The 56,990-nt window shown below is 66.6% G+C and carries 54 protein-coding genes and 1 tRNA gene (2 of these 55 running past the window's edge); 17 read left to right on the forward strand and 38 right to left on the reverse strand.

Annotated elements, in window-relative coordinates; genetic code table 11:
- Together BM372_RS14945 and BM372_RS14950 are read right to left on the reverse strand one after the other, a co-directional pair.
- A protein-coding gene (locus BM372_RS14945) for a Bax inhibitor-1/YccA family protein (protein WP_090956245.1) crosses the window boundary here: on the reverse strand, nucleotides 1–775 show its 5' portion. The gene continues 158 nt to the left of window position 1, outside the view; 775 of the gene's 933 nt are visible here — the first part of the coding sequence; the start codon lies at nucleotides 773–775; the stop codon falls past the left edge of the window.
- A gap of 151 nt (nucleotides 776–926) precedes the next feature.
- Nucleotides 927–1,796 (reverse strand): hypothetical protein, encoded by an 870-nt coding sequence (locus BM372_RS14950; protein WP_090956246.1) that lies wholly within the window; start codon nucleotides 1,794–1,796, stop codon nucleotides 927–929.
- 531 nt (nucleotides 1,797–2,327) lie between these two features.
- On the opposite strand from BM372_RS14950, the gene BM372_RS14955 reads away from it, so the two are divergent.
- From BM372_RS14955 to BM372_RS14970, 4 genes are read left to right on the forward strand one after another with little or no spacing between them, the layout of a single operon-like run.
- On the forward strand, nucleotides 2,328–3,611 hold the full coding sequence (locus BM372_RS14955) for a branched-chain amino acid ABC transporter permease (RefSeq protein WP_177236028.1): 1,284 nt from the start codon (nucleotides 2,328–2,330) through the stop codon (nucleotides 3,609–3,611).
- A 9-nt stretch (nucleotides 3,612–3,620) separates the two neighbouring features.
- Nucleotides 3,621–4,589 (forward strand): branched-chain amino acid ABC transporter permease, encoded by a 969-nt coding sequence (locus BM372_RS14960; protein ID WP_090956248.1) that lies wholly within the window; start codon nucleotides 3,621–3,623, stop codon nucleotides 4,587–4,589.
- Complete coding sequence (locus tag BM372_RS14965; protein ID WP_090956249.1) at nucleotides 4,586–5,701, forward strand: ABC transporter ATP-binding protein; 1,116 nt, start codon at nucleotides 4,586–4,588, stop codon at nucleotides 5,699–5,701. Before BM372_RS14960 ends, BM372_RS14965 begins: the two co-directional genes overlap by 4 nt.
- Nucleotides 5,698–6,471 (forward strand): ABC transporter ATP-binding protein, encoded by a 774-nt coding sequence (locus BM372_RS14970; RefSeq protein WP_090956250.1) that lies wholly within the window; start codon nucleotides 5,698–5,700, stop codon nucleotides 6,469–6,471. Before BM372_RS14965 ends, BM372_RS14970 begins: the two co-directional genes overlap by 4 nt.
- 367 nt (nucleotides 6,472–6,838) lie before the next feature.
- Here BM372_RS14970 and BM372_RS14975 read toward each other — a convergent pair whose 3' ends face one another.
- The 3 genes from BM372_RS14975 to BM372_RS14985 form a co-directional block, all read right to left on the reverse strand.
- Entirely contained in the window at nucleotides 6,839–8,188 is a 1,350-nt protein-coding gene (locus BM372_RS14975; RefSeq protein ID WP_090956251.1) for an ABC transporter substrate-binding protein, read from the reverse strand.
- A gap of 254 nt (nucleotides 8,189–8,442) precedes the next feature.
- A tRNA-Leu gene (locus tag BM372_RS14980) sits at nucleotides 8,443–8,516 on the reverse strand.
- Between the two features lie 33 nt (nucleotides 8,517–8,549).
- Nucleotides 8,550–9,494, reverse strand: coding sequence for an N-acetyltransferase (locus BM372_RS14985; protein ID WP_090956252.1), 945 nt, complete (start codon nucleotides 9,492–9,494; stop codon nucleotides 8,550–8,552).
- A gap of 236 nt (nucleotides 9,495–9,730) precedes the next feature.
- Between BM372_RS14985 and BM372_RS20735 the strand changes: the two genes are divergently transcribed.
- From BM372_RS20735 to BM372_RS15000, 4 genes are all read left to right on the forward strand, one after another.
- Nucleotides 9,731–9,877, forward strand: coding sequence for a hypothetical protein (locus BM372_RS20735; protein ID WP_177236029.1), 147 nt, complete (start codon nucleotides 9,731–9,733; stop codon nucleotides 9,875–9,877).
- 138 nt (nucleotides 9,878–10,015) lie between these two features.
- On the forward strand, nucleotides 10,016–10,210 hold the full coding sequence (locus BM372_RS14990) for a hypothetical protein (protein ID WP_090956253.1): 195 nt from the start codon (nucleotides 10,016–10,018) through the stop codon (nucleotides 10,208–10,210).
- Between the two features lie 74 nt (nucleotides 10,211–10,284).
- Nucleotides 10,285–10,506, forward strand: coding sequence for a hypothetical protein (locus tag BM372_RS14995; RefSeq protein ID WP_143111492.1), 222 nt, complete (start codon nucleotides 10,285–10,287; stop codon nucleotides 10,504–10,506).
- Between the two features lie 114 nt (nucleotides 10,507–10,620).
- The gene (locus BM372_RS15000) at nucleotides 10,621–11,940 is read left to right on the forward strand and encodes a ferredoxin reductase family protein (RefSeq protein WP_218160886.1); all 1,320 of its coding nucleotides are present in this window, start codon (nucleotides 10,621–10,623) and stop codon (nucleotides 11,938–11,940) included.
- A 149-nt stretch (nucleotides 11,941–12,089) separates the two neighbouring features.
- On the opposite strand, the gene BM372_RS15005 is transcribed toward BM372_RS15000, so the two are convergent.
- The 21 genes from BM372_RS15005 to BM372_RS15105 form a co-directional block, all read right to left on the reverse strand.
- Nucleotides 12,090–13,553 carry an NAD(P)/FAD-dependent oxidoreductase gene (locus BM372_RS15005; RefSeq protein ID WP_090956255.1) on the reverse strand — a complete coding sequence of 488 codons (1,464 nt, stop codon included), beginning with the start codon at nucleotides 13,551–13,553 and terminating at the stop codon, nucleotides 12,090–12,092.
- A gap of 38 nt (nucleotides 13,554–13,591) precedes the next feature.
- Nucleotides 13,592–15,022 carry a S8 family serine peptidase gene (locus tag BM372_RS15010; protein ID WP_090956256.1) on the reverse strand — a complete coding sequence of 477 codons (1,431 nt, stop codon included), beginning with the start codon at nucleotides 15,020–15,022 and terminating at the stop codon, nucleotides 13,592–13,594.
- Nucleotides 15,023–15,106: 84 nt separating this feature from the next.
- Nucleotides 15,107–16,090 carry a Ppx/GppA phosphatase family protein gene (locus tag BM372_RS15015; RefSeq protein WP_090956257.1) on the reverse strand — a complete coding sequence of 328 codons (984 nt, stop codon included), beginning with the start codon at nucleotides 16,088–16,090 and terminating at the stop codon, nucleotides 15,107–15,109.
- Nucleotides 16,087–16,902 carry a DUF501 domain-containing protein gene (locus BM372_RS15020; RefSeq protein ID WP_371261750.1) on the reverse strand — a complete coding sequence of 272 codons (816 nt, stop codon included), beginning with the start codon at nucleotides 16,900–16,902 and terminating at the stop codon, nucleotides 16,087–16,089. Before BM372_RS15020 ends, BM372_RS15015 begins: the two co-directional genes overlap by 4 nt.
- A 67-nt stretch (nucleotides 16,903–16,969) precedes the next feature.
- Nucleotides 16,970–17,752, reverse strand: a complete 783-nt coding sequence (locus tag BM372_RS15025) for an FtsB family cell division protein (protein WP_090956258.1) — start codon at nucleotides 17,750–17,752, stop codon at nucleotides 16,970–16,972.
- A gap of 86 nt (nucleotides 17,753–17,838) precedes the next feature.
- Nucleotides 17,839–19,119 carry a phosphopyruvate hydratase gene (gene eno, locus BM372_RS15030; protein ID WP_090956259.1) on the reverse strand — a complete coding sequence of 427 codons (1,281 nt, stop codon included), beginning with the start codon at nucleotides 19,117–19,119 and terminating at the stop codon, nucleotides 17,839–17,841.
- 172 nt (nucleotides 19,120–19,291) lie between these two features.
- Nucleotides 19,292–19,885 (reverse strand): MazG nucleotide pyrophosphohydrolase domain-containing protein, encoded by a 594-nt coding sequence (locus tag BM372_RS15035; RefSeq protein ID WP_090956329.1) that lies wholly within the window; start codon nucleotides 19,883–19,885, stop codon nucleotides 19,292–19,294.
- A gap of 85 nt (nucleotides 19,886–19,970) precedes the next feature.
- Nucleotides 19,971–21,137, reverse strand: a complete 1,167-nt coding sequence (locus BM372_RS15040) for an adenosine deaminase (protein ID WP_090956260.1) — start codon at nucleotides 21,135–21,137, stop codon at nucleotides 19,971–19,973.
- Nucleotides 21,138–21,170: 33 nt separating this feature from the next.
- Nucleotides 21,171–21,998 carry a DedA family protein gene (locus BM372_RS15045; RefSeq protein ID WP_256214297.1) on the reverse strand — a complete coding sequence of 276 codons (828 nt, stop codon included), beginning with the start codon at nucleotides 21,996–21,998 and terminating at the stop codon, nucleotides 21,171–21,173.
- Nucleotides 21,999–22,235: 237 nt separating this feature from the next.
- On the reverse strand, nucleotides 22,236–22,871 hold the full coding sequence (locus BM372_RS15050) for a DedA family protein (protein ID WP_090956261.1): 636 nt from the start codon (nucleotides 22,869–22,871) through the stop codon (nucleotides 22,236–22,238).
- Between the two features lie 156 nt (nucleotides 22,872–23,027).
- A complete protein-coding gene (locus BM372_RS15055; RefSeq protein ID WP_090956262.1) occupies nucleotides 23,028–24,359 on the reverse strand; it encodes a thymidine phosphorylase in 1,332 nt (443 codons plus the stop codon).
- Nucleotides 24,356–24,760, reverse strand: a complete 405-nt coding sequence (locus BM372_RS15060) for a cytidine deaminase (RefSeq protein WP_090956263.1) — start codon at nucleotides 24,758–24,760, stop codon at nucleotides 24,356–24,358. The genes BM372_RS15055 and BM372_RS15060 overlap by 4 nt, the downstream gene beginning before the upstream one ends.
- Nucleotides 24,761–24,762: 2 nt before the next feature.
- On the reverse strand, nucleotides 24,763–26,094 hold the full coding sequence (locus BM372_RS15065) for an ABC transporter permease (protein WP_090956264.1): 1,332 nt from the start codon (nucleotides 26,092–26,094) through the stop codon (nucleotides 24,763–24,765).
- Nucleotides 26,091–27,509, reverse strand: coding sequence for an ABC transporter permease (locus tag BM372_RS15070; protein ID WP_090956265.1), 1,419 nt, complete (start codon nucleotides 27,507–27,509; stop codon nucleotides 26,091–26,093). The genes BM372_RS15065 and BM372_RS15070 overlap by 4 nt, the downstream gene beginning before the upstream one ends.
- On the reverse strand, nucleotides 27,502–29,157 hold the full coding sequence (locus BM372_RS15075; protein ID WP_090956266.1) for an ABC transporter ATP-binding protein: 1,656 nt from the start codon (nucleotides 29,155–29,157) through the stop codon (nucleotides 27,502–27,504). Before BM372_RS15075 ends, BM372_RS15070 begins: the two co-directional genes overlap by 8 nt.
- Before the next feature lie 165 nt (nucleotides 29,158–29,322).
- Complete coding sequence (locus BM372_RS15080) at nucleotides 29,323–30,390, reverse strand: BMP family lipoprotein (protein WP_090956330.1); 1,068 nt, start codon at nucleotides 30,388–30,390, stop codon at nucleotides 29,323–29,325.
- Nucleotides 30,391–30,654: 264 nt separating this feature from the next.
- Complete coding sequence (locus BM372_RS15085; protein WP_177236030.1) at nucleotides 30,655–31,686, reverse strand: NADP-dependent oxidoreductase; 1,032 nt, start codon at nucleotides 31,684–31,686, stop codon at nucleotides 30,655–30,657.
- Entirely contained in the window at nucleotides 31,683–32,114 is a 432-nt protein-coding gene (locus BM372_RS15090; RefSeq protein ID WP_090956267.1) for an organic hydroperoxide resistance protein, read from the reverse strand. The genes BM372_RS15085 and BM372_RS15090 overlap by 4 nt, the downstream gene beginning before the upstream one ends.
- A gap of 12 nt (nucleotides 32,115–32,126) precedes the next feature.
- A complete protein-coding gene (locus tag BM372_RS15095) occupies nucleotides 32,127–32,591 on the reverse strand; it encodes a MarR family winged helix-turn-helix transcriptional regulator (RefSeq protein WP_090956268.1) in 465 nt (154 codons plus the stop codon).
- Nucleotides 32,592–32,865: 274 nt separating this feature from the next.
- A complete protein-coding gene (locus tag BM372_RS15100; protein WP_090956269.1) occupies nucleotides 32,866–34,065 on the reverse strand; it encodes an amidohydrolase in 1,200 nt (399 codons plus the stop codon).
- 109 nt (nucleotides 34,066–34,174) lie between these two features.
- A complete protein-coding gene (locus tag BM372_RS15105) occupies nucleotides 34,175–35,308 on the reverse strand; it encodes a mannose-1-phosphate guanylyltransferase (protein ID WP_090956270.1) in 1,134 nt (377 codons plus the stop codon).
- Nucleotides 35,309–35,575: 267 nt separating this feature from the next.
- Between BM372_RS15105 and sdhC the strand changes: the two genes are divergently transcribed.
- The 5 genes from sdhC (at nucleotide 35,576) to BM372_RS15130 (ending at nucleotide 40,067) form a co-directional block, all read left to right on the forward strand.
- Entirely contained in the window at nucleotides 35,576–35,956 is a 381-nt protein-coding gene (gene sdhC, locus BM372_RS15110) for a succinate dehydrogenase, cytochrome b556 subunit (RefSeq protein ID WP_090956271.1), read from the forward strand.
- A 2-nt stretch (nucleotides 35,957–35,958) separates the two neighbouring features.
- Nucleotides 35,959–36,441 (forward strand): succinate dehydrogenase hydrophobic membrane anchor subunit, encoded by a 483-nt coding sequence (locus BM372_RS15115; RefSeq protein ID WP_090956272.1) that lies wholly within the window; start codon nucleotides 35,959–35,961, stop codon nucleotides 36,439–36,441.
- 181 nt (nucleotides 36,442–36,622) lie between these two features.
- Nucleotides 36,623–38,422: a succinate dehydrogenase flavoprotein subunit gene (gene sdhA / locus BM372_RS15120; protein WP_090956273.1), complete on the forward strand. Its 1,800-nt coding sequence runs from the start codon at nucleotides 36,623–36,625 to the stop codon at nucleotides 38,420–38,422.
- Nucleotide 38,423: 1 nt separating this feature from the next.
- The gene (locus BM372_RS15125; RefSeq protein WP_090956274.1) at nucleotides 38,424–39,206 is read left to right on the forward strand and encodes a succinate dehydrogenase iron-sulfur subunit; all 783 of its coding nucleotides are present in this window, start codon (nucleotides 38,424–38,426) and stop codon (nucleotides 39,204–39,206) included.
- Between the two features lie 96 nt (nucleotides 39,207–39,302).
- Nucleotides 39,303–40,067 carry an alpha/beta hydrolase family protein gene (locus BM372_RS15130; RefSeq protein WP_090956275.1) on the forward strand — a complete coding sequence of 255 codons (765 nt, stop codon included), beginning with the start codon at nucleotides 39,303–39,305 and terminating at the stop codon, nucleotides 40,065–40,067.
- On the opposite strand, the gene BM372_RS15135 is transcribed toward BM372_RS15130, so the two are convergent.
- From BM372_RS15135 to glyA, 10 genes are all read right to left on the reverse strand, one after another.
- On the reverse strand, nucleotides 40,030–41,193 hold the full coding sequence (locus BM372_RS15135) for a YihY/virulence factor BrkB family protein (protein WP_256214311.1): 1,164 nt from the start codon (nucleotides 41,191–41,193) through the stop codon (nucleotides 40,030–40,032). The genes BM372_RS15130 and BM372_RS15135 overlap by 38 nt on opposite strands.
- Nucleotides 41,138–41,752: a 2'-5' RNA ligase family protein gene (locus tag BM372_RS15140; protein ID WP_090956277.1), complete on the reverse strand. Its 615-nt coding sequence runs from the start codon at nucleotides 41,750–41,752 to the stop codon at nucleotides 41,138–41,140. The genes BM372_RS15135 and BM372_RS15140 overlap by 56 nt, the downstream gene beginning before the upstream one ends.
- A 4-nt stretch (nucleotides 41,753–41,756) precedes the next feature.
- On the reverse strand, nucleotides 41,757–42,851 hold the full coding sequence (gene trpS, locus BM372_RS15145; RefSeq protein WP_090956278.1) for a tryptophan--tRNA ligase: 1,095 nt from the start codon (nucleotides 42,849–42,851) through the stop codon (nucleotides 41,757–41,759).
- A 17-nt stretch (nucleotides 42,852–42,868) separates the two neighbouring features.
- On the reverse strand, nucleotides 42,869–43,702 hold the full coding sequence (locus tag BM372_RS15150) for an exodeoxyribonuclease III (protein ID WP_090956332.1): 834 nt from the start codon (nucleotides 43,700–43,702) through the stop codon (nucleotides 42,869–42,871).
- Between the two features lie 10 nt (nucleotides 43,703–43,712).
- Entirely contained in the window at nucleotides 43,713–44,282 is a 570-nt protein-coding gene (locus BM372_RS15155; protein ID WP_090956279.1) for a DUF2530 domain-containing protein, read from the reverse strand.
- A 599-nt stretch (nucleotides 44,283–44,881) separates the two neighbouring features.
- Nucleotides 44,882–45,730 carry an ABC transporter permease gene (locus BM372_RS15160; RefSeq protein WP_090956280.1) on the reverse strand — a complete coding sequence of 283 codons (849 nt, stop codon included), beginning with the start codon at nucleotides 45,728–45,730 and terminating at the stop codon, nucleotides 44,882–44,884.
- Nucleotides 45,727–46,593: an ABC transporter permease gene (locus BM372_RS15165; protein ID WP_090956333.1), complete on the reverse strand. Its 867-nt coding sequence runs from the start codon at nucleotides 46,591–46,593 to the stop codon at nucleotides 45,727–45,729. The genes BM372_RS15160 and BM372_RS15165 overlap by 4 nt, the downstream gene beginning before the upstream one ends.
- Nucleotides 46,594–46,603: 10 nt before the next feature.
- Entirely contained in the window at nucleotides 46,604–47,605 is a 1,002-nt protein-coding gene (locus tag BM372_RS15170) for an ABC transporter ATP-binding protein (protein ID WP_371261751.1), read from the reverse strand.
- A 138-nt stretch (nucleotides 47,606–47,743) separates the two neighbouring features.
- Complete coding sequence (locus BM372_RS15175; protein ID WP_090956281.1) at nucleotides 47,744–48,667, reverse strand: bifunctional methylenetetrahydrofolate dehydrogenase/methenyltetrahydrofolate cyclohydrolase; 924 nt, start codon at nucleotides 48,665–48,667, stop codon at nucleotides 47,744–47,746.
- A 3-nt stretch (nucleotides 48,668–48,670) separates the two neighbouring features.
- On the reverse strand, nucleotides 48,671–49,969 hold the full coding sequence (gene glyA, locus BM372_RS15180; protein WP_090956282.1) for a serine hydroxymethyltransferase: 1,299 nt from the start codon (nucleotides 49,967–49,969) through the stop codon (nucleotides 48,671–48,673).
- Between the two features lie 312 nt (nucleotides 49,970–50,281).
- Between glyA and purU the strand changes: the two genes are divergently transcribed.
- The 3 genes from purU to BM372_RS15195 all read left to right on the forward strand — a co-directional run bounded on the left by purU (nucleotide 50,282) and on the right by BM372_RS15195 (nucleotide 52,271).
- Nucleotides 50,282–51,142 (forward strand): formyltetrahydrofolate deformylase, encoded by an 861-nt coding sequence (purU, locus tag BM372_RS15185; protein ID WP_090956335.1) that lies wholly within the window; start codon nucleotides 50,282–50,284, stop codon nucleotides 51,140–51,142.
- Between the two features lie 41 nt (nucleotides 51,143–51,183).
- A complete protein-coding gene (locus tag BM372_RS15190; RefSeq protein WP_090956283.1) occupies nucleotides 51,184–51,609 on the forward strand; it encodes a class I SAM-dependent methyltransferase in 426 nt (141 codons plus the stop codon).
- Between the two features lie 140 nt (nucleotides 51,610–51,749).
- On the forward strand, nucleotides 51,750–52,271 hold the full coding sequence (locus tag BM372_RS15195; protein ID WP_090956284.1) for a gamma carbonic anhydrase family protein: 522 nt from the start codon (nucleotides 51,750–51,752) through the stop codon (nucleotides 52,269–52,271).
- A gap of 47 nt (nucleotides 52,272–52,318) precedes the next feature.
- Here BM372_RS15195 and BM372_RS15200 read toward each other — a convergent pair whose 3' ends face one another.
- Together BM372_RS15200 and BM372_RS15205 are read right to left on the reverse strand one after the other, a co-directional pair.
- Nucleotides 52,319–54,019, reverse strand: coding sequence for a flavin monoamine oxidase family protein (locus tag BM372_RS15200; protein ID WP_177236031.1), 1,701 nt, complete (start codon nucleotides 54,017–54,019; stop codon nucleotides 52,319–52,321).
- Nucleotides 54,016–55,554 (reverse strand): APC family permease, encoded by a 1,539-nt coding sequence (locus tag BM372_RS15205; protein WP_177236032.1) that lies wholly within the window; start codon nucleotides 55,552–55,554, stop codon nucleotides 54,016–54,018. Before BM372_RS15205 ends, BM372_RS15200 begins: the two co-directional genes overlap by 4 nt.
- Before the next feature lie 167 nt (nucleotides 55,555–55,721).
- On the opposite strand from BM372_RS15205, the gene BM372_RS15210 reads away from it, so the two are divergent.
- Nucleotides 55,722–56,990 carry the 5' portion of a PucR family transcriptional regulator gene (locus BM372_RS15210; protein ID WP_090956285.1) on the forward strand. Its footprint extends 453 nt past the window's final position, so only the first 1,269 of its 1,722 coding nucleotides appear in the window; it begins with the start codon at nucleotides 55,722–55,724; the stop codon falls past the right edge of the window.

The raw sequence follows: 56,990 nt of genomic DNA on the forward strand, positions 1-56,990 counted from the left end.
ACGCGGCCAGCCCGATGGCGAGCACGCCGATAAAGACCCCGAGCGGGATACCGAAAATCTCCATGCTCGTGCTCAGGCCAAACGGCGTGGTCACGGCCCCGGTCATCATCATGAACATGTTGACCAGCGCGAACACCGCATAGCCGATCAGGGCGATCATGAAGAACCGCATGAGTTTTGGCGTCGCACGAACCTTGCCGCTCTTGAACAGCACCAGTGTCACGGCGAAGACGGAAAGCGTCCCGACCACCGCCTGGATGCCGACTCCCGGGAACAGGTTGTCGAGGATCCGGGTCAGGCCGCCGAGGAAGAATCCTTCAAGCAGCGCATAGGCCAGGATCAGCGCCGGGGACGGCTGCTTCTTGAACGTGTTGACCATCGCGAGGACGAAGCCGCCCAGCGCCCCGAGGATCATCAGCATGGAACCCGTGCCCTGCGGGACGGCGAGGGCCATTGCGGCACCGACCACCAGGACGCCGAGGCACCCGGCGGTCTTGACGATGACGTCGTCGTAGGTCATCCGGCCAATGTCGGCAGGGCCGGCCGCCGGACGGTTGTACAGGTCCTGGAGCTGCTCCTGGCTCATGCCCTGCTGGGCAGCACTCCACGCGCCCGAGGCATCCCTGAACTGGCCGGGGTTTTGGCCATAGGGGCTCTGGCCATAAGGGTTCTGGCCATAGGAGTGTTGGCCGTACGGCGCCTGCACGGCAGGTGGCGCCTGGGTGGCTTCGCGGAAATTCTTTCCGCTGAAGATCGGGTTTCCGCCAGCTGACATTGCGGGTGTCCTCCAATTAGGGTGGGTGATGATCCGGTGCGATGCGGACGATATATAGTCACGCTACCAACTTCCACGCCCGACGGGCAGGCATAGTTCCCCCCTGAAGCCGCCGCAACCGAACCGTGACCTTACAAGCCCGGAGTCCGGTTCACTCGGGGCCGCGGCCGCTCCTGGCAGTGGTTTCCGTGGCCAAGACCACCCCTGGCCGGTCACCCCGGAAGTCGTTGAGCGGCCTGGACGGATCCCCCGTCGGTTGCGGAAGGGGTCCGGGGACCGGGGCCGGGGTGCCCGTCCGGCTGTTGACAACGACGTCGTCGACGTAGATGTCGGCCATCTGTTGATCGTGTTCGGAGCCAAGCTGCACTGTATCGACAGTCGTGGTCGGGATATTGAGGGTGCCCGCGTAGACGGAACGGCCGTCCCACCAGATCTGGACCTTCGTCCCGGGACCGTTGGGGACCACGTGCATCACCAGCCGGTGCCAGGAGTCCGTGGAAACGTACTGCCTCAGTGTCGTGTAGATGAACGCCGCCGGAGTCGACGTCCGGAGCACCAGTTCGCCGGAGATGTTTTGCCTGAAAACATCCAGAACGCGGACGCGACCGGAAAAGAACCTGAAGTAAGGAACGTTATTCCCCGCCATCCCTTCGGCTGCGATGTTGAACCAGCCGTCTGCATACGCCTCGGTGGCGCCCAGCGTCAGATCCACTGTCACCTTGGCGAGGGAGCCGGGCGCCGTGGTGGTGTGCAGGACGGCAGCACAGTTTCCGGAGTGGGACAACCCGGCGGACACGGAGGCTTCCCCCGTTCCGGACTTGGAGACGTCGAACCCGTCCAGGGTGCCGGATTCGAAGCTCGAGGCTGCCGCAGTCGTCCCCGGATACGGATCGGAGGGCGGCGCTCCGGACGGTTCGCAGGCCTGTGCGCCGGCAGTCTCCGGCCCAAGGCTGAGCGCCGGGATCCCCAGGATCGCTAGCACCAGCGAACCCGCGAGGCACAGCTTGACCACCCGGTTCATCGGTCGGCCCTCCAAGTTTCGGCCGCTGCTTGCGGCGCCGGACCCGGTCCCGGATCCGTTTCCGGGCTTCAGCTCCGGACTTGGGTTCTGGGACGTTGGTTCTGGACGGGCATCGGCGCTCTTGGCACCATAACGCCGGAGTACTTGGAAAAACCTTGGACGGAGCGGGTGCCGCAGGGCTCCTTGCAGCCGGATCGGAGCACGACCAGGTCCACTGTTTAGGCATACTCGGAATCAACAAAAGTTTTCTTTAACCACGCTAAAGATAGGGAGAGGTGCGACTACACGGTTGTTACCTGATCGCGACGTTCCGCCTGCTCGCAGGCGCATTCAGCGGCCCGCCCGCGCTGTAGCATAGGCCACACAGGGTGACGGACCTCACACGTTATTTGCTGGCGAGAGCCCGGTCACCCTGACCGTTCGCAGCGGTTGCAATGGCGCAACCCCCATCACCCCCATGTGGAGGTTTTCAATTTGAGAAGCACAACGAGCGGCCTGTCGCACAGACGGCGCGGCAGACTACTGAGGGCTGTGGGGGCTGTAGCCGCCGCCGTGGCCGCGCTACTGCTCGTCATAGCCCCGGCATCCGGCGCTGCGACCCCCTCGCCGACACCATCCCCGTCGGCCACACAATTCACCAACAGCATCAGCGGCTTCCTGCGCGGCGACGACCGGGCACCGATCCCCGGAGTAACCATCACCGCCACGAACGGCGACTTCACGGGAACCGCCAAATCGGGAGCCAACGGCGCCTGGACCATCGGCGTCCCCACGCAAGGCACCTACGAGGTCAAACTCGACGAGTCCACGCTGCCGCAGGGCATCAAACTGGCCGAGGGCCAAGACAACCCCCGCAAAGTTACGTTCAGCCAGACCTCGAACCTCTCGGTGATCTTCGCTTTTGGCAAGGGCATTGTCGTAGCGGAGCAAAACTTCGGGCAGAACCTGCTCAACCGACTCGTGGCCGGCCTGAGCTTCGGCCTGCTGCTCGCGCTTGCGTCCGTGGGCCTCTCGCTGATCTTCGGCACCACCGGCCTGACGAACTTCGCCCACGGTGAAATGGTCACGTTGGGCGCCGTACTGGTCTTTGCGTTCAACGGGATGCACCTGCCGTTCTGGCTTGCGATCCTCCTGGCCGTCGTCGGCGGCGGCCTCTTCGGGTACGTCCAGGATGCGGGCCTGTGGAAGCCGCTGCGGCGCCGGGGAACCGGGCTTGTCCCGATGATGATCGTCAGCATCGGCCTGGCCTTGGCCGTGCGCTACATCATCCAGTTCTACTTCGGCGGGGCGACCCAGCAACTGCCCTTTGCCCAGAGTGCGGAAATCCTCATCGGCCCGGTCTCCATCTCGCCCAACAACCTCTTGTCGCTGCTCGTCAGCGCCATCGTGATCGCGGCCCTGGGCGTCGTTCTGCTCAAGACGCGCCTGGGCAAAGCCACCCGCGCGGTGGCTGACAACCCGGCACTGGCCGCCGCTTCCGGCATCGACGTCGATTTCGTCATCCGGATCGTCTGGGTGGTCGGCGGCATGCTTGCCGCCCTCGGCGGCATCCTCTGGGCCTACTACCGGCCCGGCGTCACCTTCGACATGGGCTCTCAGATCCTGCTGCTCATCTTCGCCAGTGTCACCCTGGGTGGCCTCGGCACGGTCTGGGGCGCCCTGGTCGGTTCCATCATCGTCGGCATCTTCGTTGAGCTGACCACCGTGTTCGGCCTCGCTGCCGACCTCAAGTACGTGGGAGCGTTGTTCATCATGATCGTTGTCCTTTTGTTCCGGCCTCAGGGCATTCTGGGCCGCCGCGAGCGCGTGGGTTAGGAGACAACCATGGACTTCGGATTCATTCTTTCCAGCGCCGCCGGTGAACTGTTCAGCCCGACGACGGCCGCCTACGCCTTGGCCACCCTCGGCCTCGCCGTCCACTTCGGCTACACCGGCCTGCTCAACTTCGGCCAAGCAGGATTCATGGCGGTGGGAGCCTACGGCTTCGCCATCTCCACCCTGACATTCCACGTGCCGTTCTTCGTCGGACTGCTGATCGCCGTCGTCTGTTCGGCCATCTTCGCCCTCCTGCTGGGCATCCCGACCCTGCGGCTGCGGGCGGACTATCTGGCCATCGTGACCATTGCGGCGGCCGAGATCGTCCGCTACATCGTCACGACCAACCAGCTGACCTCCGTCACCGGTTCAGCAAACGGCCTGGCGGCCTTCGAGGGCGACTTCTACGCCATGAACCCGTTCCCGCCGGGGACCTACATCGGCATGAACAACCGTGACTTCTTCATCCGGGTGGTCGCCTGGATCGTCGTGGCCGTGTTCTGCCTCCTGGTCTGGCTGCTGATGCGCAGCCCCTGGGGCCGGGTACTGAAGGGCATCCGCGAGGACGAGAACGCCGTCCGGTCGCTCGGCAAGAACGTGTACGCCTATAAGATGCAGTCCCTCATCATCGGTGGTGTACTCGGCGCCCTGGCGGGCATGATCTTCACGCTCCCCCGCGGTGCGGTCCAGCCGGCCAACTACGGCACGGAGCTGACGTTCTTCCTGTACACCTGCCTGCTGCTGGGCGGCCTGGGCACCGTGCTCGGCCCGGTAGTCGGCGCCATGATCTTCTGGGTCGTGCTGTCCCTGACCCAGGGGATCCTCTACGGCCTGATCGAGTCAGGCACCATCACGTGGCTGAACACGGTCCAGGCCGGGCAGCTGCGTTACATCCTGGTCGGCGTGGCGCTGATGCTGCTGATGATCTTCAGGCCACAGGGTGTCCTCGGCAACAAGAAGGAGCTGGCATTCGCATGAGCATTCCCAGCGAAGGGTCGCGTGGCGAACCCCGCACGTCGGAAGAAATCGACTACATGACGGACGCACGTCCGATTGCCGCGGCTGAAACCGGCCCCGGCTGCAAGAAGCGCGATCCGATCGTTGTGGCGGAAAACGTCACCCGCAGCTTCGGCGGCATCAACGCCGTCGACGTCGAATACCTCGAGATCCCGCGGCACAAGATCACCGCCCTGATCGGCCCGAACGGTGCTGGCAAGACCACCCTGTTCAACCTGCTCACGGGCTTCGATACACCGAACTCGGGCAAATGGCAGTTCGAAGGCAACAGCCTGGCCGGGGTGTCCTCCTACAAGGTGGCCCGGATGGGCATGGTGCGCACCTTCCAGCTGACCAAGGTCATGGGCAAGCTCACCGTGATGGAGAACATGCGGCTGGGTGCCTCCAACCAGTCCGGCGAGCGGCTCTTCAAGGCCTTTTTCAAGGGCATCTGGGGCGGCCAGGAAAAGCGGATCACCGACGAGGCCAACGTCCTGCTCGAAAAGTTCAAGCTGGACACCAAGAGGGACGACTACGCGGCGTCACTGTCAGGCGGGCAGCGCAAACTGCTGGAAATGGCACGCTCGCTCATGGTCCGGCCCAAGCTCGTGATGCTCGATGAGCCCATGGCCGGCGTGAACCCGGCACTGACGCAGTCCCTGCTGGACCACATCAAGAACCTCAAGTCCGAAGGCATGACCGTGTTGTTCGTCGAGCACGACATGCATATGGTCCGGCACATCGCCGACTGGGTGGTGGTGATGGCCGAGGGCAAGATCGTGGCCGAAGGCCCGCCCGGTGAGGTCATGAAGAACCCCGCCGTGATCGACGCCTACCTCGGCGCCCACCACGACGTCGACCTCGGCGATGCCGAAGGCATCAAGGAACTGGCCGCCGAGCTGGTCGCCGACGAGGAATCGATCGTTGGCACTGAGGATGCCGGCATCATCTCCGCCGATGTCCTCACCACCGAGGCCCAGGAACCGGAGGCGAACGGGCCCGTGCGCGGTCGCCGCAGTGCCGAACAGCCGGGCAGCACCGAGCAAACGGGCAGTACAGCGCTGCCGAACAGCACACCGAAGGACACAGAATGAGCGCCACCAGCGCGGCACCTGCCGCCCAGCCCGCCTACGAGGGTGACTCCGTGGTCAAGGTCACCGACCTTGTGGCCGGTTACATCCCCGGCGTCAATATCCTCAACGGCTGCAGCATCGAAGCCCGGAGGGGTGAGCTGATCGGCATCATCGGGCCCAATGGCGCCGGCAAGTCTACGCTGCTGAAGGCCATGTTCGGCCTGGTCAAGGTCCACTCCGGCTCGGTGGTGGTCCGCGGGCAGGACATCACCGGGCTCAAGGCCAACAAGCTGGTCAGCCGTGGCGTGGGCTTCGTGCCGCAGACGAACAACGTGTTCGCGGCCCTGACCATCGAGGAAAATCTGCAGATGGGCATGTTCCAGCGCCCGAAGGACTACTCCGAGCGGTTCGACTTCGTCACCAGCCTGTTCCCCGAGCTCGGCAAGCGGCGGGCCCAGCGGGCGGGCTCGCTCTCTGGCGGCGAACGCCAGATGGTGGCCATGGGACGGGCCCTCATGATGGATCCGGCCGTGCTCCTGCTCGACGAACCGTCTGCCGGCCTCTCCCCTGTCAAACAGGATGAGACGTTCCTGCGGGTCCACGAGATCAACCGGGCCGGCGTCTCCGTCATCATGGTGGAGCAAAATGCGCGCCGCTGCCTGCAGATCTGCGACCGCGGCTACGTCCTGGACCAGGGCAAGGACGCGTACACGGGCACCGGCCGGGAGCTCATGAAGGATCCCAAGGTTATCCAGCTCTACCTGGGGACGCTCGCGGACACCGACGAGTAGTCCTTCGGCAATACTCAGGCTCAAGGGCCGCCACCAGCCGGTAGCGGCCCTTTTGCGTGCCCGGAGCGGTCCGCGGCAGCGATAGTTACCTCCGGGCGACTCCGCGGCCCCTCCCCTAGCAAGCTCGGGCAGGGAACCCTGCCGCCGTGAGCCCGGCCCAACAACGACGGCGTCACGGAGAGCAGAGTCTTGGCGGGGTGACCGAGGCGCGGAGCCGGATTTCCGCCGTCGTCCGCTCCTCTGCCGACCTAAAGCCTGCTCTGCGTGACGGGGTCGGGGTCGCCGTGCCCCGTGTCGCCCCTCCGCCGCACGCAAAAGACCCCCGTCCGGGTGGACGGGGGTCTTTTGCGTGTCGGTAGGAAGCGGCTTACAGCTTGCCGAATTCTTCCTTGGCCGGCTTGTAGGTGTTGTCATCCTGGTACTCGTAGATGCCGATGTAGGCTTCCGTGGGGTCGCCGGCGTCGGAGAACGCAACGGGACCGGACTGGCCGTCGTAGTCGATGTCCTTGCCGTTGCGGAGCAGGGTGACGCAGGACGGGAAGGTGTTGCACTTCTCGCCGCCCTCAGAGACTGCCTTCAGCTGTCCGGCGATGTCGGTGCCCTTGGTGCTCTTAGCAGCCTCGGCCGCCAGCGCGATCAGGTTGGCGGCATCGTAGGACTCGCCCGCGTAGCTGTAGTCCTTCAGCGCCGGGTCAATCGCCAGCAGCTTCTTCTTGAAGTCTTCCTTGGCGAAGGTACCCGGAATGGTGCCCTGGGCGCCCTTGAGGGTTCCCGCCTGGAAGTCCTTGCTGTAGTCGGACATGTTGCCGTCCACCATGAAGATCTGGGTCGGCTTGACGCCCTTGCCCGTCATCAGCGGCACAATGCTCTTGGCCTGGTCAAAGGTGATCAGGGCAATGGCGTCCGGCTTGGCCGCGAGGACCTTGTCCACCTGGCTGCTGAACTGGGAATCGCCTTCGTTGAAGAGTTCCTGGGCCACAACCTTGCCGCCGGCTGCCTCGAAAGCGGCCTGGACGTTCTTGGCGAGGCCGGTGCCGTACGCGTCGTTCAGGACGATCATGCCGACGGTCTGGGCGCCACAGGTAGCCATGTAGTTGCCGAGGACCTTGCCCTGGAGCACGTCCGAGGGAGCGGTGCGCCAGTAGAGGCCCTTGTCATCCCAAGTGGTGAAGTCCGGCGAGGTGTTGGCCGGGGAGAACTGGACGACGCCGGCACCAGTGATCTGGTTGATGACCGTCTTGGAAACGCCTGAGGAAGCGGCACCGATGATTGCACCGACGCCCTGGCCGAGCAGTGCCGTGGTGGACTGGGTGGCGATGTCGGTCTTGGTGTCGCCGGAGTCGCGGTGGATGACCTCGACGGGCTTGCCCAGGACGCCACCTGCGTCGTTGATCTCCTTGATGCCGAGGTTAACGCCGGCAATTTCGGGCGGGCCGAGGAAGGCCAGGGAACCCGTCGTCGGCAGGAGCGAGCCGATCTTCAGGGGTGTAGCGGTGGTGGTGGCCGAAGGGGGCACGGAGCCGGTGTTACCGGCAGCGCTGGTACCGCCGCCGGTGGCGCTGGGTGCAGGGCAAGCGATGCCCGCGGCTGCGGCCGAGCTGGAGCCCGTCGAACTCGGGGTGGACGAACCACCACAAGCCGTAGCCAGAAAGGCGACACCGATGCTAAGCGCTGTGAGCTTAGCGATGCGGGGCGCAGCCTGGTGGAGTGAAGTCATGTACTAGCTCCTCGATCTAAAGGTGCGAACGGCCTTTGACGCGAAAGATCAGGTGTTCCTGATTCCACTTCAAGCTAATGCAATTTCGGGCCGAAAATAAGTGACTACGGTCACATCCTTATAACACTCGTTGCATAGAGGGAATCTGCGGGCACCCCGGGGCCTTGGCTTGGCCGCGATACCGGGAAACCGGTGCCGGGCCGGGAAACGCAAGCATGCCCGGGGCGGGCCATCGCAGGGCCGCATCAACAAAGTGCCCCAGGTGGGACTCGAACCCACAACACGCGGATTTTAAGTCCGATGCCTCTGCCAATTGGGCTACTGGGGCGCCCGGTCCATGCTATCCCGTCTGCGGGCCGGATCAGTCAGCAAAGGGCCGCGCGTAGCGGAAAGTTCCACTGACTCCCCCGGGCCAGACGGCGAGCGGGAGCAGTTGGAAGTAGCCGTTCCATTCTGCCTTCGGTGGGGCCACCCCGAGCGAGGTTGACGGCACGAAGCCGAAGCGCGAGTAAAAGTCAGGGCTGCCCAGCAGCGCGATCCCCCGCTCCCCCGCCAGGTTGGCCCGGGCCAGGGTCTCCTTCATGAGCGCGGTGCCAATACCGTGGCGCTGCAGCCGCGGCACTACGCCGATCGGCCCGAGCCCCAGGAGCTCCAGCTCCCCCACCCATCCCCGCGTGCTGATCACATGACCCACGATTTCGCCGTCGAGCTCCGCGACGATGCTGAACTCCGGCAGATACTCCGCACAGTCGAAGAGCCCACAGAGCAGGCCGACTTCCTCCGGTTCGCCGTCCACGCGCAGTCCGGTGATCGGGGAAACGGCGAAGGCCGCAGCGGTCAGAGCCAGGATGGCGGGGCGGTCTTCCGGCCGTTCGGTACGCATCCGGAGCGTCGGCGCAGGTCCCGCCCGGCCGCTGTCCTCCGCCAGTTCGTGCAGGACTTCCAGCGCCCGGTCTGCATCCGCCAGGGGCACCATCAGGTGGTCGTGGTGGAAACCGGCCAGGACGTTGCAGCTGATCTTCGCCTCCGTGAGGGCGGCGCCGACGGCGGCCGTCAGGCCCACCGCTTCCAGGGAGGAATGCACCTCAAGGGTTATCCACGCTCCGACAAAGTCGTACGGCAACGCCAGGGCCTCCGCCTCGTCCCGTGCCATCACCACGGTCAGTCCCTCTGCTTCCCGCACAGCGGCCATGATGCCGCCTTCCAGCGGCCTGCCGTGCGGCCACAGGACGTAGACGAACTCGCCGTCGCGGCGGACAGGACGCATGGTTGCCAGCAGGGTATGAAGGTCCTTTTCAGCAGTCATGAAGCCAGTCTAGGCATGGTGGGTCAACGCGCGGGTTCAGGGCTGGGAAGGCCGCCACGAGCCCGGAGGGCAAAACGGAGGCAAAAACGGTCGTACTGGAAAAAGCCTTGAGCCGGCGTGACCCAGCAAAAAAGAACACAGGATGCGCACAGCACGGAGAAAGTGGTCCGACAGAGTCCCACCTGAGGATAGGAACAGCTTCGAAAGCCGGAGTGGAACCAGCAAGGAGAAAAACTTTGAACAGCGTTCGGAAGATGTCGGCAGGCCCCACTCTGATCGGCGTCCTCGTCGGCGGCGGAGGCCTCACCGCCATGGCCCTGCCGACCAACGCCGCCACGGCCACCGCAACCGCCACCGAAACCGGAGGCCAGGGCGGCCACTGAATCCTGCCGCACTCCTTCGGCCTGGGACTTCCAGACCACCTGTGACACTTCACAGTCCGGACGAGGATCTCCCTGAGTCCCCAGCACTTCCACCGCAGCCGAACGGTGACCCGAACACCCACCCCAAGGAAGGCCCTGATGATCGCCTACCGCCCCGTCGCCCCGCTGACCACCGGCCGCCCCGGCCTTGTCTCCGCGTTCGCCGCTATGGCATTGACCGCTGTGCTTGGAACGACCTGGCAGCGCGCGAACGAAACCTCGGCAGCGCCGGATCAAACCCCTGAAACGGCGGAGACCGCGTGTCCGCCCCCTGCCGGCGGGAACCGGCTGTGAGCACCGCGGCACCCGCGCCTCCGAGACGCGGAACAGCCTGGCCGCCAGCAAGGGATGGATCCCGGGTATGGGCCTTGCTCCAACGGGCGGTGTCCGTCACGGTCATCGGTGCCGCCGTCATCACCGGCATACAGCTCGGCGTGAACGCACCGGCCGTCTCACCCGTGCAGCCCACCACCGGCTCTGTTGTCGCAACCCCGGACAGCTCCACGGCATTTGTCGCACCCAACCAACAGGCGCTCACTGCGCCCGGAAGAGACAGGATGGCGCACGGCCACGGCAGGGGCGGCCGCTGAGCAAAGCCCATCACAAACAGTAATTAGGCGATCACAGCAACCTGGCCGCCTCGAAGAAAGAAGTCGATGACATCATTAGCCGACCGTCAACGGGACGGATCCGTACGATCCGGTGTGCCAGCCGAGACGGCGGCCCAGACCGTCCCGCCGGCGATGGTGCTCTGGTTGATCACGGCCGGTGCCGTCGCGGTCACTGCGTGGGCCGGGATCGGTGCTCCCCAGCCCGTGCGGTTCAACCTGCCCCTCCTGGCCCACACCTCCGGCCTGCTCGCCGGATACGGCGTAACAGTCATGGTGGCCCTGATGTCCCGCGCCCCAGCCCTGGAACGAGGAGTGGGTGCGGACCGGCTGGCACGATGGCACGGTAAAGGCGGCAGGGCCATCTTCTGCCTGATCCTCATCCACGGGATCGCCGCGACGGCGGCCTGGGCAACAGTTCAAGGCACCTCGGTGTGGGCCGCAACCATCGACGTGCTCCGAATGCCGGGACTTATCGCAGCCACAGCCGGAACGATAATCTTTCTCACCGTCGGAGCCATTTCGGCGCAGAGCATGCGCCGAAAACTACGGTACGAGACCTGGCACTTCCTTCACCTGCTGACCTACCTCGCGATCGCTTTGTCCTTCTCCCACGAACTCGCAGGCCCCGACCTGGCCGGCCTCCCACTGGTTCAGGTGGCATGGAGCCTGCTCTACACGTTCAGCTTCGGGCTGATCTTGCGGTACAGGGTCCTGGCACCACTCACACAGGCATGGCGCCACCGGCTGCGAGTCGATCATGTCGTCGATGAGGGTGCCGGGGTGGTCAGCATCATCCTTCGCGGCCGCCACCTCCACGAGCTCAACGCCGAATCCGGACAATTTTTCCGCTGGAGATTTCTGACCCGGACGCTGTGGCGATCGTCCCACCCCTTCTCGCTTTCGGCCCCGCCCCATCACCAGTTCCTGCGGATAACAGTCAAAGCGGTCGGCGACGGAACGCGATCCATCCACGCCGTACGACCAGGGGCAAGAGTCCTCGCAGCTGGCCCGTACGGTGCCATGACGAACGGGCGGCGCCAAGGACGAGGAGTCCTCCTGATCGGCGGCGGCGTGGGAATCACCCCCATGCGCGCCCTCTTTGAGACACTGCCGGTCCCCGGACGGGACCTGACCCTGCTGTACCGGGCCTCCTCCACGGAGGAGATACTCTTCCGCGACGAGCTCGAACACATCGCCCGGCACCGCGGGGCACAGCTGATTTTCCTGACCGGACCGGCGTCCGACCCCCGAAACGCAATAACCGCCCAGACCCTGAAGGCCATAGTCCCGGATCTGGCCGCCCGCGACGTCTACATCTGCGCATCGCCCCGGCTCTCCTCCGCCGCGACAACGGCCCTGACCCAAGCTGGCCTGCCGCGGCGGCAACTCCACCACGAGGACTTCAACTTTTAGTCACCGCGCAACTACACCAACCTGACGATGGCACCCCGATACGCCATTTGACGCCTATAGGCAAAAAAACGACGGCGGCTGCTCCCCCGGAAGGGAACAGCCGCCGTCGGAAGTCAACCGCCGCCTAAGGGGCGCGTCGCCCCAAGCAGTTACTTGGCGTCTGCCGAGACCGATGCCGCGGTGGCCGCCTTGGGGTCGGCAACCGGCTTGGCTGCGTCCGGAGCCGGCGCAGCGGCGGGCTTCGGGGCCGGGGTCGCTGCCGCCACGAAGGCGCCGCGCGGGTTGTCCAGGTCCATCAGCTGCGTGGTGTCGCGGCCGAGGAAGAAGGCCCAGAGCCAGCCGGAGATCACGCGGATCTTGCGCTCCACGGTGGGCATAGCGAACCCGTGGTAGCCACGGTGTGCCAGCCAGGCCAGCGGGCCCTTGAGGCCGATGCGGCCCAGCAGGTTGATGTTGGCAACGCCCTTCCATTCGCCGAAGCCGGCGACGGCGCCCAGGTTCTTGTGCTTGTAGTCCGTGAGCGGCTTGTTCCAGCGCGAAGCCCACAGGTTCTTGGCCAGGCGCTTTGCCTGGCGCAACGCGTGCTGGGCGTTAGGCACGCAGGTGCCGTCCGGCAGGCCGCTGCCCGTGAGGTCGGGAACGGCAGCGACGTCGCCGGCGGCCCAGGCGTTCTCGATGATGCCCTCGTCGCCTGCGATGCGCAGGTCGGCCAGGACACGGACGCGCCCGCGCGGCTCGAGCGGGAAGTCGGTGGAGCGGACCATCGGGTTGGCCTGCACACCGGCAGTCCAGACCAGGGTGTCCGACTCGAATTCCTGCGCCGGGGTCTTGTCCGGCAGGTTGATGAGCTTCAGGGAACCCTCGGCGTTGTCAAGGGAGGTGTTGAGCAGCACCTCGATGCCGCGGCTGCGGAGGTGTCCGACAACCCATTCGGCCTGCTGGGCGGTGACCTCGGGCATGATGCGGCCCATGGCCTCGACCAGGACGAAGCGGACTTCCTCCTGGCTGACGCGCGGGTTGTTCTTGACCGCGGCGCGTGCGAGGTCTTCCATTTCGGTGATGCACTCGATGCCGGCAAAGCCGCCGCCGACGACGACGAACGTCAGGGCGCGGGCACGTGCAACGGGATCCGTGATGAGCGAGCCGGTCTCGATGCGCTCGAGGACCTTGTTGCGCAGGGCAACGGCTTCCTCGATGGTCTTCAGGCCGATGCCCTTGTCCGCGAGGCCCTTGATCGGGAACGTGCGGGTGATGGCGCCAGCAGCCAGGACGACGTCGAAGTAGGGAATCTCGAAGGTTTCGCCGCCGTCGGACGGGGCGATCACGGCCGTGCGGTTGGCGTGGTCGATCGAGGTGACGCGGCCCTGGATGAGTTCCGTCTGCTTCAGGTGCTGGCGGTGCGAGACGACCGCGTGGCGCGCCTCGATGTTGCCGCCGGCAACTTCCGGCAGGAAGGGCTGGTAGGTCATGTAGGGCAGCGGATCCACGACGGTGACGATGCCACCTGCGTTCGCGATCTTTTTCTGCAGTTTGAGGGCTACATACAGGCCGACGTATCCGCCGCCGACGACGAGTACCCGGGGACGGTCCTGGAGCTTAAGGGAGGATGCCATGGGTCAAGAATACAGTAGTTTGTGAAAAGCTTCACTAACTATGTCCGGTTGCTGGAATCCTCCGGGGACGAGGTCGGTGCTGGCGAACGTTCGGACCCGTCCCCGCCGTCCTTTGGTGCATTCCGCAGGCTGGCGCGCAACTGGACGGCAGCGGCGGCAATGATGCCCAGGAACAGGGCGCCGAAACCCAGGACCACCGCGGCCGGAACGGCACTGTCCAGCTGCGACGGCTTCTGCGCGACGGGCACGGTCGCCTCGGGCAGGGTGGGCGCGGCACTGGAGGGCGCCGGTGCCGCCGCAGGCGCCGTCGAGGCCGGGTTGCCGCGCCGCTGGACCCGGATCCAGTCCGAAATCGACCCCAAGGGATTGACCTTGGTTTCCGCGACATCGGCCTTGAGCGCAGCCTCGGCGTTGAGCACGCCGAACCCGTAAAGCGGATCCTTGCCCGGCGCTCCGGCGTCCTTGGCCGTACTGACGATCCTGTTGATGACCTGGCTGGCGGACATCTCGGGCCACTTGGACCGGATCAGCGCCGCGACACCGGCGACGATGGGGGTTGCGCCGGAGGTGCCGGCCCACTCGGCGTAGCCGCCGGCCGGCATGCCGCCGGCCAGGTCCTCAGCAGGAGCGGCGACGCCGATGCTGATGCCCTGGGACGATGAGTCGATGCTGGCCTTTCCGCCGCGGTCCAGGCCCGCCACGGTGAGTACGCCGGGAATCGTGGCGGGCGCGCCGACCTGGATGTTGCCGCCCACCCGGTTGCCGGCCGCGGCAACGATGACGACGTCTTTCTGTTCTGCATAGAGGAACGCAGCGTCCCAGCTCTGCGGCCATTCCGGGGACGTGCTGCCGAGCGAGATGTTGATGACGCGGGCTCCGTGGTCGACGGCCCACCGGACCGCCTCCGGAATCTGCTGTTGGTCGGTTTTGCCCCCCGGGTTTGCGGAACCAAGCCAGGTGGAGACGGACAGCAGCTGGGCCTCCGGGGCAACGCCGATGATCCCGTCGGGACCAGCGCCCGCGCCAGCGGCAGCGCCGGCTGCAGCGCTGGCTGAGGCAGTCGCGCTCGGTTTGGCGCTTGGTTTGGCGGGCTGATGTCCGCGCCCGGCGAGCATGGTGGCCACAAGCGTCCCGTGTTCGGGCTTGGCGCCGATGCTTTCCTGGCCGTTGGCAGCGCCGGCGCCGGAGATGTCGGCACCGCCGGCGAGAACGCCGGCCAGGTCCGGATGCTTGCCGTCCACGCCGCTGTCAATCACGGCGACTTTGACCCCGGCCCCCTTGGACACCTCCCAGGCTTTGGTGATGCCGGATTCGGCAAGCCAATATTCCTTGTCCCGCCAGGAGTCGGCGTGGGCGGCGGGCGCGGCCACCAAGGCTGCGGTCAGCTCCGCCGCGGAAATGCCTCCCACAAGGGCCAAGGCCATCAACGCGGAGGCGGTCCGGCGGCGCCGGGCTGTTGCTCTGGTCATACAGGTCCTATCGGCGGATGCGCTCGCGGCACAAGCACCCTATGGGTACCAGGAGGGGGCCGGTGCACGACTGCTGGTGCGAAATCAGCTGATGCTGAGGGCAATTCCGTCAAGAATATCGTGTTCGCTGGCCACTGCTGTGGTGATGCGGCCGGCCGTGACGTCGGACATGCGCTGCAGGACCCGCCGCCACACGAGGCCGCCGGCGCCGATCACGTCCACCCGCCCGGGGTGCATGAACGGCAGTGCAGCCCGATCCTCCCGGGTCATCTCGAGCAGCTCGGTGCAGGCTTTCTGGACCGTGTCCAGGTCCAGCTCGGCGCCGTGGATCGCGGCCGGCGAATACTCGGGCAGGCGCAGAGCGTGGGCCGTGATGGTGGTGACGGAGCCGGCCACCCCGACGACGGCCGTGGCGCGCTCCAGCGGGACGGTTCTTGCCGCTTCGCTGATGGCGGCGTCGACGTCGGCCTCTGCCGCGGCAATCTGCTCCGGGGTGGGCGGATCGCTGCGCAGGTGCCGTTCGGTCATGCGGACGCAGCCGACGTCCACCGAGCGGGCAGCGATGACTCCGTCGGCGTTGCCCAGCACGAACTCCGTGCTCCCGCCGCCGAGGTCCACCACGAGGACCGGGTCGTCCCCGCGGGAGGGCAGGACACTGCTGGCCCCGGCGAACGACAGTGCGGCTTCCTCGTCACCCGTGATCACCTCGGGCTCGACGCCGAGGATGGCGCGGATGCCGTCGACGAAGACCTGGCGGTTGCCCGCATCACGGGTGGCGGACGTGGCGACGAAACGGACCCGTTCGGCGCCGTGCTCGCGGATGAGGTCCGCGTAGTCCCGGGTCGCGGCGAAGGTGCGCTCGAGTGCCTCTTCGGCCAGCTCGCCCGTGGAGTCCACGCCCTGCCCCAGCCGGACCACGCGCATTTCCCGTACGACGTCGGTCAGCCGCGGTGTGCGCTGCCCCGCTGCGTCGTTTACATCTGCGACGTTTACATCTGCAACGTTGACATCTGCAATGAGCAGACGGATCGAGTTCGTGCCGCAGTCCACTGCCGCCACCCGGGTCATTTGGGCTCCCCCGTGGCTGCTGCGCCTGCGGCGTCTGCTGCCTTCGTTGCGTCTGCTGTGGCTTCCACTGTGTGTGGGGTGTCTGCTGCCTTGGACTTGCGGACCGGGGCCGGGCGGCCCACTATCTCCGGCAGGCCCTGGGGCCCGTGACGGCTGAGGTCCTGGGACGGGACCTCTCCTCCGGTGTCCCAGGCGCCGTCGCAGTAACAGCGGTCCGCCGTCCACCATTCAGCGATGGCCTCAATCGCCTCGTCACCGAGCGGGTTTACGCCGGGACCGGCGGCCAGCGAATGTCCCACGAGGACGTGCAGGCATTTGACCCGGGTCGGCATCCCGCCCGCGGAAACGCCGTCGATTTCCGGAACGGCTCCGATGCCCGACCGGGCGCCGATCTCGGCGCGGGAGGCCAGGTAGGCCTCGTGGGCGGCGCGGTAGCGGGCGGCCAGGCCGGGATCGGCGGCGAGCCGGACATTCATCTCGTTCATCAGCCCGGCAGCCTCCAGCCGTGACACCGCGGACGTGATCACCGGGTGGGTGAGGTAAAACGTGGTGGGGAAAGGCGTCCCGTTGCTCAGCCGCGGCGACGTGGCAGCCACGAGCGGATTTCCGCAAACGCAGCGGGCGGGGATTTCGACGACGTCCCGCACCGGCCGGCCCAACTGGCGGCTGAGGACCTCGAGGTCGTGCGGCGTCGGCTGGCGGGAGGCCTCGGGGGCGCTGGCCCTGTGCCGTGGCGCCGGAGTCTGGGCGGCGGTGTTCTGCGCAAGCGCTTTTTGGCCCGTTCGGTTCTCGTCCGCTAGGTTCTGGTCCACGGGAGTGGCACCTTCCTGCCCTGTTCCGGGGTTGTCCGCGGGACAACCCCGGCGGCGGGCGCCGCTTCTAGTCTGTTGCCGATCGCCTGACGGATTCCCAGAGGGCGTCCACCCAGGGCACGTTGGCCGGGTCTTGTGCTGATGCTGCACCCGCCGTGCCACTGGACTGCGCGGCAGGAAGATCGCTGCCGAATACCCAATAGCCGGTCTCGCCGGGCATAACCATGTTAATGCGGTCGCGGGCCTGCTGTTTGACGTAGTTCGGATCCTGCCATCGGGAGACCTGGCGTTTGAGGTCCTCCTGCTTGGCCTGCTTCGCTGCGATATCCGCCTGCAGCGCCGCGATCTCGGCGCGCTTGTCGAGGAAGATCTTGACGGTCGGCGCCAGCAGGATGGTAATGGCAATCATGACGACGCCGAGGGCCAGCAGCCGGCCGGAGAACGCCTTTGCCGGAACCGGGTCCAGGGATCCGTCGGATTCGGCTGCGGCGGCCCCCCGTGCGGCTTTGCCGCCGGTCTCCCCGGGCGTCGGGCGGGTTTTCGGCGTCGCAGGCGGCCGCGGTTTGCCCTTGGCCGGGCCGCTAGGACCGCGGCTGCCTTCCGCTCCCCGCGCAGGTGCCGTGCCCGTTGCGGCCGGCGATTCTGTTCTGGCCGGCGGCGTGCCGGAGGAGGCACCGGAGGATTTCGCGGGAGCCGCGTTGACGGCGCCGCTGCGGGAGCCGCCGAAGTCCGCCCGGATAACATCGCCGCCGTCGGCCGCGGCCCCCGGGCCCGTGGCTGCAGGCCTGGCAGCAGCAGCCTTGGCGGCCGCGGGCGTGGCCCGGGGAACATTGGGGCGTCGGGTAGCCATGTCACTCCTTCAAAAGCGGACCAAAAACAGAACCGGTGGCCATGGTCTTTCAACCATAGCCACCGGTTACCGGTTTGCGCGGCTAACTAGCCTTTGAAACGCGGGAAGGCGCTGCGCCCGGCGTACCGTGCGGCGTCGTCGAGTTCCTCTTCGATGCGCAGCAGCTGGTTGTACTTAGCGACGCGCTCGGAACGGGCCGGGGCGCCCGTCTTGATCTGGCCGGCATTGGTGGCAACCGAGATGTCGGCGATGGTGGTGTCCTCGGTCTCGCCGGAGCGGTGCGAGGTGATCGTGGTGTAACCGGCCCGCTGGGCCAGGGACACGGCGTCCAGGGTCTCGGTCAGGGAACCAATCTGGTTGACCTTCACCAGCAGCGAGTTTGCCGTGGCGGACTCAATGCCCTGCTGCAGGCGGACCGGGTTGGTGACGAAGAGGTCGTCGCCAACCAGCTGGACCTTGTCGCCGATGGCGTCGGTGAGGGTCTTCCAGCCTTCCCAGTCGTTCTCGTCCAGCGGATCCTCGATGGAGACCAGCGGGTAGTCGGCAACGAGTTCGGCATAGTAGTTGCTCATCTCGGTGGCGCTCAGCGCCTTGCCTTCGAACTGGTAGGCGCCGTCGGTGAAGAATTCCGAGGAGGCAACGTCCAGTGCCAGGGCGATGTCCTTGCCCGGGGTGTAGCCGGCGTTCTTGATGGCTTCCTGGATCAGGTCCAGGGCGGCGCGGTTGGAGGGCAGGTTCGGCGCGAAGCCGCCCTCGTCACCCAGGCCGGTGGACAGGCCCTTGGCCTGCAGGACGGACTTGAGGTTGTGGTAGACCTCGACGCCCCAGCGCAGGCCCTCGGAGAAGGTCTCGGCGCCGATCGGCGCGATCATGAATTCCTGGATGTCGACGTCGGAATCAGCGTGCGAGCCGCCGTTGAGGATGTTCATCAGCGGCACAGGCAGAACGTGGGCGTTCGGGCCGCCCAGGTACTTGTACAGCGGCAGGTCTGCGGATGCGGCGGCAGCGTTGGCGACTGCGAGCGAGACGCCCAGGATGGCGTTGGCGCCGAGCTTGCCCTTGTTGGCGGTGCCGTCAAGGTCGATCATGGCCTGGTCGATGCTGCGCTGGTCGGTCGCGTCGAAACCGGTCAGGGCGGGGGCGATCTGGTCGATGACGGCGTCGACGGCCTTCTGGACGCCCTTGCCGAGGTAGCGGCCCTTGTCGCCGTCGCGCAGTTCAACGGCCTCGTGTTCGCCGGTGGAGGCGCCGGAGGGTACTGCTGCGCGGCCGATCTGGCCATCGGAGAGCAGGACTTCAACTTCTACGGTCGGGTTGCCACGGGAATCGAGGATTTCGCGGGCGTGGATGGCATCGATAAGCGCCATGGATATGCTCCTTTGGGTGAAGCGATCTGCAGGGAATCTGACTGCTTGGAATCTAGCTGTACATCAAGCGGATAAGCCGACGTCGTCGTCGCTCCTAGCCTAGTCGAGAGTGGCGGAGGTTACGGAAACCTATCCAATCGCCGGACGTCATCATGCCGACGCGATGGTGCAGTTACTGTGCCGGTGGCCTAGGGCCATGGCTGTCCTGGAAGCGGCGGAGGGCTCCGCGGAGGGCACGCTCGGCGTCGAGTCCGCCAGCCCGGGCACCGGCCACAATCCCGAAGAGCAAATCTCCAAGCTCCTCTTCGGTGGCCGGGAGTTCGACGGCGGTTTCGCTCGCCGCCCTGGCTAAGGCGGCCCGCTCGGCCCGGTCCAGGAGCTTTTGGGCCCGCGCGAGCGCAGGCAGCGCGGCGGGGACGCCATCAAAAACGTGGCCGCGTTCCGGTTTCTCGGCCTTCTTCACGGCTTCCCACGTCAGGACGATGTCCTCGACCGTTGCCGGAAAGGACTCCTGCAGCGAGCCGTCGGGTTTGAACACGTGCGGGTTGCGCCGGATCATTTTGGCGGTCAGGCCGCGGGCCACCTCGTTGAGGTCGAAAGCGCCGCGCTCTTCGGCCAGCCGGGCATGAAGGACCACCTGGAGCAGCACGTCGCCCAGCTCGGACTTCAGCTCGGCGTCGCCGCCGCCGGTCTCGATGGTTTCGGCCACCTCGTAGGCCTCCTCGAGGAGGTACTCCACGAGGGACTCGTGGGTGAGGGCACCCATCCAGGGGCAGTGCTCGCGCAGGGCGGCAATCGTCCCCACCAGCTCAGCCAACTCAGCCTGCCCCTGGACGGGTGATGGTTCCTGGTTAGCCAAGGTCGGCGTAAGCCTCGTTGATGTATTCGACCAGTGCTTCCTTCTCCTCGAGCGGGAGGAAGGCTGCCTCCGCCGCGTTCAGCGTCAGCTCCAGGAGGTCATCGAGGTCGTAGTCGAAGGTCTCGATCAGGAGCTCGAATTCGTCCGTAAGGGTCACGCCGCTCATGAGGCGGTTGTCCGTGTTGATGGTGACGTTGAAGCCCAGCTGGTAGAGCATGTCCAGCGGGTGGCTTTCGATCCCCTCGCCGAAACCTGAAATCGCACCGGTCTGCAAGTTCGAGGACGGGCAGATTTCCAGGGCGATGCCGCGGTCGCGGACCCAGCTGGCGAGCTCGCCCAGGGTCACCATGCCGATGGTGTCGTTGACTTCATCGATGCCTTCGGTGTCCGGTCCGGCGTCATCGGCCTCTTCGAAATCGATCGTGACGTCCTCGGCGATCCGTACACCGTGGCCCAGGCGCAGCGCCCGGCCGTCGACGAGGGCCGACTGGATGCTCTCCAGGCCGGCGGCCTCGCCGGCATGGACGGTGGCCGGGAAGTTGTGCTCGGCGAGGTAGGTGAAGGCGTCCTTGAAGCGGGAGGGCAGGAAGCCGTCCTCGGCTCCGGCGATGTCAAAGCCCACCGCACCGTTGTTCCGGTGGCGGACGGCCAGCTCGGCAATCTCCTGGCCGCGGTCGGCGTGGCGCATGGCGGTGATGAGCTGGCCCACCTGGATGTCCCGGCCGGTTTCGGCGACGGCGTCCACACCTGCTTCCAGTCCGGCCTGGACGGCCTCGACCACTTCGTCCAGGCTCAGGCCCTTCTGCAGGTGCTGTTCGGGGGCCCAGCGGACTTCGCCGTACACGACGCCGTCGTCAGCCAGATCCTCGACGAATTCCTGCGCGACGCGGAACAGGCCTTCTTTGGTCTGCATCACGGCGATGGTGTGGTCAAAGGTTTCCAGGTAACGGACCAGCGAGCCGGAATCGGCGGATTCGCGGAACCACTCCCCCAGGGCGACGGGGTCGGTCGACGGGAGCGTGTGGCCGACGGCCTCGGCCAGTTCGATGATGGTGGCCGGGCGGAGTCCGCCGTCCAGGTGGTCGTGAAGGGAGACCTTGGGAAGAGCCTTAAGGTCAAAGTCGATGTCAGGGGCAGCGTCAGGATTAGTCTCAGTCACGTTTCCAACCATAGGGTCGCCGGGCGCCGGATGCTACTTTGTGGAGGCTCCGGCTTCAGTGGCCCGCCCGGCCAGCAGGCTGGCATGCCCCTCGGAAGCGAACCCATTGGAAGAGTGCTCCCGGATCTCCCTGCCCACATGCTCCGGGGCGGCTTGGGCCTGCGGCTCCCCCGCGACGTGCTCACGGCCGTCGTGCGCCTGAGCCGCATGTGCTGGGGCAGGCACGCCGTCGGCTGTGCCGGGGCGGGCGTCGTTGCGCCCAAGGCGCTTGTGCCACCAGCGCAGCAGGTGGTCGATGAGGACTCCGAGCACAATCGCGAACACCACCGCGATCCCGGCGCTGAGCAGCGGGTTGTGATGCAGCCACGGGAAGGAACTGGCCAGGACGCCGATGCCGATCGAGTAGCCCACCCACGTGAAGCACGCGACGGCGTCCAAGACGAAGAACCGCCGGTGCGGAAACGCCGTCGTCCCCGCCACATAGTTGACCGCCACCCGTCCCCAAGGGATGTACCGGGCGGTGAAGATCAGAACGGCGCCGCGCTTCTCGAGCTCATAGTTGGCCCAGGCAAAGACCTTCTGGACTTTCGGTTTGCGCATCCACCGGAACCGCTCCAGACCAATCTTCCGGCCGAGCATGTACGCCATGTTGTCGCCGGCCATGGCCCCGACCAGCGCCGTGAGGCCCAGGATCCAAAGGTTGGGCTGGCCGCTGTGCAGCGAATAAGCCGCCAATGCAACGATGAGAGTCTCGCTGGGGACCACCATCGCGAAACCGTCCACGAAGAAAAACACCAGCAGGAGGGGGTAGATCCACCACTGGCCAGCAGCATGGAGCACGGCCTCATTAATGAACTCCATGCAGGCGGTGCTCCTTGACGGATCGGGATGGACAATACGGCCGTGACAAACAAGCGGTTGACTTACGGTGGAACACGGGCGAACTGCGGCTAACGAACGTGACGCAAATCGCCCCTAAGTGTCCCACGAGCGGGGCGCGGTGCGCTACGTTCGGCGCTACGAATATTCGAGCGTCGGCCGCGCCGGCGGGCCCGGATGGGCAGGGCGGTTTGCCGGGCAATTCGCCGCGGGCTTCAGCTAGGATTCGGCGGGCGGCCTGGAGGACGTCGATTCCTCCGGGGTGCGGCCGCGCAGCCTGCTGATGACGAAGTCCACGGCCAGACCCAGGGCGATGGCGCAGACGATCGAGATGGCCGCCCCCAGCACATGGTTTTTCTCAAACCACGGGCCCACAAACAGGCCGATCCCCACCGAGTAGCTGGCCCACAGCAGCGCCGAGAGCACCGTCAGGCTCACGAACCGGGGCCTCGGGTAGTGTGTGGCACCGGCGGTCAGGTTGACAGCCACCCGTCCGATCGGGACGAAGCGTGCCACGAGGATCAGTGACGCCGGGCGCTTCCGGAGCTCCCGTCCGGCCCACACGAAAGCCGCCTGCATCCGGGGGCGGCGCATCCATCTCCAGCGCCGGGTTCCGGTCCTGCGGCCGATCAGGTAGGCGAGGTTGTCGCCCACGAAAGCACCGGCGGCGGCCGTGGTGATCAGGAGCACCGGATTCGGAACTCCCGCCGTGGCGGCGACGGCGGCCAGGCCAACCACCACCGACTCACTCGGGATCGGCGGGAAGAACCCGTCAATCACGCAGCAGGCAAAAACGAGCACGAGGACCCAGGGTTGCCCTGCGGCGGCGAGGATGAAGTCGTTGATTGCCTGCACAGCTTCCTAACGCACGGCCGGTCCTGAAAGGTCCAATGTACAAAGTTCCCTCAGTGTACTGCCGCCCGCAGGCCCTGGTTTGCCCTATCACTTGTGGCGGCTAAACCCCAGGTTTTGGGCCCTTTGGCGACCACAAGTGATAGGGCAACGCGGGTGTCAGGCGATGCGGTCGATGATGAGCTTCTGGCCGGGGCGGGAACCCTCGGGTGCGATCACGGCGGCGTGTTCGAGCGCCTCCTTGGCACGCTCGAACTTCTCCGGGGTGTCCGTCAGGAGCGTCATGAGCGGCTCGCCGGCCTTGACCGTGGCGCCCGGCTTGGCGTGCATGCGCACCCCGGCACCGGCCTGGACCTGGTCCTCCTTGCGGGCGCGTCCGGCACCGAGGCGCCACGCCGCGACGCCCACGGCCATCGCGTCGAGTTCCACCAGGACACCGTCGGCCGGGGCATAGATGACCTCGGATTCCTTGGCGACCGGAAGCTTGGCGCGCGGATCGCCGCCCTGCGCCTCGATCATCCTGTTCCAGACGTCCATCGCCCGGCCGTCCCGCAGGGCGGCACCGGGATCGGCATCGCGGACGCCGGCGCACGCCAGCATTTCCTCGGCAAGACGGACGGTGAGTTCGACGACGTCGTCCGGTCCGCCGCCGGCGAGGACCTCCACCGATTCCTCGACCTCGATCGCGTTGCCCGCCGTGAGGCCCAGGGGCGTGTCCATGTTGGTCAGCAGGGCCACGGTGTTGACGCCGGCGTCCTTGCCCAGGGCCACCATCGTCTCGGCCAGTTCGCGGGCGCGGGCCTCGTCCTTCATGAAGGCGCCGCTGCCCACCTTGACATCAAGCACCAGGGAGCCGGTGCCTTCGGCGATCTTCTTGCTCATGATCGAGGACGCGATCAGCGGGATGGCCTCGACCGTGCCGGTGACATCGCGGAGCGCGTAGAGCTTCTTGTCCGCCGGCGCCAGTCCCGCGCCGGCGGCGCAGATCACGGCGCCGACGTCCTGGAGCTGGGCCAGCATTTCCTCATTGCTCAGGGCCGCACGCCAGCCCGGGATCGCTTCGAGTTTGTCCAGGGTGCCGCCGGTGTGGCCCAGTCCGCGGCCCGAGAGCTGCGGCACCGCCACGCCGAAGACCGCCACGAGCGGCGCCAGCGGCAGGGTGATCTTGTCCCCCACGCCTCCGGTGGAGTGCTTGTCGCTCGTCGCCTTCGGGCCGCCGTCGGGCCGGCGCAGGCTGGAGAAATCCATCCGCTCACCCGAGGCGATCATCGCCGCGGTCCACCGCGAGATCTCGGCCCGGTCCATGCCGTTGAGCAGGATGGCCATGTTCAGGGCGGCCATCTGTTCGTCGGCGATCGCGCCGCGGGTGTACGCGTCGATTGTCCAGTCGATCTGGGCCGGGCTGAGCACGCCGTTGTCCCGCTTGATGCGGATGATGTCGACGGCGTCAAACGCCTCGCTGTTGCTGGCGGGCTGTGTTGCTTTTGTCACCGGGGTTCCTCCAGGTGTTGGGGGCCAAAGGCATCGGGAAGGACCTGGTCCATGGTCTTGATTCCCTGCGTGGTCATGAGCTCCATGTCGGGAGCCCGGAATTCGTAGAGCAGCTGGCGGCAGCGCCCGCAGGGCATGAGGACATTGCCGCCGGCGTCGACGCAGTAGAAGGCGCGGAGCTGTCCCCCGCCGGTCATCTGCAGGTTGCCTACAAGGGCGCATTCGGCGCACAGGGTCAGCCCGTAGCTGGCGTTCTCGACGTTGCAGCCGCTGACAATCCGCCCGTCGCCGGTGAGGGCTGCGGCCCCCACCGGAAACTTCGAGTACGGCGCATAGGCGTTCTGCATGGCGGACACTGCCGCGGCCTCGAGCGCGGCCCAGTCGACATCGGTAGCCTCCACGGTCAGCCCTTGACGTACGGGATGCCGTCGGCCGCCGGAGGCCGGGACCGGCCGACCAGTCCGGCCACGGCAAACACGGTAACGACGTACGGCAGCATGGCCATGAACTGGCTCGGCACGGGAGTGCCGATGATCGTCACGATGCTTTGCAGGTTGTCGGCGAAGCCGAACAGCAGCGCGGCGAAGAAGGCCCCGATCGGGTTCCAGCGGCCCAGGATCATGGCGGCGAGGGCGATGAAGCCGCGGCCGCCGGAGATTTCCTTGGTGAAGCTGTCGATTGCCACGAGGGTGAAGAACGATCCACCGATGCCGGCCACGGCACCGCCGATCGTGACGTTCCAGAAGCGGGTCGCGTTGACCTTGATGCCCAGGGTGTCGGCGGCCTGCGGATGCTCGCCCACGGCACGAACGCGCAGGCCCCACTTCGTCTTGAACAGCCCGATCCAGATCACAATCACGGCCACATACATCAGGTAGCCCACCACGGACTGCTTGAACAGGATGGGCCCGATCACCGGGATGCCGGACAGGACCGGGATCTCGATGTTGGGCAGCTCCCCGGGCGAGTTGTACTTTTCCGGGTCCGACTGCATCACCGTGGTGAACAGGAAGCCGGTGAGCCCGGAAACCAGGACGTTCAGCACGACGCCGACGATGATCTGGTTGACCACGTACTTGATGCTGAACAGCGCCAGCACCATGGAGACCAGGGCGCCTGCCACGGCCGCCGCAAGCAGGCCCAGATAGGGGTTGTGCGTCAGGCTGGCGACGAGCGCGGCCGTGAAGGCACCGCCCAGGAGCTGGCCCTCAATGGCGATGTTCACGACGCCGGCGCGTTCGCAGAGCACACCTGAGAGGGAGCCGAAGACAATCGGCACGGCGAGTGTCACGGACCCGGCGAGAAGGCCGGCCAGCGAAATGCTGGGGGTCCGGGCGCCGCCCACCACCCAGATCAGGAAGGCGACCACGAACACGACGGTGAACACGGCCGGCAGCCAGCGCGGAGGCCGCTGGTTCTGTCGTGCCTTCAGGACCAAGGCGTAGCCCGCGAGGCCCAGCAGGATCAAGGAGAGCACAATGCCGCTGAGGAATGCGGGGACTTCGATCGCCGGGAGCTGGAAGAAGTCGCCGCCGGAGGAAACGCCGAATTTGGCGGTCGCCTGCGGACCCAGCAGCCCGAAGAAGATGAACGCTACGGTGGCCAGCACCGACAGCGTTACCGGCAGCTTCCAGGTGACGGGCTTGGCGGACTCTGCCTGCCGGCGGTTCTTGTCCGGCTGGGGCTTTCCTTGCTGGGGTTGTCCCGGCACGGGCGAGGTTGCTGTTGTGCTCATGCGGCACCTCCGGTGATTGCGGCCTGCTTGGTTTTGCCGGCGGTCGCGGCCTTCTTCTTGCGCGGGTTGAGTCCGAAGATCGCCCGGACCAGGGGCGGCGCCGCGATGAACAGCACAATGAGCGACTGGACCACGAGGACGATGTCGATCGGAGTTCCGGTCTGGATCTGCATCTGGACGGCGCCTGCCCGGAAGGCTCCGAACAGCAGGCCGGCGGCAAAGGTGCCCCACGGCGACGAACGTCCCAACAGCGCCACAGTGATCGCGTCAAAGCCGTAGGTTGCCGCGACACCATCGGTCAGGACCTTTTCGGTGCCCGCCACCTGCGCCACGCCGGCCAGGCCGGCCAGGCCGCCGGCAATGGTCATCACCAGGATCGTAGCCCGGGAGACGTTGATACCGGCTGTCAGGGCTGCCTTGGGGTTAGCCCCGACGGCACGGAACTCGAAACCGATCGTGGAACGGTTCAGCAGCCACCAGACAAACACCGTGGCCGCGATGGCCAGCAGGAAGCCCAGGTGCAGCCGGTACTGGCTGCCGAAGAGCAGCGGGTACGCGGCGCTGGGATCCACGATCGGCGATATGGGTGTGTCCGCCCCCGGGCGCTGGAACAAGTCCGTGTCGAGCAGGTAGCGCAGGAAATAGAGGGCGATGTAGTTGAGCATGATCGTCACGATGACCTCGTGGGCGCCCGTCCTGGCTTTGAGCACACCGACGATGCCGCCCCAGACGGCGCCGCCGATGACGCCGGCCACCAGGACCAGCAGCAGGTGCAGGCCCAGCGGCAGGTGCAGCGCGAAGCCGACCCACGAGGCAAGGATGCCGGCCATGATGATCTGGCCCTGCGCACCGATGTTGAACAGACCCGCGCGGAAGGCGAGGGCGACGCCGAGGCCCGCGGTGATCAGCGGGGTGGCGATGGTCAGCGTCTCCATGAGGGGGGAGAACTGCCCGACAGCTCCGGTCCCGCGGGGGTTGAAGACCGCGCCCTGGAAGAGGGCCACGTAAGAGCGGGTGGAGGCGGACCAGACGGCGGTGAAGAAATCAGTGGGCCGGGCGAAGAAATACCCCGCCGTCTTGCCGACCACCTCGTCCGTTGCGGCGATGAGGAAGCCGCCCAGGATCAGGGCGAGCAGCACCGCCAGGATGGTCACAATGCCGTTGCCGGTGAAGATTTTGCGCAGCAGCGACTCCTCTTCCGGGGCGCCGGGAAGGGCCCCGCTTTGGGTCGAGACTGGAACGGCCGATGGCTGGTGGGCACCGCCCGCCGTGTCCAGCGAAGTGACGAAGTCTGCATCGTCCTCGAGCGGCTCAGGCTCCACGTCGGTGGCCTGGGCAGCCCGAATCCGGTCCGGGTCCGGTGCGGCCGCGCGCCGCGGCCCGGTGTTCTCGCGCGGCTCTGTGTTCTCACTCATGGTGGTCTCCTACGGCACCGGAGCCTGGCTCCTGCGCCGCCGGGGCGGCTGGCGCCGGGTTCGTTGCGGTGGTGTCTGCGGGGGTGTCAACGGGATTGTCGGCCGGGCGGTGTGCCGGGTGCTTGACCGCGGCGTCGGCCTGGGCGTCGTCCAGGGACACCCCGGCCATCATCAGGCCCAGGACGTCACGTCCGGTTCCGGCCGGGACGATCCCGACCAGCCTGCCCTTATAGAGCACTGCGATCCGGTCGGCGAGTTCGATCACCTCGTCCAGTTCGGTGGAGACGATCATGACCGGGGTGCCCTGGTCCCGCTCCCTGACGATGCGTTTGTGCAGGAACTCGATGGATCCCACATCCACGCCGCGGGTGGGCTGGGAGGCGATGAAGAGCCGCAGCGGCCGGGAAAGTTCCCGTGCCATGACAACCTTTTGCTGGTTGCCGCCGGACAGGGTGCCCGCGGCGAGCATGCCGGACGGGGTTCGGACGTCGAATTCCTCGATCCGGGTCTTGGCGTTCTCCAGGACCTTGGCCGGGCTCATGCTGATGCCCTTCGCGAACGGCGCCTGGTCGTAGCGGTCCAGGATCAGGTTTTCGGCAATGGAGAAGGTGCCGATCAGCCCGTCCAGGGAACGGTCTTCCGGCACGAATCCGACGCCGGCGTTGAGGACATCCTTGACGCTGCGGCCCAGGATTTCTTCGCCGTCAAGGACGATCGAGCCGTGGACCCGGTCATGCAGGCCCAGGATGGCCTCGGTCAGTTCGGTCTGGCCGTTGCCCTGCACGCCCGCAATGGCCAGGATCTCACCGCGCGCGATCCCGAAGCTGATGCCGTCGACGACGTGCTGGCCGCTGGGCGCGATCACGGTGAGGTCCTTGACCTCGAAGGTGGTCTCCTGCGGGTTGGCCGGAGCCTTGTCCAAGGTCAGGCTCACGGCCCGGCCCACCATCATCGAGGCCAGCTCGGTGGTGGAGGCCTCGGGATCGGCCTTGCCCACCACCTTGCCGCGGCGGATGACCGTGATGGTGTCCGAAACGGCTTTCACCTCACGCAGCTTGTGGGAAATGAAGACGATGGAGGTGCCGTGGCTTTTGAGCTGGCGCATGATGTCCAGCAGCTCATCGGTGTCCTGCGGCGTCAGTACTGCAGTGGGCTCATCCAGGATGAGCACCTTGGCGTCGCGGACAAGCGCCTTGATGATTTCCACCCGCTGCTGCACGCCGACGGGCAGGTCTTCGATCAGCGCGTCGGGGTCGACGTCGAAGCCGTACCGGTCCGAGATTTCGCGGATTTTCCGGCGGGTGTCGTCAAGGTCCAGGAACCCACCGGACTTGGTGGTCTCCGCTCCCAGGGCGACGTTTTCGGCGACGGTGAAGACGGGGACCAGCATGAAGTGCTGGTGCACCATGCCGATGCCGGCAGCCATGGCGTCGCCGGGCCCGCGGAAGGTGACGGGTATGTCGTCGATCAGGATTTCGCCCTCGGTGGGCTCGTACAGTCCGTAGAGGACGTTCATCAGCGTGGACTTGCCAGCGCCGTTTTCGCCGAGCAGACAGTGGATCTGCCCGGATTCAACAACCACATCGATGTGATCGTTGGCTACCAGGGAGCCGAAGCGTTTGGTAATCCCCTTGAGTTCAAGTTTCACAACTCTGACCAATCTCGAGGTGTCCGGAAGGCTTGGTCCGGACGCGAAGTGGGGGCTGCAGCACCAGCTTAGTGCCTGCGGTCTGGGCCGCAGCGGTGCCGCAACGAAAAGCGCCACAGCCCGTGCGGTGGTGACCGGACGGGCCGTGGCGCTTAGCGGAGGAAGTTAGGCCTTCGGGCTGGCTGCGGATTCAACCTTCAGCTTGCCGTCGGCGATGTCCTTCTTGATCTGGTCCAGCTCGGACTTCAGTTCGGCGGGAACCTGGGAATCGAAGTCGTGGAACGGAGCCAGCTGGACGCCGTCGTTCGCGAGGGTGCCGATGTACGGCTTGTTGGTGAACTGGCCGTCCTTGTCCTGCTTGACCACCGTCTCGACGGCCTCGCCCATCTGCTTCATGACGGAGGAGAGCATGATGTCCTTGTAATCCGGTGCCGTGAGGAAGCCGTCGGAGTCAACCCAGATGAGCTTGACGTCCTTGCCTGCTGCCTTGGCTTCCTGCAGGGCCGCGCCCGCACCCTTGCCGACCGGACCGGCGACGGGCATGACGATGTCGGCGCCCTGGTCCAGGAAGTTCTGGGTGAACTGCTTGCCCTTGTCCTGCTTTTCGAAGTCGCCGGTGAAGGAGCCGTCCTGCTTGGCCTTGTCCCAGCCAAGAACCTTGACGTTCTTGCCCTTCTTTTCGTTGTAGTACTTCACGCCGTCGGCGTAGCCGTCCATGAAGATGGTGACCGTGGGGATCTTGATGCCGCCGAAGGTGGCGACCGTTCCGGTCTTGGTGGTGCCTGCTGCGAGGTAGCCGGCCAGGAACGCGGCCTGGGCCGTGTCGTAGATGATCGGCTTGACGTTGGCGACAGGAGTTTCGTAGCCGAAGTCGATGATGGCGAAGTGCTTGTCCGGGTTCGCGGTGGCCTGGGCCTTCGTGGCGTCGCCGAGCAGGAAGCCGACCGTGATGGTCAGGTTGCAGCCGGCGGAAACCATGGCGCGCAGGTTCGGCTCGAAGTCGTTGTTGGTCTTGGACTCGGCCTGGTTGGTTTTGATGCCCAGGTCCTTCTCGGCCTTCTTCAGGCCCTCGTAGGAAGACTGGTTAAACGACTGGTCGTCGAACCCGCCCGAGTCGGACACGATGCAGCCCGTGTAGTTGCTGGCAGTCTGGGTGGCGGTGCCGGCCTCCGGGGCGGCCCCGCAGCCAGTGAGCAGGAGGGCAGCCGCGCCCGCGGTGGCAACCCCGGCCATTGATCCGCGCTTGAAGGTGGCACGCAGAGAGTTCTTCAATTTTCCTCCAGGAAGAAGAGTAGGCGTTGCGACTTGGGCTCAATGAGTGTCTGTCGGCGGTGTTCCGCTGAATTCTGTTGTCATTGATGGATTTCGCAGCACTGCGCCGAGGCGCACTTATGAAAGCCACTGTAGTGGCCTGCGACACGTCCACATAGCGGACTTCACGGCAAGTTCCTAGATCGTTGAGAACTTGTTACCTTCCGGTAGAGGGCAGTCCCTGCCTCAGAGGCGTACGAGCATCTTGCCGGTATTGGCGCCCTCGAGCAGATCCATGAAGGCCTGCGGGGCGTTCTCCAGCCCGTCCACCACCGTCTCGTCGTAACGGACCGTACCGTCGGCCAGCCAGCCGGACATGGCCTCGACAAACTCCGCCATGTGCTGCCAGTAGCCGCCGACCAGGAAGCCCTTGAGCGTCAACTGCTTGCCGATCGCCAGCATCAGGTTCCGCGGCGCCGGCGTGGGCTCGGTGGCGTTGTACTGGGCGATGGCCCCGCACATGGCCACCCGGCCGCCCACTGTGAGCACGGACAACGCCGCCTCAAGGTGCTCGCCGCCAACGTTGTCAAAGTACACATCAATCCCGCGCTCCCCGGCGGCGGCAGCGAGCTGCCCGGCCACCGGACCGTCGTGGTAGTTGAACGCGGCGTCGAAGCCGAGTTCGAGCAGCCGTGACACTTTTTCCGGCGAGCCCGCGCTGCCTATGACGCGGGACGCGCCCATGGCCTTGGCGATCTGTCCGACGAGGGAGCCGACAGCGCCAGCCGCGCCCGAGACGAACACAGCATCGCCGGGTTTGAAGTCGGCGACCTTCAGCAGCCCCGCGTAGGCGGTGAGACCCGTCATGCCGAGAGCGCCGAGGAACGCGGACGCGGGGGCCAGGTCGGTGCGCGCCACAGTGGTGGCCGCCGCATCGACGACGGCGTATTCGCGCCAGCCGAGGCCGTGGACCACGATATCGCCGACGGCGCGCCCTTCGGCCCGGGACGCGATGACCTGGCCGACGGCGCCGCCGTCGAGCGCCTTATCCAGCGCGAACGGCGCGGAGTAGGACTTGACGTCGTTCATGCGGCCGCGCATGTACGGGTCCACCGAGATGTACAGGTTCCGGACCAAGACCTGGCCGTCCTGCAGCTCGGGCAGCCGCGACTCGGCGAGCCGGAAGTTGGCCGGCACGGGGCGGCCGTGCGGCCGGGACGCCAGCTGGATCTCGCGCGTGGTGGCGGGAAGGGTCATTGCTTCGGTGTGGGTGCTCATGCTGCAACCTCCAGAATTTTGATCTCGACAGTGATGTTGCCGCGGGTGGCGTTGGAGTAGGGGCAGATCTGGTGGGCCCGGGCCACCAGCTCCTCGGCGGTCCGCCGGTCCACGCCGGGCAGGGCGATTTCGAGCTCCGCGGCCAGGCCGTAGCCGGCACCGCCGTCGAGCGCGCCGAAGTGGATCTTGGCGGCGACGGCGGAATCGGTCAGGTCCGCCCGCTCCTTGCGTCCGACGAGGCGCAGCGCAGAGTGGAAACACGCGGCGTAGCCGGCCGCGAACAGCTGTTCGGGGTTGGTCCCGGCCCCGTCGCCGCCCAGTTCTACGGGGCTGGCGAGGGTGACGCTGAGCTTGCCGTCCTTGCTCATGGCGGTGCCGTCGCGGCCGTCACCGGACGCAAGCGCTTCGGCGGTGTAGAGAGTCTTCATGGGGTTCCGTTCCTAGTGGGAGGCGTGGAGGGCGTTGGTCAGGCGGGCCAGGGTTTCACGGAGCTGCTCAAGTTCCGCGGCAGTGAGGCCGGCGGCATCCGCCAGGCGCTGCGGGATACCGCCGGCCTTGGCGCTGAGGGCGGCTCCGGCGTCGGTCAGGAAGACCTCCACGCGGCGCTCGTCCTCGGCGGAGCGGCGGCGCTGCACAAGGCCGAGCGCTTCGAGCCGCTTGAGCAGGGGCGAGAGCGTGCCGGAGTCCAGTCCCAGCTCCTCCCCCAGTTCGCGGACGCTGCGCGGCTCGGCCTCCCACAGCACCAGCATGGCCAGGTACTGGGGGTAGGTCAGTCCGAGCTCCTCCAGCATGGGCCGGTAGGCTGCCGTGGCCGCCCGCGAGGCCGAGTACATTGCAAAGCACACCTGCCGGTTCAGACGGAGTGCCTCCGAACCGTGCACGCGGGCCCGTTCTGGCGTAGTCATGATTCGACCGTACCCCGAATTTAGATCGTGCACAATTTGGTTGTGCACAACCTAACTGCACAGACTCGCTTCACGCCAATTTGCACAGGCGCATCCGCAGGGCCTCCGACGCCGCCGGATTTCCCCACCTTCGCCGGGTTCGGACGGTGTGTCGGCCCGCACCGCCGGCGTGTCCCGCCGTCGTGCTGGCATAACTGGGGAAACTGCGCGCGGCGCCCCGGGGCGAGTGCCGACGGGCCGCGCGTTGCGAAGTGAGCCGCCCGTTGCGAAGTGGCTAGAGGTCGCGGAGGGTGCGCAGGGCCGCCGCCGTGAGTACCCGGATACCGAGGCCCAAGGCCCGCTCATCCACGATGTAGTCGCCGCGGTGGAGGTCGTATTCTTCCCCGCCCGGGGTCTTGGTGCCGAGCCGCATCATGGCGCCGGGGGTGTCGGCCAGGAACCAGGCGAAGTCTTCCCCGCCCATGGACTGCGGGGTCAGGACGACGGCGCTCTCGCCGATTTCCGCGCGGGCCGCGGCCTCGATCAGCGCGGTCTCGTGTTCGGAGTTGACCACCGGCGGCACGCCGCGGGTGTGCTCCAGATGGACGTCGACGCCGTACGGCTCGGCGATCTGCCGGACCACGTCGTCGAGCAGCTCGCCGGCGTCGTGCCAGGCCTCGCGGTCCAGGCACCGCATGGTGCCCGCCATGTAGCCCGTGCCGGGAATGGCATTGGGAGCCGAGCCCGCGGAGATCTGGCCCCAGACCACCGACACGCCGCTGCGGACGTCGACGCGGCGGGACAGCACGGCGGGAACATTGACCGCGATCTGCGCCAGGGCGAAAACCAGCTCTTCGGTCAGGTGCGGGCGCGAGGTGTGCCCGCCGCGGCCGGAGAGTTCAATCCTGATGGTGTCCGATGCGGACGTGATGGCACCGATGCGGGTGCCGACCTTGCCGATTTCTATCCGCGGGTCGCAGTGCAGGGCCAGGATGCGCGGCACGCCCTCCAGGACGCCCTGCTCGATGCAGGCGGTGGCGCCGCCGGGCATGGTTTCCTCGGCCGGCTGGAAGATGATCCGGACCGTTCCCCCGAGCGGGGTCTCCTCATGCATGCGCTGGAGCACCAGGGCGATGCCGAGCATGGTGGTGGTGTGCACGTCGTGGCCGCAGGCGTGGGTGACGCCGTGGTTCTTGGAGGCGAACTCCAGGCCCGTGTCCTCGATGATCGGCAGGGCGTCGATGTCTCCGCGCAGCGCCGTGGCGATCGGCCCCTGTCCGACGTCGACCGTCAGGCCGGTGCCTTCGAGGCGCCGGGGCTTGAGCCCGGCATCTTCAAGCCGCTTCGCCAACTTGTCGGTGGTGCGGAACTCTTTGAACGAGAGCTCGGGGTGCGCATGCAGGTCGCGGCGGAAAGCGATGAGCTCCGGCAGGAGGGGCTCCAGCCACGGCCCCACAAGAGTCGTGGGCTCAGCTTCAGTAGAGTAATTGCGCACGGAACAACTCTAGCCAGTGGACAAAAAATAGCGGCATCGCGTACGGCGCGTTACGGATCGGTGAACGCGCGAGGGCCCCACGCCGCGCGTCCACCTACAGGAGATCCACTTACAGGACGTCGGTGTCGCCCTTGGCCTTGATGGCGTCCACCGCCTGCTTGACCCGCTGCGAGTGTTCCTTGGTGGTGACGAGCAGGGCATCGGGGGTGTCCACAATCACGACGTCCTTGATGCCGATGAGGGCGATCACCCGCTTGGTGTCGGTGACCACCACACCGCTGGCGTTCTCGGTGAAAACGCGTGCGCCTTCGCCCAGAACGGTGACTTCGTCAACTTCCTTGGCGCTGTTGAGCCGGCCCACGGAGGCAAAGTCGCCGACGTCGTCCCAGCGGAAGCTACCCGGCACCACCGCGACGTCGCCCGCGGCGGCCGCCGGCTCGGCAACGGCGTAGTCGATGGCGATCTTGGGCAGGGCGGGCCACACGCGCGACGTGACGGCGTCGCGCTCCGGGGTGTCCCAGGCCTTGGCGATTTCCTGCAGCCCGGCGAAGAGTTCGGGCTGGTTGGCTTCAAGGTGCTTGAGCATCAGGGAAACCGGCGCCACGAACATGCCGGCGTTCCAGACGTAGTCGCCGCTGTCAACGTATTGCTGGGCCACGGCCTCGCTCGGCTTCTCCACGAACTCCACCACGGACTGCGCGCTGGGAGCGTCGGGGATGTGCAGGTTCGCGCCGGAGCGGATATAGCCGAACCCGGTGGAGGGGTGGGTGGGTTTGATGCCGATGGTGACGATCTTGCCTGCGGCCGCGGTGTAGACGGCTTCGCGGACGGCGTCCTGGAAGAGCCCGTCGGGGCTGATGACATGGTCCGCGGCGAACGAGCCCATGATGGTGTCCGGGTCCCGCTCGTGGAGGATGGCCGCGGCGAGGCCGATCGCTGCCCCGGAGTCCTTCGGCTCGCTTTCGAGGACCAGATCCGATTCCAGGACCTCGGGCAACTGGCGGCAGACGGCCTCCCGGTGGGCCGCACCGGTCACCACCAGCACGTGCTTGCCGGCGACGGGCTGGAGGCGGTCATAGGTCGCACGCAGCAGCGTGCTGCCTGACCCGGTGAGGTCATGAAGAAATTTGGGGGCTGCAGCCCGCGACAGGGGCCAGAGGCGGGTCCCCACCCCGCCCGCCGGGATAACCGCCATAAAACGGTCCAGCGGTGAATCCTGGCTTGTCACTTTGTGTGTAGTCATCACCGCTACTTTAGCCGACAGCGGCCCAATCGCCCTCGATTGCGCCCCAATTGCGCCCTTCCGGCGCCCGGAACTGCAAGCAGATGTGGCGTTCGTCTCAAAACACGCGCAAATCCGTGCCGGGGCCGGTCAACAACGGGTTCCCAAATTGAATAAGCTGAGAGCGAAGCCTAGATTTAGGCTTGAGCTTACGAGTGCTCTCGCAGCAGGCGTTCCCCCCGCGTGGATCCCATGCCAGCGCCGCTGTGTTGCAGGGAGGTTTATTCAGTGCCGACAAAACCAGCTGGCACCTTGTACCGCGGCCGTGAAGGCATGTGGTCCTGGGTTGGACACCGCATTACCGGTGTAGTGATTTTCTTCTTCTTGTTGGTCCACGTGCTGGACACCTCATTGGTGCGTGTGTCCCCCGAGGCCTACACCACCGTGATTGGTGCGTACAAGAACCCCCTCATGGCCCTGGGGGAAACGGGCCTCGTCGCAGCGATCGTGTTCCACGCCTTCAACGGCCTGCGGATCATCGCCGTCGACTTCTGGAAGAAGGGTGCCAAGTACCAGCGCCAGATGCTCTGGACGGTCCTGGGCCTTTGGGTCGTCGTCATGGCCGGCTTCGCCATCCGCCACCTGTCCCTCGCCCTTGGAGGTCACTAGCCATGGATGCAACACAGATTCAAAGCCCGCGCGCTGCCAAGGTAGGCGCCGGACGCGTCGCCCCGCAGTACAACCGCAGCGGTAGCTCCAAGGGGAACTTCGAAATGTTCGCCTGGCTCTTCATGCGGCTTTCCGGCGTCGTTCTGGTGGTGCTGATCTTCGGCCACCTGGCCGTCAACCTACTGGTCGGCGAGGGCATCCACGCGATCGACTTCGGCTTCGTGGCCGGCAAGTGGGCCGACCCGTTCTGGCAGGTCTGGGACCTGGCCATGCTGTGGCTCGCCATGCTGCACGGCACCAACGGCGTCCGCACGATCATCAATGACTACGCCGAGAAGGATGCCACGCGCCTGTGGCTGAAGACCGTTCTCTACGCGGCCACGCTGGTCATCGTCGTCCTGGGCACCCTGGTCATCTTCACGTTCGATCCGTGCCCGGTCGCCAATGGCGTCCAGCTTCCCGGCGGCTTCTGCCCCGCGCCTTAAGGGCGTACGCCGTCACGGCGGGGCCGCCGCGGACCGCTGCCCCTGCGCGGGCAGGAGGCGGCGGTCCGCCACGGCTATTGATCTTGCCTGTCGAGCGCAGGCGCAGATTGCACAAGACTTCACCGGGCAGGCTCGGCCTGCCGGTGGGTTATAGAGAATTTTGAGAGAAAGAGCGTCTGGTATGCAGGTCCATAAGTACGACGTCGTGATCGTCGGCGCCGGTGGCGCCGGGATGCGCGCGGCGATCGAATCAGGTCAGCGCGCCCGCACGGCAGTATTGACCAAGCTCTACCCCACGCGGTCCCACACGGGCGCGGCGCAGGGCGGCATGTGTGCGGCCCTGGCCAACGTCGAGGAAGACAACTGGGAGTGGCACACGTTCGACACCATCAAGGGCGGCGACTACCTGGTGGACCAGGACGCCGCCGAGGTCATGGCGAAGGAAGCGATCGACGCCGTCCTGGACCTGGAAAAGATGGGCCTGCCGTTCAACCGCACGCCCGAGGGCCGCATTGACCAGCGCCGCTTCGGCGGCCACACCCGCGACCACGGCAAGGCACCGGTGCGCCGCGCCTGCTACGCCGCCGACCGCACGGGCCACATGATCCTCCAGACCCTGTACCAAAACTGCGTCAAGCACAACGTTGAGTTCTACAACGAGTACTACGTCCTGGACCTGCTGACCGTTGAGGAAGACGCCGTCCGCGAGGACGGCACGGCCTACAAGCAGAAGCGCGTTGCCGGCGTCGTATCTTATGACCTCGCCTCCGGCGAACTGCACGTCTTCCAGGCCAAGTCCGTGGTGTTCGCCTCCGGCGGCGCGGGCAAGGTCTTCAAGACCACGTCCAACGCCCACACCCTCACCGGTGACGGCATGGGCATCGCCTTCCGGCGCGGCATCCCACTGGAGGACATGGAGTTCTTCCAGTTCCACCCGACCGGCCTCGCCGGCCTGGGCATCCTGCTTTCCGAGGCCGCCCGCGGCGAAGGCGCGATCCTACGTAACTCCGAGGGTGAGCGCTTCATGGAGCGTTACGCGCCCACCATCAAGGACCTCGCCCCGCGCGACATCGTGGCCCGTTCCATGGCCAACGAGGTCCGTGAGGGACGCGGTTGCGGCCCGAACAAGGACTACGTCCTCCTGGACCTGACCCACCTCGAGCCGGCGCACATTGACGCCAAGCTGCCGGACATCACCGAGTTCGCCCGCACCTACCTGGGTGTGGAGCCGTACACGGAGCCGGTGCCGGTGTTCCCCACGGCGCACTACGCCATGGGCGGCATCCCGACGAACATCAGCGCCGAGGTGCTCCAGGACAACGACACCGTGGTCCCGGGCCTCTACGCCGCCGGCGAGGTCGCCTGCGTCTCCGTCCACGGCTCCAACCGCCTGGGCACGAACTCGCTGCTGGACATCAACGTCTTCGGCAAGCGCGCGGGCATCGCCGCCGCCGAATACGCCAAGACCGCGGACTTCGTGGAGCTCCCGGCCGATCCCGAGGCTTACACCCTGGACCTGCTGGACCACGTGCGCACCGCCAACGGCACCGAGAAGGTCGCTGCGATCCGCAAGGAACTGCAGGACACCATGGATGCCAACATGCAGGTGTTCCGCACGGCCGAAACGCTGAACCAGGTCCTCAAGGACATTGCGTCCTTCGAGGAGCGGTACCAGCGCATCAGCGTCCAGGACAAGGGCAAGCGGTTCAACCTGGACCTGCTCGAGGCCGTGGAGCTGGGCTTCCTGCTGGAGCTCGCCAAGGTCATGACCGTGGCGGCCCTGCACCGTGAAGAGTCCCGCGGCGGCCACTTCCGCGAGGACTTCCCCGAGCGCGACGACGAAAAATTCATGAAGCACTCCATGGCGTATAAGGATGAGCACGCCCCGGCCGATGGCTCTGCGGAGGCCATTGCCGGCATCCGGCTTGCCACCAAACCGGTGGTCTTTACGCGCTACGAGCCGATGGTGAGGAAGTACTAAGATGAGCGCTGAACTCGCTGAGCCAGCATCCAAGATCGAACTGCCCGCCGGCGTCGGCGGGGGCGGGGAAATCCCGTCCTTCGACGTCACGCTGCGTGTGCGCCGCTACAACCCCGAGGTCTCCGAGGACGCCACATGGGATGACTTCAAGGTCACCATGTACGGCACCGACCGCGTGCTCGACGCCCTGCACAAGATCAAGTGGGAGATCGACGGCAGTGTCTCGTTCCGCCGCTCCTGCGCCCACGGCGTCTGCGGCTCCGATGCCATGCGCATCAACGGCCGCAACCGCCTGGCCTGCAAGACCCTGCTGAAGGACCTGGACACGTCCAAGCCCATCACGGTCGAGCCGATCAAGGGCCTGCCGGTAGAGAAGGACCTGATCGTGGACATGGAGCCGTTCTTCCAGTCCTTCCGCGAAGTCATGCCCTTCCTGATCAACCGCGGCCACGAGCCCACCAAGGAACGCCTGCAGTCCGCCGAGGACCGCGAGCGGTTCGACGACACCACCAAGTGCATCCTCTGCGCCGCGTGCACCTCGTCCTGCCCGGTGTTCTGGACCGACGGCCAGTACTTCGGCCCGGCGGCAATCGTCAACGCCCACCGCTTCATCTTCGATTCCCGCGATGACGCCGGCGACATGCGCCTGGAGATCCTCAACGACAAGGAAGGCGTGTGGCGCTGCCGCACCACCTTCAACTGCTCGGAGGCCTGCCCGCGCGGCATCCAGGTCACCAAGGCCATCGCCGAGGTCAAGCAGGCCATCCTGGCCCGCAAGATCTAGGGCCCGCAGGATAGCTCACGAAATACCGACGACGGCGCCTCTCACCTTGGGTGGGGGCGCCGTCGTCGTCTTCCCGCTCACACGAAAGGGGACACCGTGTCCCGCTCAGAAAAAGTCTCCTTCCGGGGTTCCACCGGCGAACTGCTCTCCGGCGTCGTGGACGTCCCCGAAGGCCCGGTGAAGGGCTGGGGCGTGTTCTCCCACGGCTTCACCCTGGGCAAGGACAGCCCGTCGGCGTCACGGATGTGCAAGGCCCTCGCCGACAACGGGGTGGGCATGCTCCGGTTCGACAACCTGGGCCTCGGCGAATCCGCGGGAATGTGGTCCGAGGGGTCCTTCAGCCACAAGGTGGCCGACACCGTCAAGGCCGCCGAATTCATGCGGGACTCGGACCGGCGCGTGTCCTTGCTCGTGGGCCACTCCTTCGGCGGCGCGGCTGTCCTGTCCGCCGCACGGCAGATCCCCGAGCTCAAGGCCGTTGCCACGGTGGGCGCACCTTTCTCACCCAAGCATGTGGCCCACGTCTTTGACGCGGCGCTGGACCGGATCCTGAGCGAGGGAAGCGCGGAGGTGGATCTGGGCGGCAAGCGCGTCCAGATCCGGCGGCACTTCGTCGAGGACCTGGAAAACGCGGACCTGACCGACTGCATCCGGCAGCTGCACAGGCCGCTGATGGTGCTGCACTCCCCCACGGACAACACGGTGGGGATCGAAAACGCCAGCACGATCTTTCAGACGGCACGCCACCCGCGCAGCTTCGTCTCGCTGGAGGGCAGCGACCACCTCCTCACGGGCAAGGGCCAGGCCGCCCGTGCCGCGAAGATCATCTCGGCGTGGGCCGACCAGTACCTCGACGCCTGAACGCGGCGGACAGCGGCTTGCGGCGCGGCCCGGGCTCGACCGGCGTCTTGCCCGGCTGGACGTGCCGGGCGCCCCAGCCGGTGGTCGTGGCGGCCGGCTGGGTCTTGAGGTCCTCCTCGCGGATCGCCACCCAGGCGGCGCAGACCACGTAAACCTGGCTGACCAGGTTGAACCAGATCAGCAGGCCGATGATGATGGCGAAGGGCGCCAGGATGGGGTTCTTGCCCGCACTGGCCAGCAGCTGGGTGCTGAAGATCTGCAGGACGGTGGTGCCCACCGCGGCCAGGATTGTTCCTTCCAGCAAGGACCGCCGGGCCGGTTTCAGCCCCGCGGCCACCCGGTACATGATCAAAGCCGTACCCCAGCCCAGCAGCAGGGGCACAACGATGGTGATGGAGGTTGTCAGGGGCCCGGCCACCGCCGGATCGAGGCTCAGCTGTTCGGTCACCCACCCCGCCGCCGTGCCGAACACAAGGGAGACTGCGGAGCTGACCACCAGGGCCACCCCCAACAGGATCAGGGTGCCGACGTCGCGCAGTATCTGCAGCACCGGATTGAGCCCCAGCGGGCCGAGCTGCATCATGCTGCGCGTACCGTCGCGGACGCCGCTGATCCAGCCCAGGGAGGTGAACACCGTTACGGCGGCGGCGATCAGGGCCGCCCAGCCCAGGCTGGCGGGGTTCAGCAGCTCATAGGGGTCAACCAGCCCTTCGCTGCCGTTGACCTTCAGGAGGCCGGGCGCTGTCGCGGCCACACTCTTGATGATCTGGTCCAGCAGGGCAGGGTGCCCGCTAAGGACCAGGCCGGCCACGGACAAGCCGGTGGCCAGCAGGCCGGTGATGGAGAAGAACATCCGGAACCCGATGCCGGCACTCATCAGCGGCCCGCGTTGAAGGTTGTAGTGCGTGAAGGCCCGCACCGGCAGCAACAGGTTCACCCGGGCCACCAGCCACGGCACCATCGCCATCAGCGACGCAATACCTCCGCCGGAGCGTCGGGACCTGCCCCAGTCCACCCTCTTGCGGATGACTTCGAGTTTCAGCCCGGCCAGGTCGGTGGGTAGGGGTGGCTTAGCGGGCGCCTGCGGTGCCGTCCTGGCCCCTGTCGCCGTCAGGTTTGGTCCCAAAGTCAAGCTCTTCCCGTAGGTGCCAGATGCCGTTGTCATCGTGCTCGTAGAGTCCCATGCTAGCCACCGGGAACGTGGCCCTATAGTCCTTGAGCGCTGTTTCGGCCTCGTCCAGGCTTTCGGGGGCGACGTCGTGGGCCACGGTGACGTGCGGGTGGTACCCGAACGGCAGCTCCCGCTCGAGGGGGCCGGTCTGCAGCTGGCGGTGCAGGTTGACGCATTCGCCGAAGCCGTCCTCCACGTTCAGGAACACCACCGGGGACACCGGCCGGAAAGACCCGGTGCCTGCGATGGTCACCATGAAGGGCTCCTGCCGGCGTGCCACGTCCCGGACATGCCTGCGGGTTGCTTCCCAGTCCTGCGTCATGGTGGTGGTCACCAGCGTGATGTGGGCCGGGACGACGGCGGCCATCGGGTCCCCGAAGGAGGCGCGCCAGCGCTGGAGCTCCTCGGCGATGTCTGCCGGGAACCTCAGGATCACACCAGTGCTGATGCCTTCGCTGCGTGCCTGCCCGTTTGACGTGGCGGCTTTCGCGTTGACTTTGCTGATGGGGGCCATGGACCTAGCGGACTCCCTGGGCTCCGGCGTACGGCAGGAAACCCACCTTGGCGTAGACATCGCGCAGGGTCACCGAGGCGATCTCCCTGGCCTTGTCCGCGCCGACGGCCAGCAGCCGGTCCAGTTCCGCAGGATCGTCCAGCAGTTCATTGGCGCGGTTGCGGATCGGGGTCAGGTGCTCGGCGACCACCTCGGCAAGGTCCACCTTGAGGTGGCCGTACATCTTGCCCTCGTAGGCGGCGACAAGGGCGTCGACGCTCTGGCCGCTGATCGCCGAGTAGATGGTCAGCAGGTTGGACACGCCCGGCTTCGCCTCACGGTCGAACCGGATTTCGGTCTCCGCATCCGTTACGGCCGACTTGATTCGTTTGGCGGTGACTTTGGGATCATCGAGCAGGTTGATCAGACCCGCCGGTGACTCCGCCGATTTCGACATCTTGGCCGTGGGGTGCTGCAGATCGTAGATCTTCGCCGATTCCTTCTGGATGAAGGGCTGCGGGACGGTGAACGTCTGGCCGAAACGGGAGTTGAACCGCTGGGCCAGGTCGCGGCTCAGTTCCACGTGCTGGCGCTGGTCCTCGCCCACGGGGACACCGTGCGGCTGGTACAGCAGGATGTCCGCGGCCTGTAGGACAGGGTAGGTGAACAGCCCGACGCTGGCGTGCTCCGAGCCCTGTTTGTGGGCCTTGTCCTTGAACTGGGTCATCCGGGACGCCTCGCCGAATCCCGTAATGCAGTTCAGGACCCACGCCAACTGGGCGTGCTCCGGCACCTGGGACTGGACGAACAGCGTGCACTTGTCCACGTCCACGCCGCCGGCAATGTACTGCGCGGCCGTCACCCGGGTGCGGTGGGCCAGCTCGGCGGGATCCTGCGGAACAGTGATCGCGTGCAAATCGGGGATGAAGAAGACGGCGTCGTACTCGTCCTGCATCCGGACCCAGTTCACGAGGGCGCCGAGGTAATTGCCCAAGTGCAGGGAATCGGCGGAGGGCTGCATGCCGGAGAGGATGCGGTGCCGGGCTCCGGTGGTCGCCGGAGCGGCCTTCGCAGCGTCCGGGGCGACGCCGGCGTCGGTCACAGTGGAAGTCGTGGTCATTCGTGGAAGCCTCAAAACTAGAGCCGGTAGTCCACTACCAGCGGGGCGTGGTCGGAGAAGCGGGTGTCCCAGGACAGTGCCCGGTCAACAACGGCAGACACTGCGGCAGCAGCGAGAGCAGGCGTGGCCATGTGGTAATCGATGCGCCAGCCGGTGTCATTGTCGAAGGCCTGACCCCGTTGCGACCACCAAGTGTAGGGGCCGTCGACGTTACCCGCCAGGCCCCTGTGAACATCCTTCCAGCCGATTTCGCCGCCGAAGAAGCGGTCAAAATAAGCCCTCTCCTCCGGCAGGAAGCCGGCACGTTTGACGTTGCCCTTCCAGTTCTTGATGTCCAGCTCCGTGTGGCCGACATTGAGGTCGCCCACCACGAGCGCGTGGTCACTGTGCTTGGCGAGCTCGGGCAGGCGCGTGGTCATGACGTCCAGGAAACGGAACTTGTCGTCCTGCTTGGGGGTGCCGGCCTCGCCGGAGTGGACGTAGGCGCTGGCGACGGTCAGCTGGGAGGCCTGCCCTTCGGTGTCCCGCACGATGTAGTCGGCCTCGACCCAGCGTCCGGTCGTGGCGAAGTAGTCCTCCCCGATGCCTACGCGGGTGGCAAGCGGCTCTTCGCGGGACGCAATGGCAACGCCGGCCCGGCCCTTGGCTTCCGCCTCGGCGTGCAGGATGTACCAGCCCTCGCCGAGCAGCTCCTGGACCACCGCATCAGGGGCGCGGACCTCCTGCAGGCACAGGATGTCGACTTCGCGTGGCTCCAGCCACTCCGCCATGCCCTTCTTGTAGGCAGCGCGGAGGCCGTTGACGTTGACCGATGCGATGCGAAGGTGGTCCTTCTTCAATGCCGAGCTCACCCGATCCACTCTAGTCGATGATGGTTCCGGCGACGGGTTCGCTGCCGCCGTCGGAGGATTTGATCATGTCCCGGGCGTTGGTCGCGGTGATTTCAATCGTCTCCAGGGCCCGGCGGATCGTGTCCTGGTCCGCGGCATCGCCCTTGGCCCGTTCCTGGTCCACGACGCGGATCTGGACCTGGACGATCTTGAAGGAGTGGTCGAGCTTCATGTCGCGGACGCTGTCCGCTTCGCGGCGTTCGCTGATCAGGCGGGTGCCGCCGTGGTCCACGCTGCTCGACGACGGCGCGCGCCCGGCGGCGGCGTTGAAGGCGTTCTGCGCCTCGTCGAGCCTGGCTCCGGCCTTCTTGGCAGCCTTCTGGATGCTGAACACCACAAACGCAGCCAGCGCCAGCCAGAAGCCGGCGATGATCGCCACGACCCAGCCGACGACGTCGTTCTGGTTGGCCGCGAAGATCACGGCCACGACGAACGCGATGATGAAGACCAGCATGCCCGGCCCGCTGATGCGGAACATGGAGAACCGGCCGGCGGCCGAGGTGGGGTTGGACGTGGAGGCGGAGCTACCCAGAGATTGCATGAGCCTATTATCGCAAACGGGGCGGGCCGCCCGGAGCGCTTCCACCCCGGGCGAAACTTCCGGGCCCTACTTGGGGACGCCCGGGACGGCGGGACATGTCCATCGGTCCGCGGCTGGGCCGACTGCGCTCCGGGACATGCCCCTTCGCAAGCATCACCACTGGACGTGTTCAGCCGCGGGCTGTCTTCCAGGAGGACATGCTTGTTTGTGAGCACCACCAGTGGACATGTTCAGCCGCGGGCTGTCTTCCAGGAGAACATGCTCATCGTTGCGAGGGATCAACGGGCAGAACACGATTCTGCCCGCTGATCGTGGCCACCACTGGACATGTCCAGCCGCAAGCGCTCGCCCCAGAGGACATGCTTATTCGTGAACACCGCCAGTGGACATGTTCAGCCGCGGGCCGCCTCCAGGGAGGACATGCTCATCGTTGCGAGGGATCAACGGGCAGAAGACGATTCTGCCCGCTGATCGTGGCCACCACTGGACATGTCCAGCGGCAAGGGCTTCGCCCCAGATGTGCTCATTGTTGAACGCGGTTAAACGCGGCCAGTGGCCAGAACAGCATTCCGCGCTGGTCTCCGTAGCCGGGATCCGCGTTATTTCAGGAACAGCTTGCGCAGGCGGGCAGTGGTGAGCAGGATCCCGAGGGTAATCATGACGAGGTAGTAGCCGACGTGCACGGCGGTGGCCGGGCTGAACACGCCGACGCTGATCTGGCGCAGCAGCTCCACGCCGTGCCACAGCGGCATGGCCTGGATGAGCCACTGGATGGACTGCGGGTAGACGCTGAGCGGATAGAACGTGGCGCTGAAGAGGAACATCGGCAGCATCACGAAGTTGATCCAGTCCATCTGCTGGAATGTCTTCATGAAGCTCGTGATCCCCATGCCGAAGCTCGCGAAGCCGAAGGCAATCAGCACCGAGGCCGGGATCATCAGGATGGCCCACGGAGTGGTGATGAGGCCCATCACGCCCATGACGGCTGTGAAACCGGTGGCGTACATGGCCCCGCGCAGCAGGGCCAGGAAGATTTCGCCCATGGCGACATCCAGCGGCCCCAGCGAGGTGTAGAGCATGCCCTGGTAGAGCTTGGCGAAGTTCATCTTGAAGAAGACGTTCCAGGTGGAGTCATAGACGGCGCCGTTCATGGCGGACACGGCCAGCAGCGCCGGGGCGATGTATGCGGCGTAGTTGATCTCCTGCCCGCCCGGGCCCTGGACGGGACCGACGATGGCGCCCAGGCCCACGCCCATGGAGATCAGGTACAGCACAGGCTCGAAGAACCCGGAGACCATGACCATCCAGTTGCTGCTCTTGGTGGCCATGAGCCCGCGGGCGACGACGGCGCGGACGTTGCGGGAGTAGGTGGGCCCGAAGCGCCGGCGGCGTGCGGCTTCCGCGACGCTGTTCTCCCCTGCGTTGAAACTTCCGGTCAGGACGCTCATGAGGCCATCCTCTTGGCGAATTGGCGTTTGGTCAGGACCCAGCCGGCGCCCGCCAGGACCAGCAGGAAGACGAGGTGGACGATGGTGAGCCACGGCTCTTCCTCGTACCCGTAGCTGACCACGCGGCCAAGTTCCGTTCCGTGCCAGATCGGCGAGATCCAGCCGATCCAGCGGACGCCGAGGGGTAGCGTGTCCAGCGGGAAGAACGTGCCGGAGAACAGGAACAGCGGCATGACGATGAACCGCATGACCATGGCGAATTGGCCCCGGTCCTCTTTGATGGTGGCCGCGTACGCCATGAGCGGCAGGCCGAAGGACAGGCCGGCGAGTGTGGCGATGAGGATCGAAACCCAGCCCCAGGCGCCGGGTGAGGCCCCGAACAGCGCCACCACCGCGAAGTAGATGGCCGACTGCAGCAGGAAGCGGACGGTGACGGCGATGATCTGGCCGCCGGCGATCTGTTCCGGGGTCAGCGGCGAGGCGTGGGGACCGTAGTAGACGCGCCGCCATTTGAAGCCGTCCATCACCGGAAACGTGAACTCGTTCGCCGCTGTCATGACGGCCGCCGAGATCAGCAGCGCCGGCGCGATGAACGTCAGGTAGCTGACGCCCCCGAAGGCGCCGGCGCCGTTGGCCTGCACCAGCGTCGCGAGGCCCACGCCCATCGCGAAGAGGTAGGCCACCGGTTGCCCGACCCCGTACATGACGATGGTCCAGCCGTAGGCTTTCATGACGCGCAGGACCTGTTCGGCGTAGTAGAAGGCGCCCCAGCGCCGGGCGCGGGCGGCCGAGACTTCCGGGGCGTGCGCGCGCAGCGTCCCGGTTCCCGCCGTCGGACCGGCCGTCTGTGGTGCCTGAGTCAGCTCTGCCTTCTTAATCAACGAGGCTCCTGCCGGTCAGGCGCAGGAAGACGTCTTCCAGCGAGGAGCGGCGGACCAGGGAGGTGACTGGCCGAAGGCCGCGGCTGGTGACCTGCTCCAGTGCGGCCTCGCCGTCGTGGGCGTAGATGAGCACCCGGTCCGGCAGGGTCTCCAGGCGTTCGCCGATGCCGCCGAGCTCGGCGCCGACGCTCGCGTTGCGTTCCGAGCCGAAGCGCAGTTCGAGGACCTCCCGGGTGGAGTATTCACGGATCAGGCTGGCCGGGGAGCCTTCGGCCATGATCTTGCCCTTGTCCACCACGATCAGCCGGTCGCACAGCTGCTCGGCCTCGTCCATGTAGTGCGTGGTGAGGATCAGGGTGACGCCCTGTTCCTTGAGCCGGAACAGCCGGTCCCAGAGGATGTGCCGCGCCTGCGGGTCCAGGCCCGTGGTCGGCTCGTCCAGGAGCAGGATCCGCGGCTCGTTGATCAGGGAGCGGGCGATCGTCAGGCGCCGCTTCATGCCGCCGGAAAGGGCGTCCACCTTGGACTTTGCCTTGTCCGAGAGCTGGGCGAATTCCAGCAGCTCGTCAGCCTTGGGTTTGAGGTAGCTCATGGGGAGGCCAAAGTAACGGCCGTAGACCAGCAGGTTGTCCCGGACCTTCAGCTCCTCGTCCAGGTTGTCCTGCTGCGGGACGACGCCCAGATGGGCGCGGACTTCCGGCCCGTGCTGCTCGGGGTCCAGGCCCATGATGGACAGGCTGCCGGAGGTCCGCTGCGAGACCCCGCCGATCATCTTCATCGTGGTGGACTTGCCGGCGCCGTTCGGGCCCAGCAGGCCGAAGGCCTCCCCGGCGGGAACACGGAAGGAGATTCCATCGACCGCGACGACGTCGCCGTAGCGTTTGGTGAGGTTCTCGGCGGTGATGACGTAGGGCGCAGCGGCAGCGTGGCTGCCTACAGGGGCATCTTTGGACGCAAGTTCGGACACCAGCACCACGGTAGTTGATGCCCGCAAACTATGAAAGAGTCTTTTCGTAAAAACTCCTGCCATATCGATCCCGAGATAGCGGCCCCGTACGTCCGACGGCGGTGGGATGGGCCGAACTGCGGTGGCTGGGCCTGCCGGAGCGGGCCCAGCCACCGCGGCAGAACCCTAGGCCGGCCCCGAGTTATTTTTCTCCGCCAGTTGGCGTTCCGCGGTTTCCACGACGTTGGCGAGCAGCATGGCGCGGGTCATGGGACCCACTCCCCCGGGGTTCGGCGAGAGCCAGGCAGCGACGTCCGCCGCTGCGGGATCGACGTCGCCCGTGACTACGGCTTTGCCGTTGCCGTCATCGACCCGGCTGACCCCGACGTCGAGCACGATCGCGCCGGGCTTGAGGTCCGCGGCCTTGATCATGTGCGGCTGTCCGGCGGCGGCGATCACGACGTCGGCCTGCCGGAGTTCGGCCGGCAGGTCCACCGTTCCCGTGTGCGCCAGGATGACGGTGGCGTTGACGTCCTTGCGGGTCAGCAGGAGACCCACCGGGCGGCCGATGGTGACGCCGCGGCCCACCACGAGCACGCGCTTGCCCTTCAGGTCGATGCCGTGCCGGGTCATCAGCTCCACGCAGCCCTTGGGCGTGCAGGGCAGCGGCGATTTCATGGGTCCGCTGACGTTGGCCACCAGCCGGCCCAGGTTCATCGGGTGCAGGCCGTCGGCATCCTTGTCAGGATCCATGGCCTCCAGGATGACGTCCTGGTCGATGTGCGCCGGAAGCGGCAGCTGGACGATGTAGCCGGTGCATTCCGGGTTCGCGTTGAGCTCGCGGACCACGGCCAGGAGTTCGTCCTGGGTGGTGTCCTCGGGCAGGTCGCGGCGGATGGACGTGATGCCCACCTCGGCGCAGTCCTTGTGCTTGCCGCCCACATACCAGGTGCTTCCCGGATCGGAACCCACCAGGATGGTCCCCAGTCCGGGGGTGACGCCCTTGGCCTTGAGTGCGGCCACGCGTTCGGTCAGCTCGGCCTTGATGGCAGCGGCTGTGGCCTTGCCGTCAAGGATCTGTGCGGTCTCAGCCGCTTTTGCAGAAGCCATGGCCTACCACTGCTCGTGCTGCGGGTACAGCGGGAAATCGGCGGCGAGCTTGTCCACGCGGCCCTGCAGGGCGTCCACGTCCGTGGCCGCACCGGACTTCAGCGCGGTGGCGATGATGTCCGCCACCTCGGTGAACTCCTCGGCGCCGAAGCCGCGGGTGGCCAGGGCAGGGGTGCCGATGCGCAGGCCGGAGGTGACCATCGGCGGGCGCGGGTCAAACGGCACGGCGTTGCGGTTCACCGTGATGCCCACGGAGTGCAGGAGGTCCTCGGCCTGCTGGCCGTCCAGCTGGGAGTTGCGCAGGTCCACCAGCACCAGGTGCACGTCGGTGCCGCCGGTCAGGACCGAGACGCCGGCGTCGGCGACGTCGGCCTGGCCGAGGCGCTCGGCGATGATCTTGGCACCTTCGAGCACGCGTTCCTGGCGCTCCTTGAATTCCTCGGTCCCGGCGATCTTGAAGGCCACAGCCTTCGCCGCGATCACGTGCATGAGCGGGCCGCCCTGCTGGCCGGGGAAGACGGCGGAGTTGAGCTTCTTGGCCCATTCCTGCTTGGCCAGGATGACGCCGGAGCGCGGACCGGACAGCGTCTTGTGCACCGTGGAGGTGACGACGTCGGAGTGCGGGACCGGGCTCGGGTGCAGACCGGCGGCGACGAGGCCGGCGAAGTGCGCCATGTCGGTCCAGAGCAGGGCGCCGACCTCGTCGGCGATCGAGCGGAAGGCCGCGAAGTCGAGGTGCCGCGGGTAGGCGGACCAGCCGGCGATGATGACCTGGGGCTTTTCGGCGATGGCCTGCTCGCGCAGCTTGTCCATGTCGATCCGGAAGTTGTCTTCCTCGACCTGGTAGGCGGCGACGTTGTAGAGCTTGCCGGAGAAGTTCAGCTTCATGCCGTGGGTGAGGTGTCCGCCGTGGGCCAGGGACAGGCCCAGGATCTTGTCCCCCGGGGTGATCATGGCGTGGAGGGCTGCGGCGTTGGCCTGCGCGCCGGAGTGCGGCTGGACGTTGGCGTATTCGGCGCCGAAGAGCTCCTTGACGCGGTCGATGGCGAGTTGCTCGGCGACGTCGACGTATTCGCAGCCGCCGTAGTAGCGGCGCCCCGGGTAGCCTTCGGCATATTTGTTGGTCAGGACGGAGCCCTGGGCTTCCATGACCGCGCGCGGGGCGAAGTTTTCTGAGGCGATCATTTCCAGGGTGCCGCGCTGGCGGCCAAGTTCCTGGGCCAGAACGGCGGCGATTTCAGGGTCGAGTTCGGCCAGCGGCTGGTTGCTCACGGCGGCTGAAGTGGCGGTGGTAGTAGTCACGAGGAACTCCTGGTAGGCACGGGAACGGCTATTGGTCAGGCTACCGGCTGGCCCGTTACACCGCCCCTTGGTTACGGCCTCCTTGACGGCAGGCCGCGACAGCGGCGGAAGGCACCTGCGCGGGTGCCAACAACGGGCCGACAGCGGTGGTGCTGCCAACCGGTAAGACATGACCCTCGGCCCAGGCGTACGATCCGTGGTCTTCGTGAGTGCCGCTCCCTGATGGTTAGCCATCCAACGCCAGTTGCGACGGGGTTAACACTACCAAAACCCTTTCAAAACTGCCCCTGAAGCGCGGGTAGGCTGTTGTCCGTGACTAACGAGTTCCCCACCTCCTCCTACATCCTGACCCTGTCCTGCCCCGACCGGCCAGGCATCGTGCACGCCGTCGCCGGCGCCCTGCTCGTGGCGGGCTGCAATATTACGGATTCCCAGCAATACGGCAGCCAGGGCACCGGCACCTTCTTCATGCGGGTGGAGGCGACGACGGCGGCCGCCCTGGCCGAACTGCAGGCGGCGCTGGAGCCCGTGGCGCAGGCGTTCGGAATGCAGTGGAGCCTCAACCCTGCCGGCCGCAAGGTCCGCACCCTGCTGATGGCAAGCACCTCGGCCCACTGCCTGAACGACCTGTTGTTCCTGCAGCGCTCCGGCACCCTGCCGATCGACATTCCGGCCATCGTCTCCAACCACCGTGACCTTGAGGGCCTGGCGGAGTTCTACGGCATCCCGTTCCACCACATCCCCGTCACGCCGGACACCAAGTTCCAGGCCGAGGACGCACTCCGGGCTTTGATGAAGGAGCACGACATCGAGCTCACCGTCCTGGCGCGGTACATGCAGATCATCTCGGACGATCTGTGCAGCGAACTGACGGGTAAGGCCATCAACATCCACCACTCGTTCCTGCCGTCCTTCAAGGGTGCCAAGCCCTACCACCAGGCGCATGCCCGCGGCGTGAAGCTCATCGGTGCCACGGCGCACTACGTCACGGCGGCCTTGGATGAGGGGCCCATCATCGAACAGGAAGTCATCCGGGTGGACCACCGGCGCACCGCCGAGCAGTTCGTCCAAATGGGCCGCGACGTGGAGGGCCGCACCCTGGCCCAAGCCGTGCAGTGGCATGCCGAGCACCGTGTCCTGCTCGACGGCAACCGGACGGTTGTCTTTAACTGATTCCGGTTGTCTTTAACTGAATCCGGGCATTGACTAGAGCTATGGAATCCATCAGGAGGGACCGGCTCGAGTCATTCGTGTCCCTGTTGAAGTCCGAGGGGCGGCACGGAGTGCTGGGGCTCGACTGCGGCGCGGGCATGGACGGGTTGCAGTTCGTACAGTCCGGCATCCATTTCACCGGCGTGGACCTGTCCGAGGAGAGCATCCACGCCGCCCGGGCGCGCGGGCTGGAGGCCAGCGTGGCGGGCCCGGAATCGCTGCCGTTCGCCGACGCCGCGTTTTCCTCGATCTGGGCCGTGGACGCGTTGTCCGGCCTGCCGCCGGAGCAGTGGGACGACGTCGTCCGGGAACTCGGGCGGGTGGCGGAACCCGGCGCGCCGATCGCCGTCGTGCTTCCCGTCCCCGACCCCCGCGGCGAGGGCGAGAGCCGGCACGACGGCTTCACGGTCCTCCGCTCCCCCGCCTGAACCTTCTCTCCCGTTGAGCTATCAGTTGTGGTGGCTATCCGGCGCCTGGGACAGCCATATGTGATAGCGCAACGGCCGTGGACCCGCACTTACTTACGCCGGCTCGGTCCGCAAGAGGTGGCGTGTTCTAGGCTGAAGGCATGGCTCCCCTATACGCGTTCGCCGGCACGACTCCGGCCGTCCATGACTCCGCCTTCATCGCCCCCACGGCCTCAGTGATCGGCAACGCCACCCTGGCCGAAAACTCCAGCGCCTTCTACGGCGTGTCCGTCCGTGCCGACACGGCCGCCATCGCCGTGGGCGCCGGCAGCAATCTGCAGGACAACGTGGTGCTGCACGCCGACCCCGGTTTCCCGTGCACCGTCGGCGCGCGGGTCAGCGTCGGCCACAGCGCCGTCGTGCACGGCTGCACCGTCGAGGACGACTGCCTAATCGGCATGAGCGCCACCATCCTCAACGGGGCCGTGATCGGCGCCGGCTCGCTCGTCGCCGCCGGCGCCGTGGTGTTGGAGGGCACGGTCATCCCGCCCCGCTCGCTCGTCGCCGGAGTTCCGGCCAAGGTCCGGCGGGAGCTCAGCGACGAGGAGTTCGCGGGCGTCCAGCACAATGCCGCCCACTACCAGGAACTGGCACGGGCACACCGGGAACTCCACAGCAGCTAGGACGCACTTGGTGGGAGGCGCCTTCGCCAGCAGTCGGATCCAGCCGGTCAATCCAGCGCGATCGGCCCCAGCTCGGCCAGCAGCTCGCCCGGGCCGGGGTTGCCCGCCGGAGTCCGGCCGCCGAGGTGGTTGACCACACCCCAGACTGCATTCAGGCCAGTGGTGACGGCGCCTTCCGCCCAGCCGGCCGTGAAGGAGACGTCGTCCCCCGCGAGGAAGATCCCGCGCTGTTCGGCCGGGAGCCCGTCCTGCTTGAAGTGTGTGAAGAGCCGCTGCTGGTAGCGGTAGTGCCCCGGCAGGTTGGCCTTGAAGGCACCCATAAAGTTGGGATCGGCCTCCCAGGAGACCGTGATCGGCTGGCCCACGATGTGGCTGGCGATGTCGACGCCGGGATAGATCTGCTCCAGCGAGTGCAGCATGAGTCGGACGCGTTCCTCCGCGTCAAGTGCCAGCCACTTCAGCGCGTCATCGTTCCAGGTGTAGGACAGCAGGATCACGGCGGGCTGGTCCAGGCCGTTGTCCAGCAGGTAGGTGGCCCGGTTCAGTCGGTCGGTCAGCGTCATGGACAGGACCTCGCGGCCGGACTCGGGGTCGATGTCCTTCCAGAACGGCCGGTCCACCATGACGAAGGTCTTGGAGGATTGCATGTAGTGCGAGCGTTCGATCGCCGTCCACAGCTCGGCGGGAAACAGCGATTCGTCCGTGTGGATCCGCGTCGACAGCAACCACGACTGGCACGTGGTCACCACCGCCGGGTAGGCGGATTCCCGTCCCCACCGTTCGCGGATCTGGAAGTCGCCGCTGCCGTCACGCCCGATGCGCTCCACGGCGCCCCGCGGGGCTCCCGCGTGCAGCGTTGCCAGGGACGTGCCGTCCGGCCAGTGGGCCATGCCCGACGGCGCGTGCTCCCAGAGCGCCTCGGGGAGCCGCTGCGCACCGCCGGCGATGTACCGGTGCTGGTCATCGGCGTCGGTGTAGACGACCCGAAGGATTTCGAGGATGGAGTTGGGGAAGTCGGTGTCCCAGCCGCCGGTGCCGAACCCCACTTGCCCGAACGCCTCGCGGTGGGCGAAGCCGGCCTCCTTGAAGGAGTCGCTGCCGGCGATGAAGCCGTAGAACGTCTGTTCGTCCAGCTCAGGGAGCAACGCGTTCCAGAGTTCCTTGATTCGGGCGGTGTCCCGGTCCCGGATGGCCGATTGCATCTCGGCGAACCGGGCGCCGTCGTTCACGGCCGCCTTCCAGGCATCCGCCACCTCAAGGAAGAACGGAGGGAGGTCCGCGGCGGTCTCTGCGTAGTACTTCTGGCCGGCGAGTTCGATCACCGTGCTGGGGGTGGCGGGTGCCAGCGGGTTGGGGAATTCACAGGTCTGCAGTCCGAGCAGGTCCACATAGTGGTAGAAGGCCTTGCCGGAGACCGGGAAACGCATGCCGCCGAGGTCTGCCACGATGCCGGGCGCGGACGGGAAGCTGGCGGTCCTCAGCCGGCCCCCGATCCGATCGGCCTCGTAAACCACCGGCCGCAGCCCCAGCTTCATGAGTTCATAGGCAGTCACCAGTCCGGACAGGCCGGCACCGACGACGGCGACCTCCGTCCCGTAGAGCTCGGGCGGCACCGCGCCCAGGCCGTTAGGGTGGGCCAGGTAGTGGTCGTAGCTGAACGGGAAGTCCGGATTCAGCATGGTGATGGGCGCGTCGGCGGGACGGGTGGAAGCCGGTTCGGGGGCCGGCAGTTCGGTGGCGGTGGTCACGAGATCTCTGCCTTCAGGTCTTGGGTTGTGGTGGTGTTGGCGGGCTGGCGGCTTGAAAGTTCACGGTATTCCTCGTGGCTCAGGGCTGCCACCCTGGAGTTCTTCCGGCCGTAGCCGAAGTAGGCGGCAAAGCCCACGAGCATCCAGGCACCGAAGACCGCCCAGGTCTCGGCGCCGAGGTTGGCCATGAGGTAGGCGCACATGAGGGCGCCGAGAATCGGTGTCAGCGGAAAGAGCGGGACACGGAAGCTGCGTGTCAGCTCCGGTCGGGTCCGCCGCAGGTAGATGACTGCCACGTTGACCAGGGCGAACGCGAACAGGGTCCCGATGCTGGTGGCGTCCGCGAGGGCGCCGAGCGGCACCAGTCCGGCAGTCAACGCGACGGCAGTGCCTACGATCAGAGTTCCGGCAACCGGGGTGCCGGTCCGTGCCGAGACGCGGCCGAAGACCTTGGGGACCAGGCCGTCGCGCGACATTGAGAGCAGGATCCGGGTCTGCCCGTAGAGGACGGTCAGCACGATGCTGGCGATGGCCAGGACGGCGCCGACGGCGAACACCACGCCAACCCATGGCTGGCCGGTGATTTCCTCGAGGATCTTTACGAGGGCGGCTTCGGTGCCATCGAACCAGCCCCAGGGGCGGGCGCCGATGGCGGCGACGGCGACGAGCACGTAGATGCTGGTAACGATCAGCATGGACAGAAGGATGGCCCGCGGGAGGTCACGCTTGGGGTTGCGGGCTTCCTCGCCGGCCGTGGAGGCAGCGTCGAAGCCAATGTAAGAGAAGAAAACCCGGGAGGCTGCGGCCGAGACGCCGGCAGCGCCCATTGGCATGAGGGGTTCGAAGTGTCCGCCGTTGAAAGCGGTGAAAGCAACGGCGCAAAAGAACAGCAGGATGCCGACCTTGACCAGGACGATCGCTGTGTTGATCCAGGCGCTTTCCTTGGCACCGCGGACCAGGAGCACCGTGGCCAGGACCACAATGACCATCGCGGGCACATTCAGCACTCCGCCGGCTCCGGGCGGCTGCGAGATGGCGTCTGGGAGGGTCAGGCCGAAGACCCCCACGGCCTCGTTGACGTACTGGCCCGCGCCGACCGCAACGGCGGCCACCGAGACGGCGTACTCGAGCACCAGGCACCAGCCGCAAACCCAGGCCATGCCCTCGCCCATGGTGGCATAGGTGTAGGAATAGCTGGAACCCGCGGCAGGAACCAAGCCGGCCATTTCGGCATAGGACACTGCGGAGAGCAGGGCAGCCAGTCCGGCGATGGCGAAGGAGATCCAGATGGCCGGGCCGGCGAGCGGCACCGATTCGCCCAGGATGACCAGAATGCCGGTGCCCAGCGTGGCGCCGACACTGATCATGGTCAGCTGCAGCACACCGAGGCTGCGGACCAGCCGGGTGCCGCCATGCCCGGTTTCCGCCTCGTTGACCAGCTGCCCTATGGGCTTGCGGCGCAGTAGCTGGGCGGCGAGCCCTGGACGGGCGGCGGCCGCCGGGGGGCGTTCCCCGATCAGAGTTGGCACAGTCATCGTTGACGTCCTTATCTTCAGTAGTGGTCGGTTTCCCCTGGTCCACCCTAGGGCTGTGAGCCACCTCTCACGGTTGTGCAAAAAGACCTGTAATCTACCCATATGAGACTTAATGCACCTCCTTGGTTGCGGGACGTGCCCGGGCGGACCGGGATGGAGCCGCAGCCGTGACTGCTGAGGACTCCGAGCGGCTCGGTTTCGTGACGTTGTCCCAGTTCCTGCGCCAACTGCCTGCGCTGAGCGTCTTGCACGATGGCGGCAACGGGGACCAGCGCCTACGCTGGGTGGAGCCCAGCGAGCTGGGCGATCCGACCCCTTACTTGCTCGACGGCGAGTTCCTGCTTACGGCCGGCATGCCGTTCGTGGGCGACGGCGGCGGTGAACAGCCGGTGGACGCCTATGTGCGGCGTCTGGTCGAGGCCGGCGTCAGTGCCCTCGGCTTTGGCTTGGAACCTTACTTCGAGGCCGTGCCGGCTGCCGTGGTCCGGGCCTGCCGGCAGCACAACCTGACGCTGGTGGCCATCCCGGGGGACATCCCTTTCGCCGCGCTGGGGCTGGAATTCTCCAGGCTGCTGGAGTCGGACAACGCCCGGATCTTCCGCCAGCTGGCCGACACCAACCGCCAGCTCATGCGGGCGGTCCTGTCCGCGCGGCCCGAGCACGAACTCCTCGCGGCGCTGGTGCAGCGCGTCCCGGTCTGGGCCATGCTGGTCGGGGCGGACGGGCGGGTGCGGGCACGCGGTTCCGGCAGCTCGCACGGACCGGACGCCGAGGGCTCCGCTGCCCGCGTCGATTCCGCCGTTTTACAGCCGCTGCTGACCCGGCTGCTCGCCGGCAGCGGCCCGCGGGTGGAGATGGATTCGTTCGACGTTGCAGGCTCATCGCTGGTGGTCGGGTATCCGCTCCGCAGCACCCGGGACGCCAACCTCGGCGCGCTCGTCCTCGGCACGAACGCCCCGCTGACCCCGGCGCAGAACAGTGTGGTCTCCACCGCCGTCGGGCTTCTGGAACTGCTGGTCCGCCAGCGCACCAGCGGCTCCCTGGCCCCCAGCCAGCTGGCGACGGCGTTGCTGCTGCACCCGGAGAGCGTCGCGTCGGGAACGGCGCGGCAGGTCAACGGGCTGAAAGACCTGCTGGCGCAAAGCATTTCCTCCACCCGGTCCGGTCATCTGCGGGTTATCCAGGGAGTCCGGGCGGACCCCGCCGCGGTCAGCGCCCGGGCGGCGCCCGGGCAGCGCCGCCCGGGCGAAGGGCCGGTGCGGGAGTTGCTCGAATGGCGCAGGCTGTTCGACACCAAACTGGTGGAACACACCGACTACGGCTTTGCCGCCATCACCCGGCTGAAGGTCGACGAGGCCCTGCTCGCGGAGGTGGAGCGGCTCGGCTGGCGCCTGGTGATCGGCAGCGACACCGAGTTCACTTCCCTGGCGGAGGCC

This window comes from Arthrobacter sp. ov118 (assembly GCF_900116495.1).
Taxonomy (GTDB): domain Bacteria; phylum Actinomycetota; class Actinomycetes; order Actinomycetales; family Micrococcaceae; genus Arthrobacter.

Coding starts and splice junctions, on each gene's coding strand:
- BM372_RS14950 (WP_090956246.1), bottom strand. CDS start 1,796: ATGAACCGGGTGGTCAAGCTGTGCCTCGCGGGTTCGCTGGTGCTAGCG.
- BM372_RS14960 (WP_090956248.1), top strand. CDS start 3,621: ATGGACTTCGGATTCATTCTTTCCAGCGCCGCCGGTGAACTGTTCAGC.
- BM372_RS14965 (WP_090956249.1), top strand. CDS start 4,586: ATGAGCATTCCCAGCGAAGGGTCGCGTGGCGAACCCCGCACGTCGGAA.
- BM372_RS14970 (WP_090956250.1), top strand. CDS start 5,698: ATGAGCGCCACCAGCGCGGCACCTGCCGCCCAGCCCGCCTACGAGGGT.
- BM372_RS14975 (WP_090956251.1), bottom strand. CDS start 8,188: ATGACTTCACTCCACCAGGCTGCGCCCCGCATCGCTAAGCTCACAGCG.
- BM372_RS14985 (WP_090956252.1), bottom strand. CDS start 9,494: ATGACTGCTGAAAAGGACCTTCATACCCTGCTGGCAACCATGCGTCCT.
- BM372_RS14990 (WP_090956253.1), top strand. CDS start 10,016: ATGATCGCCTACCGCCCCGTCGCCCCGCTGACCACCGGCCGCCCCGGC.
- BM372_RS15005 (WP_090956255.1), bottom strand. CDS start 13,553: ATGGCATCCTCCCTTAAGCTCCAGGACCGTCCCCGGGTACTCGTCGTC.
- BM372_RS15010 (WP_090956256.1), bottom strand. CDS start 15,022: ATGACCAGAGCAACAGCCCGGCGCCGCCGGACCGCCTCCGCGTTGATG.
- BM372_RS15015 (WP_090956257.1), bottom strand. CDS start 16,090: ATGACCCGGGTGGCGGCAGTGGACTGCGGCACGAACTCGATCCGTCTG.
- BM372_RS15025 (WP_090956258.1), bottom strand. CDS start 17,752: ATGGCTACCCGACGCCCCAATGTTCCCCGGGCCACGCCCGCGGCCGCC.
- eno (WP_090956259.1), bottom strand. CDS start 19,119: ATGGCGCTTATCGATGCCATCCACGCCCGCGAAATCCTCGATTCCCGT.
- BM372_RS15035 (WP_090956329.1), bottom strand. CDS start 19,885: ATGGGTGCCCTCACCCACGAGTCCCTCGTGGAGTACCTCCTCGAGGAG.
- BM372_RS15045 (WP_256214297.1), bottom strand. CDS start 21,998: ATGGAGTTCATTAATGAGGCCGTGCTCCATGCTGCTGGCCAGTGGTGG.
- BM372_RS15065 (WP_090956264.1), bottom strand. CDS start 26,094: ATGAGCACAACAGCAACCTCGCCCGTGCCGGGACAACCCCAGCAAGGA.
- BM372_RS15070 (WP_090956265.1), bottom strand. CDS start 27,509: ATGAGTGAGAACACAGAGCCGCGCGAGAACACCGGGCCGCGGCGCGCG.
- BM372_RS15080 (WP_090956330.1), bottom strand. CDS start 30,390: ATGGCCGGGGTTGCCACCGCGGGCGCGGCTGCCCTCCTGCTCACTGGC.
- BM372_RS15085 (WP_177236030.1), bottom strand. CDS start 31,686: ATGAGCACCCACACCGAAGCAATGACCCTTCCCGCCACCACGCGCGAG.
- BM372_RS15090 (WP_090956267.1), bottom strand. CDS start 32,114: ATGAAGACTCTCTACACCGCCGAAGCGCTTGCGTCCGGTGACGGCCGC.
- BM372_RS15095 (WP_090956268.1), bottom strand. CDS start 32,591: ATGACTACGCCAGAACGGGCCCGCGTGCACGGTTCGGAGGCACTCCGT.
- BM372_RS15105 (WP_090956270.1), bottom strand. CDS start 35,308: ATGACTACACACAAAGTGACAAGCCAGGATTCACCGCTGGACCGTTTT.
- BM372_RS15115 (WP_090956272.1), top strand. CDS start 35,959: ATGGATGCAACACAGATTCAAAGCCCGCGCGCTGCCAAGGTAGGCGCC.
- sdhA (WP_090956273.1), top strand. CDS start 36,623: ATGCAGGTCCATAAGTACGACGTCGTGATCGTCGGCGCCGGTGGCGCC.
- BM372_RS15125 (WP_090956274.1), top strand. CDS start 38,424: ATGAGCGCTGAACTCGCTGAGCCAGCATCCAAGATCGAACTGCCCGCC.
- BM372_RS15140 (WP_090956277.1), bottom strand. CDS start 41,752: ATGGCCCCCATCAGCAAAGTCAACGCGAAAGCCGCCACGTCAAACGGG.
- trpS (WP_090956278.1), bottom strand. CDS start 42,851: ATGACCACGACTTCCACTGTGACCGACGCCGGCGTCGCCCCGGACGCT.
- BM372_RS15155 (WP_090956279.1), bottom strand. CDS start 44,282: ATGCAATCTCTGGGTAGCTCCGCCTCCACGTCCAACCCCACCTCGGCC.
- BM372_RS15160 (WP_090956280.1), bottom strand. CDS start 45,730: ATGAGCGTCCTGACCGGAAGTTTCAACGCAGGGGAGAACAGCGTCGCG.
- BM372_RS15175 (WP_090956281.1), bottom strand. CDS start 48,667: ATGGCTTCTGCAAAAGCGGCTGAGACCGCACAGATCCTTGACGGCAAG.
- BM372_RS15190 (WP_090956283.1), top strand. CDS start 51,184: ATGGAATCCATCAGGAGGGACCGGCTCGAGTCATTCGTGTCCCTGTTG.
- BM372_RS15195 (WP_090956284.1), top strand. CDS start 51,750: ATGGCTCCCCTATACGCGTTCGCCGGCACGACTCCGGCCGTCCATGAC.
- BM372_RS15205 (WP_177236032.1), bottom strand. CDS start 55,554: ATGACTGTGCCAACTCTGATCGGGGAACGCCCCCCGGCGGCCGCCGCC.